Source organism: Streptomyces sp. MMG1121 (assembly GCF_001280015.1).
Taxonomy (GTDB): Bacteria; Actinomycetota; Actinomycetes; order Streptomycetales; family Streptomycetaceae; genus Streptomyces.
The window spans coordinates 112,200-167,690 of record NZ_LGDV01000025.1 but is presented as its reverse complement, the minus strand read 5'-3'; the positions used below and the strand labels follow the sequence as shown (position 1 = coordinate 167,690).

Annotated in this window: 53 protein-coding genes, 1 tRNA gene and 4 pseudogenes (2 of these 58 running past the window's edge); 37 read left to right on the top strand and 21 right to left on the bottom strand. The window is 70.8% G+C overall.

Annotation, left to right across the window (positions count from 1 at the left end; translation table 11 throughout):
- From opcA to tkt, 4 genes and pseudogenes are all read right to left on the bottom strand, one after another.
- On the bottom strand, window positions 1-994 hold the 5' portion of the coding sequence (opcA, locus tag ADK64_RS04825) for a glucose-6-phosphate dehydrogenase assembly protein OpcA (protein ID WP_053655137.1). 74 nt of this gene lie to the left of the window's left edge; only the first 994 of its 1,068 coding nucleotides appear in the window; it begins with the start codon at window positions 992-994; its stop codon lies off the left edge, out of view.
- Window positions 991-2,529, bottom strand: coding sequence for a glucose-6-phosphate dehydrogenase (gene zwf / locus ADK64_RS04820; protein ID WP_053655135.1), 1,539 nt, complete (start codon window positions 2,527-2,529; stop codon window positions 991-993). Before zwf ends, opcA begins: the two co-directional genes overlap by 4 nt.
- A gap of 1 nt (window position 2,530) precedes the next feature.
- Window positions 2,531-3,649 carry a transaldolase gene (tal, locus tag ADK64_RS04815; RefSeq protein ID WP_053655133.1) on the bottom strand — a complete coding sequence of 373 codons (1,119 nt, stop codon included), beginning with the start codon at window positions 3,647-3,649 and terminating at the stop codon, window positions 2,531-2,533.
- A 33-nt stretch (window positions 3,650-3,682) separates the two neighbouring features.
- A pseudogene (gene tkt, locus ADK64_RS04810) lies at window positions 3,683-5,717 on the bottom strand (transketolase).
- A gap of 379 nt (window positions 5,718-6,096) precedes the next feature.
- Here tkt and ADK64_RS04805 point away from each other — a divergent pair.
- The 4 genes from ADK64_RS04805 to ADK64_RS04790 all read left to right on the top strand — a co-directional run bounded on the left by ADK64_RS04805 (window position 6,097) and on the right by ADK64_RS04790 (window position 9,393).
- The gene (locus ADK64_RS04805; protein ID WP_053655131.1) at window positions 6,097-7,053 is read left to right on the top strand and encodes a heme o synthase; all 957 of its coding nucleotides are present in this window, start codon (window positions 6,097-6,099) and stop codon (window positions 7,051-7,053) included.
- A gap of 69 nt (window positions 7,054-7,122) precedes the next feature.
- Complete coding sequence (locus ADK64_RS04800) at window positions 7,123-7,443, top strand: hypothetical protein (protein WP_053655129.1); 321 nt, start codon at window positions 7,123-7,125, stop codon at window positions 7,441-7,443.
- 87 nt (window positions 7,444-7,530) lie between these two features.
- Window positions 7,531-8,637, top strand: a complete 1,107-nt coding sequence (locus tag ADK64_RS04795) for an amidohydrolase family protein (RefSeq protein ID WP_053655128.1) — start codon at window positions 7,531-7,533, stop codon at window positions 8,635-8,637.
- Between the two features lie 18 nt (window positions 8,638-8,655).
- Entirely contained in the window at window positions 8,656-9,393 is a 738-nt protein-coding gene (locus ADK64_RS04790) for a nucleotidyltransferase domain-containing protein (protein WP_053655126.1), read from the top strand.
- 19 nt (window positions 9,394-9,412) lie between these two features.
- Here ADK64_RS04790 and ADK64_RS04785 read toward each other — a convergent pair whose 3' ends face one another.
- The 4 genes from ADK64_RS04785 to ADK64_RS04770 all read right to left on the bottom strand — a co-directional run bounded on the left by ADK64_RS04785 (window position 9,413) and on the right by ADK64_RS04770 (window position 13,114).
- The gene (locus ADK64_RS04785; protein WP_053655124.1) at window positions 9,413-10,423 is read right to left on the bottom strand and encodes a COX15/CtaA family protein; all 1,011 of its coding nucleotides are present in this window, start codon (window positions 10,421-10,423) and stop codon (window positions 9,413-9,415) included.
- A 58-nt stretch (window positions 10,424-10,481) separates the two neighbouring features.
- Complete coding sequence (locus ADK64_RS04780) at window positions 10,482-11,198, bottom strand: ABC transporter permease (protein WP_078992490.1); 717 nt, start codon at window positions 11,196-11,198, stop codon at window positions 10,482-10,484.
- Between the two features lie 145 nt (window positions 11,199-11,343).
- Entirely contained in the window at window positions 11,344-12,267 is a 924-nt protein-coding gene (locus ADK64_RS04775; protein WP_053655120.1) for an ABC transporter ATP-binding protein, read from the bottom strand.
- Window positions 12,268-12,298: 31 nt separating this feature from the next.
- Entirely contained in the window at window positions 12,299-13,114 is an 816-nt protein-coding gene (locus ADK64_RS04770; protein WP_053655117.1) for an aminoglycoside N(3)-acetyltransferase, read from the bottom strand.
- A 183-nt stretch (window positions 13,115-13,297) separates the two neighbouring features.
- Between ADK64_RS04770 and ADK64_RS04765 the strand changes: the two genes are divergently transcribed.
- The 11 genes from ADK64_RS04765 (at window position 13,298) to dapD (ending at window position 21,940) form a co-directional block, all read left to right on the top strand.
- Window positions 13,298-14,029 (top strand): helix-turn-helix transcriptional regulator, encoded by a 732-nt coding sequence (locus tag ADK64_RS04765; RefSeq protein ID WP_053655115.1) that lies wholly within the window; start codon window positions 13,298-13,300, stop codon window positions 14,027-14,029.
- On the top strand, window positions 14,026-15,447 hold the full coding sequence (gene sufB, locus ADK64_RS04760; protein ID WP_053655113.1) for a Fe-S cluster assembly protein SufB: 1,422 nt from the start codon (window positions 14,026-14,028) through the stop codon (window positions 15,445-15,447). The genes ADK64_RS04765 and sufB overlap by 4 nt, the downstream gene beginning before the upstream one ends.
- A 64-nt stretch (window positions 15,448-15,511) precedes the next feature.
- The gene (sufD, locus tag ADK64_RS04755) at window positions 15,512-16,732 is read left to right on the top strand and encodes a Fe-S cluster assembly protein SufD (protein ID WP_053655110.1); all 1,221 of its coding nucleotides are present in this window, start codon (window positions 15,512-15,514) and stop codon (window positions 16,730-16,732) included.
- Entirely contained in the window at window positions 16,729-17,058 is a 330-nt protein-coding gene (locus tag ADK64_RS04750; RefSeq protein ID WP_053655108.1) for a non-heme iron oxygenase ferredoxin subunit, read from the top strand. The genes sufD and ADK64_RS04750 overlap by 4 nt, the downstream gene beginning before the upstream one ends.
- Before the next feature lie 7 nt (window positions 17,059-17,065).
- On the top strand, window positions 17,066-17,830 hold the full coding sequence (sufC, locus tag ADK64_RS04745) for a Fe-S cluster assembly ATPase SufC (protein ID WP_053655105.1): 765 nt from the start codon (window positions 17,066-17,068) through the stop codon (window positions 17,828-17,830).
- Window positions 17,827-19,083 carry a cysteine desulfurase gene (locus ADK64_RS04740; RefSeq protein WP_053655103.1) on the top strand — a complete coding sequence of 419 codons (1,257 nt, stop codon included), beginning with the start codon at window positions 17,827-17,829 and terminating at the stop codon, window positions 19,081-19,083. The genes sufC and ADK64_RS04740 overlap by 4 nt, the downstream gene beginning before the upstream one ends.
- Before the next feature lie 16 nt (window positions 19,084-19,099).
- A complete protein-coding gene (gene sufU, locus ADK64_RS04735) occupies window positions 19,100-19,567 on the top strand; it encodes a Fe-S cluster assembly sulfur transfer protein SufU (protein WP_053655101.1) in 468 nt (155 codons plus the stop codon).
- On the top strand, window positions 19,564-19,896 hold the full coding sequence (locus tag ADK64_RS04730; RefSeq protein ID WP_053655099.1) for a metal-sulfur cluster assembly factor: 333 nt from the start codon (window positions 19,564-19,566) through the stop codon (window positions 19,894-19,896). The genes sufU and ADK64_RS04730 overlap by 4 nt, the downstream gene beginning before the upstream one ends.
- 127 nt (window positions 19,897-20,023) lie before the next feature.
- Window positions 20,024-20,347: a DMT family transporter gene (locus ADK64_RS04725; RefSeq protein ID WP_053655097.1), complete on the top strand. Its 324-nt coding sequence runs from the start codon at window positions 20,024-20,026 to the stop codon at window positions 20,345-20,347.
- Window positions 20,347-20,880 carry a TetR/AcrR family transcriptional regulator gene (locus ADK64_RS04720; protein ID WP_053655095.1) on the top strand — a complete coding sequence of 178 codons (534 nt, stop codon included), beginning with the start codon at window positions 20,347-20,349 and terminating at the stop codon, window positions 20,878-20,880. The genes ADK64_RS04725 and ADK64_RS04720 overlap by 1 nt, the downstream gene beginning before the upstream one ends.
- Before the next feature lie 73 nt (window positions 20,881-20,953).
- On the top strand, window positions 20,954-21,940 hold the full coding sequence (dapD, locus tag ADK64_RS04715; protein ID WP_053655094.1) for a 2,3,4,5-tetrahydropyridine-2,6-dicarboxylate N-succinyltransferase: 987 nt from the start codon (window positions 20,954-20,956) through the stop codon (window positions 21,938-21,940).
- A 51-nt stretch (window positions 21,941-21,991) separates the two neighbouring features.
- Here the strand turns inward: dapD and ADK64_RS04710 are convergent, their stop codons facing one another.
- The gene (locus ADK64_RS04710) at window positions 21,992-22,498 is read right to left on the bottom strand and encodes a hypothetical protein (RefSeq protein WP_199829480.1); all 507 of its coding nucleotides are present in this window, start codon (window positions 22,496-22,498) and stop codon (window positions 21,992-21,994) included.
- 129 nt (window positions 22,499-22,627) lie between these two features.
- Window positions 22,628-23,515, bottom strand: coding sequence for a 4-hydroxy-tetrahydrodipicolinate synthase (gene dapA / locus ADK64_RS04705; RefSeq protein WP_078992484.1), 888 nt, complete (start codon window positions 23,513-23,515; stop codon window positions 22,628-22,630).
- 170 nt (window positions 23,516-23,685) lie between these two features.
- Here dapA and ADK64_RS46525 point away from each other — a divergent pair, with 170 nt between their 5' ends.
- The 4 genes from ADK64_RS46525 to ADK64_RS04690 all read left to right on the top strand — a co-directional run bounded on the left by ADK64_RS46525 (window position 23,686) and on the right by ADK64_RS04690 (window position 25,957).
- On the top strand, window positions 23,686-23,826 hold the full coding sequence (locus ADK64_RS46525; RefSeq protein ID WP_199829479.1) for a hypothetical protein: 141 nt from the start codon (window positions 23,686-23,688) through the stop codon (window positions 23,824-23,826).
- A complete protein-coding gene (locus ADK64_RS04700) occupies window positions 23,823-24,506 on the top strand; it encodes a hypothetical protein (protein ID WP_053655091.1) in 684 nt (227 codons plus the stop codon). The genes ADK64_RS46525 and ADK64_RS04700 overlap by 4 nt, the downstream gene beginning before the upstream one ends.
- A gap of 90 nt (window positions 24,507-24,596) precedes the next feature.
- On the top strand, window positions 24,597-25,205 hold the full coding sequence (locus ADK64_RS04695) for an ArsR/SmtB family transcription factor (RefSeq protein ID WP_053655089.1): 609 nt from the start codon (window positions 24,597-24,599) through the stop codon (window positions 25,203-25,205).
- A gap of 14 nt (window positions 25,206-25,219) precedes the next feature.
- On the top strand, window positions 25,220-25,957 hold the full coding sequence (locus ADK64_RS04690; RefSeq protein ID WP_053655087.1) for an SRPBCC family protein: 738 nt from the start codon (window positions 25,220-25,222) through the stop codon (window positions 25,955-25,957).
- A 7-nt stretch (window positions 25,958-25,964) separates the two neighbouring features.
- On the opposite strand, the gene ADK64_RS04685 is transcribed toward ADK64_RS04690, so the two are convergent.
- Window positions 25,965-27,791 carry an endonuclease/exonuclease/phosphatase family protein gene (locus ADK64_RS04685; RefSeq protein ID WP_053655085.1) on the bottom strand — a complete coding sequence of 609 codons (1,827 nt, stop codon included), beginning with the start codon at window positions 27,789-27,791 and terminating at the stop codon, window positions 25,965-25,967.
- 277 nt (window positions 27,792-28,068) lie between these two features.
- Between ADK64_RS04685 and ADK64_RS04680 the strand changes: the two genes are divergently transcribed.
- From ADK64_RS04680 to ADK64_RS04665, 5 genes are all read left to right on the top strand, one after another.
- Window positions 28,069-29,496, top strand: a complete 1,428-nt coding sequence (locus ADK64_RS04680) for a hypothetical protein (RefSeq protein ID WP_053655082.1) — start codon at window positions 28,069-28,071, stop codon at window positions 29,494-29,496.
- Between the two features lie 183 nt (window positions 29,497-29,679).
- On the top strand, window positions 29,680-31,134 hold the full coding sequence (locus tag ADK64_RS04675; protein WP_053655081.1) for an alkaline phosphatase PhoX: 1,455 nt from the start codon (window positions 29,680-29,682) through the stop codon (window positions 31,132-31,134).
- 2 nt (window positions 31,135-31,136) lie between these two features.
- Window positions 31,137-31,265: transfer RNA gene (locus ADK64_RS45775), tRNA-OTHER, on the top strand.
- A 366-nt stretch (window positions 31,266-31,631) separates the two neighbouring features.
- Window positions 31,632-33,215 carry a TROVE domain-containing protein gene (locus tag ADK64_RS04670; protein WP_053655079.1) on the top strand — a complete coding sequence of 528 codons (1,584 nt, stop codon included), beginning with the start codon at window positions 31,632-31,634 and terminating at the stop codon, window positions 33,213-33,215.
- Between the two features lie 142 nt (window positions 33,216-33,357).
- Window positions 33,358-33,924 (top strand): TetR/AcrR family transcriptional regulator, encoded by a 567-nt coding sequence (locus tag ADK64_RS04665; RefSeq protein WP_053655076.1) that lies wholly within the window; start codon window positions 33,358-33,360, stop codon window positions 33,922-33,924.
- Between the two features lie 28 nt (window positions 33,925-33,952).
- On the opposite strand, the gene ADK64_RS04660 is transcribed toward ADK64_RS04665, so the two are convergent.
- The 7 genes from ADK64_RS04660 to ADK64_RS04630 all read right to left on the bottom strand — a co-directional run bounded on the left by ADK64_RS04660 (window position 33,953) and on the right by ADK64_RS04630 (window position 41,270).
- Window positions 33,953-35,140, bottom strand: coding sequence for a TerD family protein (locus ADK64_RS04660; RefSeq protein ID WP_078992483.1), 1,188 nt, complete (start codon window positions 35,138-35,140; stop codon window positions 33,953-33,955).
- Between the two features lie 60 nt (window positions 35,141-35,200).
- Window positions 35,201-36,190: a zinc-dependent alcohol dehydrogenase family protein gene (locus ADK64_RS04655; protein ID WP_053655072.1), complete on the bottom strand. Its 990-nt coding sequence runs from the start codon at window positions 36,188-36,190 to the stop codon at window positions 35,201-35,203.
- Entirely contained in the window at window positions 36,187-37,014 is an 828-nt protein-coding gene (locus ADK64_RS04650) for a carbohydrate ABC transporter permease (RefSeq protein ID WP_053655070.1), read from the bottom strand. Before ADK64_RS04650 ends, ADK64_RS04655 begins: the two co-directional genes overlap by 4 nt.
- A complete protein-coding gene (locus ADK64_RS04645) occupies window positions 37,011-37,949 on the bottom strand; it encodes a carbohydrate ABC transporter permease (RefSeq protein ID WP_053655068.1) in 939 nt (312 codons plus the stop codon). The genes ADK64_RS04650 and ADK64_RS04645 overlap by 4 nt, the downstream gene beginning before the upstream one ends.
- Window positions 37,946-39,316, bottom strand: coding sequence for an ABC transporter substrate-binding protein (locus tag ADK64_RS04640; RefSeq protein WP_053655066.1), 1,371 nt, complete (start codon window positions 39,314-39,316; stop codon window positions 37,946-37,948). The genes ADK64_RS04645 and ADK64_RS04640 overlap by 4 nt, the downstream gene beginning before the upstream one ends.
- An 86-nt stretch (window positions 39,317-39,402) precedes the next feature.
- Entirely contained in the window at window positions 39,403-40,173 is a 771-nt protein-coding gene (locus tag ADK64_RS04635; protein WP_053655065.1) for a DeoR/GlpR family DNA-binding transcription regulator, read from the bottom strand.
- A 287-nt stretch (window positions 40,174-40,460) separates the two neighbouring features.
- Window positions 40,461-41,270 carry an NAD-dependent epimerase/dehydratase family protein gene (locus tag ADK64_RS04630; protein ID WP_053655063.1) on the bottom strand — a complete coding sequence of 270 codons (810 nt, stop codon included), beginning with the start codon at window positions 41,268-41,270 and terminating at the stop codon, window positions 40,461-40,463.
- A gap of 213 nt (window positions 41,271-41,483) precedes the next feature.
- Between ADK64_RS04630 and ADK64_RS04625 the strand changes: the two genes are divergently transcribed.
- Together ADK64_RS04625 and ADK64_RS04620 are read left to right on the top strand one after the other, a co-directional pair.
- Window positions 41,484-42,425: a 5-dehydro-4-deoxyglucarate dehydratase gene (locus ADK64_RS04625; RefSeq protein WP_053655061.1), complete on the top strand. Its 942-nt coding sequence runs from the start codon at window positions 41,484-41,486 to the stop codon at window positions 42,423-42,425.
- Window positions 42,422-43,585 (top strand): hypothetical protein, encoded by a 1,164-nt coding sequence (locus tag ADK64_RS04620; protein ID WP_053655059.1) that lies wholly within the window; start codon window positions 42,422-42,424, stop codon window positions 43,583-43,585. The genes ADK64_RS04625 and ADK64_RS04620 overlap by 4 nt, the downstream gene beginning before the upstream one ends.
- A gap of 39 nt (window positions 43,586-43,624) precedes the next feature.
- Here the strand turns inward: ADK64_RS04620 and ADK64_RS46970 are convergent.
- Window positions 43,625-44,107: pseudogene (locus tag ADK64_RS46970) on the bottom strand (MFS transporter); the annotation flags it as partial.
- 112 nt (window positions 44,108-44,219) lie between these two features.
- Here ADK64_RS46970 and ADK64_RS04615 point away from each other — a divergent pair.
- The 11 genes and pseudogenes from ADK64_RS04615 to ADK64_RS04565 all read left to right on the top strand — a co-directional run bounded on the left by ADK64_RS04615 (window position 44,220) and on the right by ADK64_RS04565 (window position 54,629).
- On the top strand, window positions 44,220-44,810 hold the full coding sequence (locus ADK64_RS04615; protein WP_053655057.1) for a TIGR03086 family metal-binding protein: 591 nt from the start codon (window positions 44,220-44,222) through the stop codon (window positions 44,808-44,810).
- Between the two features lie 52 nt (window positions 44,811-44,862).
- Window positions 44,863-45,615, top strand: a complete 753-nt coding sequence (locus ADK64_RS04610) for an MBL fold metallo-hydrolase (protein ID WP_053655055.1) — start codon at window positions 44,863-44,865, stop codon at window positions 45,613-45,615.
- A 131-nt stretch (window positions 45,616-45,746) separates the two neighbouring features.
- Complete coding sequence (locus ADK64_RS04605; RefSeq protein WP_053655053.1) at window positions 45,747-46,421, top strand: GntR family transcriptional regulator; 675 nt, start codon at window positions 45,747-45,749, stop codon at window positions 46,419-46,421.
- A complete protein-coding gene (locus tag ADK64_RS04600) occupies window positions 46,418-47,329 on the top strand; it encodes a dihydrodipicolinate synthase family protein (protein ID WP_053655051.1) in 912 nt (303 codons plus the stop codon). The genes ADK64_RS04605 and ADK64_RS04600 overlap by 4 nt, the downstream gene beginning before the upstream one ends.
- Window positions 47,326-49,059 carry an L-arabinonate dehydratase gene (gene araD / locus ADK64_RS04595; protein ID WP_053655172.1) on the top strand — a complete coding sequence of 578 codons (1,734 nt, stop codon included), beginning with the start codon at window positions 47,326-47,328 and terminating at the stop codon, window positions 49,057-49,059. Before ADK64_RS04600 ends, araD begins: the two co-directional genes overlap by 4 nt.
- 98 nt (window positions 49,060-49,157) lie before the next feature.
- A pseudogene (locus ADK64_RS04590) lies at window positions 49,158-50,093 on the top strand (carbohydrate ABC transporter permease).
- On the top strand, window positions 50,090-50,974 hold the full coding sequence (locus tag ADK64_RS04585; protein WP_053655049.1) for a carbohydrate ABC transporter permease: 885 nt from the start codon (window positions 50,090-50,092) through the stop codon (window positions 50,972-50,974). The pseudogene ADK64_RS04590 and the gene ADK64_RS04585 overlap by 4 nt, the downstream one beginning before the upstream one ends.
- Window positions 50,971-51,207, top strand: a pseudogene (locus ADK64_RS04580) (gfo/Idh/MocA family oxidoreductase); the annotation flags it as partial. The gene ADK64_RS04585 and the pseudogene ADK64_RS04580, both read left to right, overlap by 4 nt.
- Window positions 51,189-52,499: an ABC transporter substrate-binding protein gene (locus tag ADK64_RS04575; RefSeq protein ID WP_053655045.1), complete on the top strand. Its 1,311-nt coding sequence runs from the start codon at window positions 51,189-51,191 to the stop codon at window positions 52,497-52,499. The pseudogene ADK64_RS04580 and the gene ADK64_RS04575, both read left to right, overlap by 19 nt.
- Window positions 52,499-53,278, top strand: coding sequence for a rhamnogalacturonan acetylesterase (locus tag ADK64_RS04570; protein WP_053655043.1), 780 nt, complete (start codon window positions 52,499-52,501; stop codon window positions 53,276-53,278). The genes ADK64_RS04575 and ADK64_RS04570 overlap by 1 nt, the downstream gene beginning before the upstream one ends.
- A gap of 28 nt (window positions 53,279-53,306) precedes the next feature.
- Window positions 53,307-54,629, top strand: a complete 1,323-nt coding sequence (locus ADK64_RS04565) for a pectate lyase family protein (protein WP_053655041.1) — start codon at window positions 53,307-53,309, stop codon at window positions 54,627-54,629.
- Between the two features lie 133 nt (window positions 54,630-54,762).
- Here ADK64_RS04565 and ADK64_RS04560 read toward each other — a convergent pair whose 3' ends face one another.
- Window positions 54,763-55,257: a hypothetical protein gene (locus ADK64_RS04560; RefSeq protein WP_053655039.1), complete on the bottom strand. Its 495-nt coding sequence runs from the start codon at window positions 55,255-55,257 to the stop codon at window positions 54,763-54,765.
- Window positions 55,258-55,470: 213 nt separating this feature from the next.
- Window positions 55,471-55,491, bottom strand: the 3' portion of a protein-coding gene (locus ADK64_RS04555; RefSeq protein WP_063789857.1) for a hypothetical protein. Its footprint extends 525 nt past the window's final position; only the last 21 of its 546 coding nucleotides appear in the window; its start codon lies off the right edge, out of view; the stop codon is at window positions 55,471-55,473.

The window sequence follows — 55,491 nt, the reverse complement described above, 5'->3', positions numbered from 1 at the left end:
CCGCTTCCGCCACCGTGTCCGGTGCGGCGGCGGCCGACTCCTGCTCCGGGGCCTTCGAGGACTCCGGGGCCGTGGTCAGCCGCTCCACGCCGTAGCGCAGCGCCGACGCGTAGGTGTCGTCCGGGTCGAGCCGGCGCAGCTCCTCCGCGATCAGCTCGGCGGTCTCCCGCCGCTTCAGCGCCACCGCGCGGGCCGGCTGGCCCTCGATGGACAGCGTGGCCAGCGAGCCGTCCGCGCGGTCCAGGACGATCGGGCCGCAGGTCGTCTCCATACGGACGGCCGTCAGCCCCGGGCCGGACGACGAGGAGCGCCTGACGGGGACGTCCAGCCGGTCCGCGAGCCACATCGCCAGCAGCTCACAGCTCGGATTGAACTCCTCGCCCTCCACCTCGACGCCCCGCACCTCGCAGGTGACCTGGTCCAGGGCCGCCGCGAGCATCGAGCGCCACGGCGTGATCCGGGTCCAGGACAGGTCCGTGTCGCCGGGCGTGTAGGCCGCGGCACGAGCTGACAGCTCCCGCACCGGCTGCTCGGCGGCATAGGTGTCGGTGACCCGGCGCTGGGCGAGCGCGCCCAGCGGGTCCTTCGCCGGGTCCAGCGGCGCGTTCACCGGCCACCACACCACGACCGGGGCGTCCGGCAGCAGCAGGGGCAGCACGACCGAGTCGGCGTGGTCGGACACCTCGCCGTACAGCCGCAGGACGACCGTCTCGCCGGTGCCCGCGTCCGCGCCCACCCGCACCTCGGCGTCCAGCCGGGACGTCGTACGGTCGCGCGGGGTGCGGGAGACGCGCTTGATGACCACCAGCGTGCGCGAGGGGTGCTCGCGCGAGGCGTCGTTGGCGGCCCGCAGGGCGTCGTAGGCGTTCTCCTCGTCGGTGACGATGACGAGGGTCAGCACCATGCCCACGGCCGGTGTGCCGATGGCGCGGCGGCCCTGGACGAGCGCCTTGTTGATCTCGCCGGCGGTGGTGTCGGTCAGGTCGATCTTCATGGCCGGCGCCAGCTCCGTCCGTCTCGTGCGAGCATCTCGTCCGCCTCGGCGGGACCCCAGGTGCCCGACGGGTACTGGGCGGGCTTGCCGTGCCTGTCCCAGTGTTCCTCTATCGGGTCGAGGATCTTCCAGGACAGCTCGACCTCCTCCGTGCGCGGGAAGAGGTTGGCGTCGCCGAGCAGTACGTCCAGGATGAGCCGCTCGTACGCCTCCGGGCTGGACTCCGTGAACGACTCGCCGTAGGCGAAGTCCATGGAGACGTCCCGGATCTCCATCGAGGTGCCGGGCACCTTGGAGCCGAAGCGGACCGTGATGCCCTCGTCGGGCTGGACGCGGATGACGATCGCGTTCTGGCCCAGCTCCTCCGTCGCCGTGTGGTCGAAGGGGGAGTGCGGGGCCCGCTGGAAGACGACCGCGATCTCCGTCACGCGGCGGCCGAGGCGCTTGCCGGTGCGCAGATAGAAGGGGACGCCCGCCCAGCGGCGGTTGTCGACCTCCAGTTTGATCGCGGCGAAGGTGTCGGTCTTCGACTTGGCGTCGATGCCGTCCTCTTTGAGGTAGCCGATGACCTTCTCGCCGCCCTGCCAACCGCCCGCGTACTGTCCGCGCACGGTCGACCTGCCCAGGTCCTTCGGCAGCCGGACCGCGCCGAGCACCTTCTCCTTCTCCGCGGCCAGCGCGTCCGCGTCGAAGGAGGCGGGCTCCTCCATGGCGGTCAGCGCCATGAGCTGGAGCAGGTGGTTCTGGATGACGTCACGGGCGGCGCCGATGCCGTCGTAGTAACCGGCGCGGCCGCCGATGCCGATGTCCTCGGCCATGGTGATCTGGACGTGGTCCACGAAGGACCGGTTCCAGATCGGCTCGAACATGGTGTTGGCGAAGCGCAGCGCCAGGATGTTCTGGACCGTCTCCTTGCCGAGGTAGTGGTCGATCCGGAACACCTGGTCCGGCTCGAAGACCTCGTGGACGACCTTGTTGAGTTCCTCGGCCGACTTCAGGTCGTGCCCGAACGGCTTCTCGATGACCGCGCGGCGCCAGGAACCGCCCGACTGGTCGGCCAGACCGTGCTTCTTCAGCTGCTGGATGACGACGGGGAAGGAGCGCGGCGGCACGGACAGGTAGAAGGCGAAGTTGCCGCCCGTGCCCTGTGCCTTGTCCAGCTCCTCGATGGTGGCGCGCAGCCGCTCGAACGCGTCGTCGTCGTCGAAGGTGCCCTGGACGAAGCGCATCCCCTGGATGAGCTGCTGCCAGACCTCCTCGCGGAACGGCGTGCGGGCGTGCGCCTTGACGGCGTCGTGGACCTCCTGGGCGAAGTCCTCGTTCTCCCATTCGCGGCGGGCGAAGCCCACCAGCGAGAAGCCCGGCGGCAGCAGACCCCGGTTGGCGAGGTCGTACACCGCGGGCATCAGCTTCTTGCGCGACAGGTCGCCCGTGACGCCGAAGATGACCAGGCCCGACGGCCCCGCGATACGCGGGAGCCGTCGGTCGGCCGGGTCACGAAGCGGGTTCGCTCCGGAACCGGAAAGGGGTGACAAATCAGCCCTCCGAGGGGGTGAGGCGCTTCAGCTCTGCCTCGGTCGACTTCAGCAGGTCGATCCAGGACGCCTCGAACTTCTCGACGCCCTCGTCCTCCAGCACCTGGACCACGTCGTCGTACGAGATCCCGAGCTTCTCGACCGCGTCGAGGTCGGCACGGGCCTGCTCGTAGGTGCCGCGGATGGTGTCACCGGTGATCTCGCCGTGGTCCTCGGCGGCCTCCAGGGTGGCCTCCGGCATGGTGTTGACCGTGTTCGGCGCGACCAGGTCGGTGACGTACATCGTGTCCTGGTACGCCGGGTCCTTCACGCCGGTCGACGCCCACAGCGGACGCTGCTTGCGGGCGCCCGCGTTCTCCAGCGCCTGCCAGCGGTCGGAGGAGAAGACCTCCTCGTACGCCTGGTAGGCGAGGCGCGCGTTGGCGATGGCGGCCTTGCCGCGCAGCGCCTTGGCCTCGTCGGTGCCGAGGGCGTCCAGGCGCTTGTCGATCTCGGTGTCCACGCGGGACACGAAGAACGACGCCACCGAGCGGATCAGCGACAGGTCGAGACCCTTCTCGCGCGCCTTCTCCAGGCCCGAGAGGTAGGCGTCCATGACCGCGCGGTAGCGCTCCAGGGAGAAGATCAGCGTGACGTTGACGCTGATGCCCCGGCCGATGACCTCGGTGATCGCCGGCAGACCCGCCTTGGTGGCCGGGATCTTGATCAGGGTGTTGGGGCGGTCCACCAGCCAGGCCAGCTGCTTGGCCTCGGCGACGGTCGCCCCGGTGTTGTGGGCGAGGCGCGGGTCGACCTCGATGGAGACCCGGCCGTCCTGGCCGTCCGTGGCGTCGAAGACCGGGCGCAGGATGTCGGCGGCGTCACGGACGTCCGCCGTCGTGATCATGCGGATGGCCTCGTCGACGGTGACCTTGCGGGCCGCGAGGTCCGACAGCTGCTGCTCGTAGCCGTCGCCCCCCGAGATCGCCTTCTGGAAGATCGTCGGGTTGGTCGTGACGCCCACGACGTGCTGCTGGTCGATCAGCTCGGCGAGGTTGCCGGACGTGATCCGCTTGCGCGACAGGTCGTCCAGCCAGATCGCGACGCCTTCTTCGGAGAGGCGCTTGAGTGCGTCTGTCATGGAATTACATCTCCTACGTGTCGTATGTGAGCGTCAGCGCTGGGCGGCGGCGATGGATTCCCGCGCCTTGGCGGCCACGTTCTCGGCAGTGAAGCCGAACTCGCGGAAGAGCACCTTGCCATCGGCGGAAGCACCGAAGTGCTCCAGGGAAACGATGCGGCCGGCGTCCCCGACGTAGCGGTACCAGGTGAGCCCGATGCCCGCCTCCACGGCGACCCGGGCCCTGACCGACGGCGGCAGGACGGAGTCCTTGTACGCCTGGTCCTGCTCCTCGAACCACTCCACGGACGGCATGGACACCACGCGGGTCGGGACGCCCTCGGCCTGGAGCTGCTCACGCGCCTCCACGGCCAGGTGCACCTCGGAACCGGTGGCGATCAGGATCACCTGGGGCTCGCCGCCCTCGGCCTCGAAGAGGACGTAGCCACCCTTCGCGGCGTCCTCGTTCGGCTCGTACGTCGGCACTCCCTGGCGGGTGAGGGCGAAGCCAGGCGATCGCGGTCTCGTTGGCGTCGGCCGGGCGGACGACGTTCAGGCCCGGGATCGCCCGCAGCGAGGCCAGGTGCTCGACCGGCTGGTGGGTCGGACCGTCCTCGCCGAGCCCGATGGAGTCGTGCGTCCACACGAACGTCACCGGCAGGTGCATCAGGGCCGACAGGCGCACCGCGTTGCGCATGTAGTCGGAGAACACCAGGAAGGTGCCGCCGTAGATCCGGGTGTTGCCGTGCAGGGCGATGCCGTTCATCTCGGCGCCCATGGAGTGCTCGCGGATGCCGAAGTGGACGGTGCGGCCGTACGGGTTGGCCTCCGGCAGCGGGTTGCCCGCGGGCAGGAACGAGCTGTCCTTGTCGATGGTCGTGTTGTTCGACCCGGCGAGGTCGGCGGAGCCGCCCCACAGCTCGGGGATGACCGCGCCGAGCGCCTGCAGCACCTTGCCGGAGGCGGCACGCGTGGCGACACCCTTGCCCGGCTCGAAGACCGGGAGCTTGTCCTCCCAGCCGGCGGGCAGCTCGCCCGCGCTGATCCGGTCGAACTCGGCGGCACGCTCGGCGTTGTCGTCGCGCCACACCTGGAGCGTCTTCTCCCACTCGGCCTTCGCCTGCGCACCGCGCTCCAGCGCCTTGCGGGTGTGGGCGATGACCTCGTCGGAGACCTCGAAGCTCTTGGCCGGGTCGAAGCCCAGGACGCGCTTGGTGGCCGCGACCTCGTCCTCGCCCAGCGCCGAGCCGTGCGCGGCCTCGGTGTTCTGCGCGTTCGGGGCCGGCCAGGCGATGATCGAGCGCATCGCGATGAACGACGGCTTGTCGGTGACCCGCTTGGCCTCCTGGACGGCGGCGAAGATCGCCTGCGGGTCCAGGTCGCCGTTGTCCTTGGCCTCCACACGCTGCACGTGCCAGCCGTAGGCCTCGTAGCGCTTGAGGGTGTCCTCGGAGACGGCCGTCTCGGTGTCGCCCTCGATCGAGATGTGGTTGTCGTCCCACAGCAGGATCAGATTGCCGAGCTGCTGGTGGCCCGCCAGCGAGGACGCCTCGGCGGAGATGCCCTCCTGCAGGCAGCCGTCACCGGCGATGCAGTACACGAAGTGGTCGAAGGGGGACTCGCCCTGCGGCGCGTCCGGGTCGAACAGACCGCGCTCGTAGCGGGAGGCCATCGCCATGCCCACCGCGTTGGCCACACCCTGGCCCAGCGGGCCGGTCGTGGTCTCCACACCCTTGGTGTGCCCGTACTCCGGGTGCCCCGGGGTCTTCGAACCCCAGGTGCGGAAGGACTCCAGGTCCTCCAGCTCCAGACCGAAACCGGCCAGGTAGAGCTGTGTGTAGAGGGTCAGGGACGAGTGGCCCGCGGACAGCACGAACCGGTCGCGTCCGACCCAGTCCGGGTCGGACGGGTCGTGCCGCATCACCTTCTGGAAGAGGGTGTACGCGGCCGGGGCCAGGCTCATCGCCGTACCGGGATGGCCGTTGCCGACCTTCTGTACGGCGTCTGCGGCCAGGACGCGGGCGGTGTCGACGGCCCGCTGGTCCAGCTCGGTCCACTCGAGGTCTGTGGTGGTCGGCTTGGTGCTCACCCTGGGTCAGGGCTCCTCTCCACATGTCGGTCGCCGGTCTTCGGGGCATGTCCCAGACCCGGCCGCCGACGGGCTTCTGCCCACCGGCCGCTGTCGAGCCTACCCCCGTAAGGACGTGCGTTTTTTCGACTCATTCCAGACTGCCGGGAGTCCGTGCGATCCGCCTCCCGACTGGCCGACACGGCATTAGGCACATGAATACGGAGCCGCTCATCTGACTGCTCATTCGAGAGGTAGGACCCCTCTTATGGGACGTCCGCCAACACGACCCCACCCCCGCGAAGGACGGGGTATGGGCAACGTCTAAAGTGGCGTGGTACGCGCGAGCCTTTACCGCGACTTCACATGCGGGAGGCTCGCTGGGATGTCTCTGTCAGGGGTGTGCGTGACGGCCGTCGAATCACGTCCAGCGGGCGTGCTGGGTGGTGCGAGCCAGGGCCCGGTTCACCGGCCGTTCGGGGCCCGTGTCAAGGCGTTCGTGGCTCTGACCAAGCCGCGGATCATCGAGCTGCTGCTCATCACCACCGTTCCGGTGATGTTCCTGGCGCAGCAGGGTGTGCCCGACCTGAAACTGGTCCTGCTCACCTGCGTCGGCGGCTATCTGTCCGCGGGCGGCGCCAACGCGCTGAACATGTACATCGACCGGGACATCGACGCGCTGATGGACCGCACCTCGCAGCGGCCGCTGGTGACCGGCATGGTCAGCCCGCGCGAGTGCCTGGCCTTCGGCATCACGCTCGCGGTCGTCTCGACGCTGCTGTTCGGGCTCACCGTCAACTGGCTGAGCGCCTGGCTCTCCCTCGGAGCGCTCCTCTTCTACGTCGTCGTCTACACGATGCTCCTCAAGCGGCGTACGTCGCAGAACATCGTGTGGGGCGGGATCGCCGGCTGTCTGCCGGTGCTGATCGGCTGGTCCTCCGTCACGAACTCGATGTCGTGGGCGCCGATCATCCTCTTCCTCGTGATGTTCTTCTGGACGCCGCCGCATTACTGGCCGCTGTCCATGAAGGTCAAGGAGGACTACGCGCGCGTGGGCGTGCCGATGCTCCCGGTCATCGCCTCCAACAAGGTCGTCGCCCGGCAGATCGTCATCTACAGCTGGGTGATGGTCGCGGTCTCCCTGCTCCTGACCCCGCTCGGCTACACCGGCTGGTTCTACACCGTGGTCGCCCTCGCGGCCGGCGGCTTCTGGCTCTGGGAGGCGCACGGGCTGCAGAACCGGGCGAAGGCCGAGGTGACGGGCGTGAAGCTGAAGGAGATGCGGCTCTTCCACTGGTCGATCACCTATGTGTCGATCCTCTTCGTCGCCGTCGCGGTGGACCCCTTCCTGCGCTGACGCACGCCGGGCGTAGGTCACAGGGGTCTGCTCTCGCCAGTCGATCTACTCGTGAGTAGCATCCTGGTCATGGCAGACACGCAGCAGGTTGACCCGAAGGCCGAGCGCAAGGCGGCCCGGCTCGCCCACCAGATCAGCACCTTCGCCAAGGCGCACGGCGGTGCCGAGGGCCAGGTGGCCTACATCGGCGAGCGCGGCGCCCGTATCGTCCTCGTCGGCGAGGACGGCGGCTGGGGCGACCTGGTGGCCCCCACCTACGCCATCGCCGAGCAGGCGGTGGCGAAGTCCGGCATCACCGTCCACGAGTCCTTCGACGGAGAGTTCGCGGCGAAGGTGACGACGGGGTCGTACGAGTGGAAGCGGATGGCCGGGATCCAGCTGGGCGGCTGACTCGGGTCGCGCCGGTGGTTCGGGGCGCGACCTCCGCCCCGGTTCACCCGTTAGGACGTGTAAGACCACGTCCCGCGGGGAGTCGGAATGATCGAAACGCCGTCCCTCGTGGACCAGTACTGCCACGGAGTGCTCCGCACGGAGCTGGGCCTCGGCACCTTCGAGGCCCAACTCGCCCGTACCGAGGGCCCGCCGGCGCCCGGCACCACCCTCTTCGACACCCAGACGGGCTTCGCCGTACGGCGCTGGTGCCCGCCCCTGCTCGGTCTGGAACCGCACTGCCCGCCCGCCCGCTATCTGGCCCGGCGCCGGGAACTGGGCGTCCTGGAAGCGGGCCGCAGGCTCCTGCGCGGCAGCGGTATCACCACCTATCTCGTCGACACGGGCCTGCCCGGCGACCTCACCGGCCCCGCCGAGCTGGCCTCCACCGGTTTCGCCGAGGCCCACGAGATCGTCCGGCTGGAGCTGCTCGCGGAACAGGTCGCCGACACCTCCGGCACCGTCGAGTCCTTCCTCGCCAACCTCGCCGAATCCGTGCACGGCGCCGCCGCGAACGCCGTCGCCTTCACCTCCGTCGCCGGGCTCAGACACGGCCTCGCCCTCGCGCCCGAGCCGCCGGGCCCGGGGGAGGTGCGGGGCGCGGCGGGCCGCTGGCTGGCCGGACGCCGGGTCGGCGGGGCGCTCTCGGACCCCGTGCTGCTACGGCATCTGCTGTGGATCGCCGTCGCCTCCGGGCTGCCCCTCCAACTGCACGCGGGGCTCGGTGAGCCCGGCTCCCGCATCGACCGTACGGACCCGGTGCTGCTCACCGACTTCGTGCGGGCCACGGCCGGCCTCGGCACCGATCTGATCCTGCTGCACGGCTATCCGTACCACCGTCACGCCGCCCATCTGGCCGGTGTCTTCGCGCACGTCTACACCGACTCCGGTGCCGCGCTCGTCCGCACCGGCGCCCGTGCCGCCACGGTCCTCGCCGAGATCCTGGAGCTGGCCCCCTTCGGCAAGATCCTCTTCTCCACCGGCGCCCACGGCCTGCCCGAGCTGCACGTCGTCGGGGCCCGGCTGTTCCGCGAGGCGCTGGGCCGGGTGCTGGGCGGCTGGGCCACCGAGGGCGCGTGGTCCCTGGAGGACGCCCAGCGGGTGGCCCGGATGGTCGCGGCGGACAACGCGCTCCGGGTGTACGGGCTGGGGTGAGCCGACCAGACTGGGCGGATGCCGACGGACTCGCTGCTCACCCGCTTCCTGACCGACCTGACGCCCTTGCGCCCTCGTGCCGTGTGGGCCCATGGCTCGCTGGCGGGCGGTGACTACCAGGAGGGCCGCAGCGACCTCGACCTCATCGCCGTACTGCCGGACGAGGTGGATCTCAGGACCGTACGGCGGGTGATGGCACTGCACCGCAGGCTTCGCACCGAACCGCTCGCCGCGAAGCTCCACTGCAGCTATCTGACCCCCGCCACCCTGGACGACCCGGACCGGTCCCACCTCACCTGGGCGCACCGTCATGTGCTGCGCCGTCCGGTCACCCCCGTCACCCGGCGCGAGCTGCTCGACTTCGGCCGGGTGCTGCACGGCGAGGCACCGGCCGGGCTGCTGCCGCCGGTGCCGGAGCAGCAGCTCCATGCCTTCGTCGTCCGCGACCAGCGCGACTTCTGGCGGCCCCATGTCGACAAGGCCCGGCTGTGGCGGCAGGACGTCTGGGTCGACCTGGGCCTGCTGACCCACGCCCGCGCCACGGTGACGCTGCGCGACGGGCGGTTGATCTCGAAACGGGAGGCACTCGCCGAACTGCCGGGGCTCGGCGCTCCCGTCGAGGTCGTCGAGGACATCACCCGAAGGCGCTACGAGAACCCCGCCCCGGCGGACGGCACCTGGCTCGCCCGCCGCGCCGAGCTGACCCGCGCCTACCTCGCCCCCGCGATCGACACCCTGGTCACCACGTACGGATGACGACGGATGCCGAGCTGACTCACGCGCGCGTGCCCACCGTCACCTCGGCCGCGGGGCCCGGCAGGTCCAGGGTGGCCTCCGGGCGCTCCCGCAGTGCCAGCAGGACGCGCAGGACGCCGATCCACACCAGGCACGAGCCGAACATGTGCAGGCCGACGAGGGCCTCGGGCAGGTGCGTGAAGTACTGGACGTAGCCGATGACGCCCTGGGCGAGCAGGATCACGAAGAGGTCGCGGGTGCGGTCCAGCGGCCCCTTGGGGGCGTCGACCGCCTTGAGGACGAACCACAGGGCGAAGGTGAGCGTCACCACGATCCAGGCGAACACGGAGTGCAGCTTGGCGACGGTCTCCCAGTCGATCGGGATGCGCTTGACGTCGCTGGTGTCGCCCGCGTGCGGGCCCGCGCCGGTGACGATCGTGCCGGCCGCGATCAGCAGCGCGGAGGCGACGACGAGGAACCACATCAGCTGCTGCACGGCCTTGCCGACCAGCGGCCGGGGCGCGCCGTCGCCCTCGCGGGTGCGCTGCCACATCACCGCGGCGACCGTGATCAGGGCCGTCGCCAGCAGGAAGTGGGCCGCGACGGTGTACGGGTTGAGGCCGACGAGCACCACGATGCCGCCGAGGACCGCGTTGCCCATCACGAGCCAGAACTGCGCCCAGCCGAGCCGGGTCAGACTGCGCCGGTACGGCTTCTGCGAGCGGGCGGCGATGATCGCCCAGCCGACGGCCGCGCACAGCACGTACGTCAGCATGCGATTGCCGAACTCGATCGCGCTGTGGTAGGTCAGCGCGGTCGTCGGCGTCAGCGAGCCGTCCGTGCACTCGGGCCAGGTCGGGCAGCCGAGGCCGGAGCCGGTCAGGCGCACGGCACCGCCGGTGACCACGATGACCACGGACATGACGAGCGCGGCGAGGGCCGCCCGCTGCACGGTCCGGGGGTCCGGGGTCCAGCGGTCGGCGATGAAGGCGAGCGGGTTGCGCAGGGCGGGCACGGCGTCGGCGCGGGTCAGCTTTGGCACGCGCACCATCGTAGGGCGCCGCTTGTGCACTCTTTCACGAGGGTCCGCCCCCACGCGTGCGTGCGGCTCACTCCCAGCGGAAGAACTTCCCCGCCGCCGCGAGTCCGGCGACCGCCCACACGGTCAGGATCCCCAGGTCGCCCCACGGCATGCCGGCCCCGTGCTGGAGCACGTCCCGCAGGCCGTCCGACAGCGCGGAGATCGGCAGCAGCCCCAGCACGTCCTGCCCGGCCGAGCCGAACCTGTCCAGCGGGACGATGACCCCGCCGCCGACGAGCAGCAGCAGGAAGACCAGGTTGGCGGCGGCCAGCGTCGCCTCCGCCTTCAGGGTGCCCGCCATCAGCAGCCCGAGCCCGGAGAAGGCCGCCGTGCCGAGGATCAGCAGGAGCAGCACGGACACCGGGTCGCCGTGCGGGTGCCAGCCCAGCGCGAGTGCGATCACCGTCAGCAGGATCATCTGGAGGACCTCCGTGACCAGCACGGACGCCGTCTTGGCGGTCATCAGTCCCCAGCGGGGCAGCGGCGAGGAGGCGAGCCGCTTCAGCACGCCGTAGCGACGCTCGAAGCCCGTCGCGATGGCCTGCCCGGTGAACGCCGTCGACATCACGGCGAGGGCCAGGATGCCGGGGGTGAGGAAGTCGACCGCCTTGCCCTTGCCCGTGTCGACGACGTCCACGGAGCTGAACAGCACCAGCAGCAGGGTCGGGATGACGACCGTCAGCAGCAGCTGCTCGCCGTTGCGCAGCAGCATCTTCGTCTCCAGCACCGCCTGCGCCGCGATCATGCGGGACAGTGGCGCCGCGCCCGGCTTGGGGGCGTACGTACCGGTCGCGGTCGTCACGGGCACAGCTCCTTGCCTGTCAGCTCCAGGCCGTGCCTTCCCGGGGGACGACCCCCGGACTCCCGGCCGGTCTCCGCGTGAGCCGGAATCATGAACGCAACTCCTTGCCTGTCAGCTCCAGAAAAACGTCTTCGAGGGTGTGCCGTTCCACCGAGATCCGGTCCGGCATCACCCCGTGCTGGGCGCACCACGAGGTGACCGTGGCCAGCAGCTGCGGGTCGACCTTGCCGATGACCCGGTAGCTGCCCGGGGTCAGCTCGGCGGCCGTGCAGTCGGCCGGGAGCGCCTTGAGCAGGGAGCCGACGTCGAGGCCGGGGCGGCCGCTGAAGCGCAGGGTGTTCTCGGCGCCGCCCTTGCACAGCTCCTCCGGGGAGCCCTGGGCGATGACCCGGCCGCCGTCGATGATCGCCACGTCGTCGGCGAGCTGCTCGGCCTCTTCCATGTAGTGCGTGGTGAGGATCACCGAGACGCCGTCGGCGCGCAGGTCCTTCACCAGCTCCCAGGTGGCCCGGCGGGCCTGCGGGTCCAGGCCGGCGGTGGGCTCGTCCAGGAAGACCAGCTCCGGGCGCCCGACGACCGCCATGGCGAGCGCGAGCCGCTGCTGCTGGCCGCCGGACAGCCGCCGGTAGGAGGTACGGCCGCAGGATCCGAGGCCGAGCCGCTCGATCAGCGCGTCCACGTCGAGTGGATACGCGTGCAGCTTGGCGACATGCCGCAGCATCTCGTCCGCCCGGGCACCGGAGTACACGCCTCCGGACTGGAGCATCACACCGATGCGGGGGCGCAGCTCGGCGGACTGCCGCACCGGGTCGAGGCCCAGGACGCGCACCGTGCCGGAATCCGGCTTCCGGTACCCCTCGCAGGTCTCGACCGTGGTCGTCTTCCCCGCCCCGTTGGGACCGAGTACGGCGGTCACGCCCGCCTTGGCCACCAGGTCGAGGCCGTCCACCGCGGTCTTCGTTCCGTACCGCTTCACCAGGGCCTGGACCTGGACCACGGGCTCGCTTCGCATGGCTCCAGAGTCTAGGGAGATGCCGGACCGCTCAGACGGGCGGGTGCGAGATCTCCTCCGCACGAGGTCGGTGTACCGGCAGCCACCGCTGTGCGTAGGCCACCGCGTCCGCCACCGGGAACAGCCGTACGCCGGCGGCGCCGACCCTGCCGCGCACGACGGGCCGGTCCCGCTCGAAGTCGTGTCCCAGCTCGTCGAAGCGGTCGGACGTGATCGAGACCTCGGTCACCGTCTCCCAGCCACCGCCGGGCGCCGGGCGGCCGTCGCGCACGAGCGGCGCGGGTATCCGGTACTCGGCGAGGTGGAAGGCCGTACAGGCGTCGTAGCCCGCGCCCAGCAGCAGGACCCGGGCGTCCCGTCTCTCCAGGCGGGCCAGCGGGCTGCGTTCGCCGAGCCGGCAGTCGTGCGCATGGCCGTCGGTGATCTCGCGCGCGTGCGGGCCGACGGCCGCGAAGGAGGTCTGCGGGTGCGCGCTGCGCAGCGCGCCGGGCCAGGTCCGCACGGTCTCCGGGATCACGCCGACGCCGCGGGAGGGGCTGACCAGCGGGTCGTAGGCGGGCATCGTGGCCCGGATCCGGTCCCACCACCGCTCGGGCACCGGCGGGTTCGACCACACGGCCGGGTCGGACAGGTCGCCGGTCTGGGTCGGGACGACAAGTGTGCCGTCCGGCCCGAGCGCGTCGAGCAGGCCCTGGACGACGGCGACCGCGCCTCCGTTGACCCAGCCGAGCGAGCTGAGCGAGGAGTGCACGAGGAGGATCTCGCCGGACTTGACACCGAGCAGGCGCAGCTGTGTGGCGACTGTGTCCCGAGTGACAAGTGGGCCGGTCGGAGGGGGTGTCGGCATGGTTCGGGAGTCTTCCCGACGGGCCCGCGCGGCGCCACCGAATTGGCTGCTCAACCCACCCGGGATGATCGATCAAAGATCGTTTTCGCAGGTCACATTAGGTATACCTAAGTGATGCAGGGCACCGTCCGATGATCCGGACGCCGCTTGTCAGGCTGCGCTGAATTACGCAACAATGGCGTTGTGAAAAACGTCGGCGAGGCTCGGGAGACCCCCTTGGGGGCCCCTCAGGAGGAACTCGCGACCGGTGAGCGTTCCACACGCAACCGCGTCGCGCGATCCATCCTGGACCACGGCCCGTCGACCGTCGCCGAGCTGGCCGGCCGGCTGGGACTGACCCAGGCCGCCGTCCGGCGCCACCTCGACGCCCTTGTCGTCGACGACGTCGTTGAGGCGCGGGAGCAGCGGGTGTACGGCACGCGCACGCGTGGCCGTCCCGCCAAGGTCTTCGCGCTCACCGACTGCGGCCGGGACGCCTTCGACCAGTCCTACGACAAGCTCGCCGCCGACGCGCTCCGCTGGATCGCCGAGCGCGAGGGCGGCCCCGAGGCGGTCGCCGCCTTCGCCCGCGCCCGGATCGCGTCCCAGGCCGCCGCCTACCGCAGGGCGATCGAGGCCGTCACCCCGGACAAGCGCACCGAAGCCCTGGCCAAGGCCCTGAGCCTGGACGGGTACGCTGCAACGGCGCGCAGCGCACCGGTCGGCGAGCAGCTGTGCCAGCACCACTGCCCGGTCGCCCATGTGGCGGAGCAGTTCCCGCAGCTATGCGAGGCGGAGACGGAGATCTTCGCGGAACTGCTCGGGACCCACGTCCAGCGACTGGCGACCATCGCGCACGGCGACGGCGTCTGCACGACATTCATCCCCAAGACCACTGACGCACCTGCAAGCACGGCCGGGAGGAACCCCGCATGACTCTCCCCACGGAGACTGCCCACCCTGAGCTCGAGGGCCTGGGCAAGTACGAATACGGCTGGGCCGACTCCGACGTGGCCGGTGCGTCCGCGCGCCGTGGCCTGAACGAGGACGTGGTCCGGGACATCTCGGGCAAGAAGTCCGAGCCGGAGTGGATGACCAAGCTCCGCCTCAAGGGCCTGAAGCTCTTCGAGAAGAAGCCCATGCCGAACTGGGGCTCGGACCTGTCGGGCATCGACTTCGACAACATCAAGTACTTCGTGCGCTCCACGGAGAAGCAGGCGGAGTCCTGGGAGGACCTGCCCGAGGACATCAAGAACACCTACGACAAGCTGGGCATCCCGGAGGCCGAGAAGCAGCGCCTCGTCGCCGGTGTCGCCGCCCAGTACGAGTCGGAGGTCGTCTACCACCAGATCCGCGAGGACCTGGAGGAGCAGGGCGTCATCTTCCTCGACACCGACACCGCGCTGAAGGAGCACCCGGAGCTCTTCAAGGAGTACTTCGGGACCGTCATCCCCGCCGGTGACAACAAGTTCGCCTCCCTGAACACCGCCGTGTGGTCGGGCGGGTCGTTCATCTACGTGCCGAAGGGCGTGCACGTGGAGATCCCGCTCCAGGCCTACTTCCGCATCAACACGGAGAACATGGGCCAGTTCGAGCGGACCTTGATCATCGTCGACGAGGGTGCCTACGTGCACTACGTCGAGGGCTGCACGGCGCCGATCTACAAGTCGGACTCGCTGCACAGCGCGGTCGTCGAGATCATCGTCAAGAAGAACGCCCGCTGCCGCTACACGACCATCCAGAACTGGTCGAACAACGTCTACAACCTGGTCACCAAGCGCGCCGTGGCGTACGAGGGCGCGACCATGGAGTGGATCGACGGCAACATCGGCTCCAAGGTGACGATGAAGTACCCGGCCGTCTACCTGATGGGCGAGCACGCCAAGGGCGAGACCCTCTCCATCGCGTTCGCGGGCGAGGGCCAGCACCAGGACGCCGGCTCCAAGATGGTCCACATGGCGCCGAACACCTCGTCCAACATCGTCTCCAAGTCGGTGGCGCGCGGTGGCGGCCGTACCTCGTACCGCGGCCTGGTGGAGATCGGCGAGGGCGCCCACGGCTCGAAGTCGAACGTGCTGTGCGACGCGCTGCTCGTCGACACCATCTCCCGCTCCGACACGTACCCGTACGTCGACGTCCGCGAGGACGACGTGTCCATGGGCCACGAGGCGACCGTCTCCAAGGTCTCCGAGGACCAGCTCTTCTACCTGATGAGCCGCGGCCTCACCGAGTTCGAGGCGATGGCGATGATCGTGCGCGGCTTTGTCGAGCCGATCGCCAAGGAACTCCCGATGGAGTACGCGCTGGAGCTCAACCGGCTGATCGAGCTGCAGATGGAGGGCGCGGTCGGCTGAGGCCGGTCCGTCTCCCGACAGCAGCCAGCAATTTCTGACGTAGGAAGAGAGCAGACCGACAGCCATGGCTGAGGCTCAGAACTCCCCCACCCTCAACTCCGTTCGGGCGGGGGGACCCCCACCGATGGGCTCCACCACCGCAGGCCAGATCGCGGTCGCCGCCGAGTCGACCGTCGCCACGCGCATGAGCGCGCCCCCGTCCTTCGACGTCGCGGACTTCCCGGTCCCGCACGGCCGTGAGGAGGAGTGGCGGTTCACCCCGCTGGAGCGCCTGCGCGGGCTGCACGACGGCACCGCGGTGGCGAACGGCGGCGGCGTGAAGGTCGACGTCCAGGCCCCCGAGGGCGTCACCGTCGAGACCGTCGGCCGTGACGACGCACGGCTCGGCAGGGCGGGCACTCCGGTGGACCGCGTCGCCGCCCAGGCGTACTCCGCCTTCGAGCAGGCCGGCGTGGTCACCGTCCCCAAGGAGACGGTGCTCACCGAGCCGATCCGCATCGCCGTGCACGGCGAGGGCGGGGTCGCCTACGGCCACCAGGTGATCGAGCTGGGTGCCTTCGCGGAGGCCGTCGTCGTCATCGACCACACCGGCGACGCGGTGCTCGCCGCCAATGTCGACTACGTCCTGGGCGACGGCGCCAAGCTGACCGTCGTCTCCGTCCAGGACTGGGACGACAAGGCCGTGCACGTGGGCCAGCACAACGCGCTGATCGGCCGCGACGCCACCTTCAAGTCGTTCGTGGTCACCTTCGGCGGCGACGTCGTACGCCTGCACCCGCGCGTCGCCTACGCCGGCACCGGCGGCGAGGCCGAGCTGTTCGGTCTGTACTTCACCGACGCGGGCCAGCACCAGGAGCACCGTCTCCTCGTCGACCACAACACCCCGCACTGCAAGTCCAACGTCATGTACAAGGGCGCGCTGCAGGGCGAGGAAGCACACGCGGTGTGGATCGGTGACGTGCTCATCGAGGCCAAGGCCGAGGGCACGGACACCTACGAGATGAACCGCAACCTCGTCCTCACGGACGGCGCGCGCGTCGACTCGGTGCCGAACCTGGAGATCGAGACCGGCGAGATCGTCGGTGCCGGCCACGCCTCCGCCACCGGCCGCTTCGACGACGAGCAGCTCTTCTACCTGATGGCCCGCGGCATCCCGGAGCACGAGGCCCGCCGTCTGGTGGTCCGCGGCTTCTTCGCCGAGCTGGTCCAGCAGATCGGTGTCGCCGACATCGAGGAGCGCCTGCTCGCCAAGATCGAGGAGGAGCTGGAGGCGTCGGTCGCATGACTGCCCCCTCTACGTTCCTGCGCGCCTGCGGGCTCAGCGAGCTGGAGACCGACACCCCGAAGCGGGTCGAACTCGACGGCACGCCGGTCTCGGTCGTGAAGACCGAGGGCGAGGTCTTCGCGATCTACGACATCTGCTCCCACGCGAACGTCTCCCTCTCCGAGGGCGAGGTGGAGGACTGTCAGATCGAGTGCTGGCTGCACGGCTCCAGCTTCGACCTCCGTACCGGCAAGCCGTCCGGCCTCCCCGCGACGCGCCCCGTCCCCGTATACCCCGTAAAGATCGAAGGGGACGACGTGCTCGTCTCCCTCACCCAGGAGTCCTGAGGCACCCATGGCAACGCTTGAAATCCGAGACCTGCACGTCACCGTCGAGGCCGACAACGCCACGAAGGAGATCCTCAAGGGCGTCGACCTCACCGTGAAGCAGGGCGAGACGCACGCCATCATGGGCCCCAACGGCTCCGGCAAGTCGACCCTCGCCTACTCGCTCGCGGGTCACCCGAAGTACACGATCACCGGCGGCACCGTCACCCTCGACGGCGAGGACGTCCTGGAGATGTCCGTCGACGAGCGCGCCCGCGCGGGCCTGTTCCTGGCGATGCAGTACCCGGTCGAGGTCCCCGGCGTCTCGGTCTCCAACTTCCTGCGCACCTCCGCGACCGCCATCCGCGGCGAGGCCCCCAAGCTGCGCACCTGGGTGAAGGAGGTCAAGGAGACCATGGAGCGGCTCCACATGGACCCGTCCTTCGCCGAGCGCAACGTCAACGAGGGCTTCTCCGGCGGTGAGAAGAAGCGCCACGAGATCCTCCAGCTGGAGCTGCTCAAGCCGAAGGTCGCGATCCTCGACGAGACCGACTCCGGCCTGGACGTCGACGCGCTCCGCATCGTCTCCGAGGGCGTCAACCGCGTCCGCGAGACCGGCGAGGTCGGCACCCTGCTGATCACGCACTACACGCGCATCCTGCGCTACATCAAGCCCGACCACGTCCACGTGTTCGCCGGCGGCCGCATCGTCGAGTCCGGTGGCGCCGAGCTGGCGGACAAGCTGGAGAACGAGGGCTACGAGGCATACGTGAAGGGTGGCGCATCCGCGTGACACAGCTGCCGGGCCTCCTCGACACCGAGGCGATCCGCAAGGACTTCCCCATCCTGGACCGCCAGGTCCACGACGGTCAGAAGCTCGTGTACCTGGACAACGCGGCGACCTCGCAGAAGCCGCGCCAGGTGCTGGACGCCCTGAGCGAGTACTACGAGCGCTACAACGCCAACGTCCACCGCGGTGTGCATGTGCTCGCCGAGGAGGCCACGGCGCTGTACGAGGGCGCGCGCGACAAGGTCGCCGAGTTCATCAACGCCCCCAGCCGCGACGAGGTGATCTTCACCAAGAACGCCTCCGAGTCGCTGAACCTCGTGGCGAACATGCTGGGCTGGGCCGACGAGCCCTACCGCGTGGACCACGAGACCGAGATCGTCATCACGGAGATGGAGCACCACTCCAACATCGTGCCGTGGCAGCTGCTCGCGCAGCGCACGGGCGCGAAGCTGAAGTGGTTCGGGCTCACCGACGACGGCCGTCTGGACCTGTCCAACATCGACGAGGTCATCACGGAGAAGACGAAGATCGTCTCCTTCGTGCTGGTGTCGAACATCCTGGGCACCCTCAACCCGGTCGAGGCGATAGTGCGCCGCGCCCAGGAGGTCGGCGCCCTGGTCTGCATCGACGCCTCCCAGGCCGCCCCGCACATGCCGCTGGACGTGCAGGCCCTCCAGGCCGACTTCGTGGCCTTCACCGGCCACAAGATGTGCGCCCCGACCGGCATCGGCGTCCTGTGGGGCCGCCAGGAGCTGCTGGAGGACCTGCCTCCGTTCCTGGGCGGCGGCGAGATGATCGAGACGGTCTCGATGCACTCGTCGACGTACGCCCCGGCGCCGCACAAGTTCGAGGCGGGCACGCCCCCGATCGCCCAGGCGGTCGGCCTCGGCGCCGCGATCGACTACCTGAACTCCATCGGCATGGACAAGATCCTCGCCCACGAGCACGCGCTCACCGAGTACGCGGTGCGCCGGCTGGCGGAGGTCCCGGACCTGAGGATCATCGGCCCGACCACGGCCGAGGACCGGGGCGCGGCGATCTCCTTCACCCTCGGCGACATCCACCCGCACGACGTGGGCCAGGTACTCGACGAGCAGGGCATCGCGGTCCGCGTCGGCCACCACTGCGCGCGTCCCGTCTGTCTGCGCTACGGAATTCCTGCGACCACGCGAGCGTCGTTCTATCTGTACTCCACGCCGGCCGAGATCGACGCTCTGGTCGACGGTCTGGAGCACGTACGGAACTTCTTCGGCTGAGGGGCGTGCTGAAACGGTGAAGCTGGATTCGATGTACCAGGAAGTCATCCTGGACCACTACAAGAACCCGCACGGGCGTGGTCTCAGGGATGGCGACGCCGAGGTGCACCACGTGAACCCGACCTGTGGCGACGAGATCACCCTTCGCGTGAAGTACGAGGGCACGAGGATCGAGGACGTCAGCTACGAGGGCCAGGGCTGCTCGATCAGCCAGGCCTCGGCGTCCGTGCTGAACGAACTCCTCGTCGGCAAGGAGCTGGCCGAGGCGCAGAAGATCCAGGAGACCTTCCTGGAGCTGATGCAGTCCAAGGGCAAGATCGAGCCCGACGACGCCATGGAGGAGGTCCTGGAGGACGCGGTCGCGTTCGCCGGTGTCTCCAAGTACCCCGCGCGGGTCAAGTGCGCCCTCCTGAGCTGGATGGCGTGGAAGGACGCGACGGCCCAGGCGCTGGATGGCGCCGAAGCCGAAAGGAAGACCGCATGAGCGACACCGTCGAGATGAAGCCGGCCTCGGAGGAAGAACTCCGCGAGGCCCTGATGGACGTGGTCGACCCCGAGCTGGGCATCGACGTCGTCAACCTCGGCCTGATCTACGGCATCCATGTCGACGAGTCCAACATCGCGACCGTCGACATGACCCTGACCTCGGCGGCCTGCCCGCTGACCGACGTCATCGAGGACCAGGCCAAGTCCGCCACGGACGGCCTCGTCAACGAGCTGCGCATCAACTGGGTCTGGATGCCGCCGTGGGGCCCCGACAAGATCACCGACGACGGCCGCGAGCAGCTCAGGGCGCTCGGGTTCAACGTCTGATCACCACCGCGTGCGTGAGGCGGCGGCACCCCGTGCGGGTGCCGCCGCTTTCGCGTGCTCTCGGCCGGGGCCGTCCACCAGCGGCCATGTGTACGTCCGTACACCACCGTTGTGTACGCTCGTACACATGGGATACCTCTTGCTCGCCGGCGCCATAGCCGCCGAGGTCGCCGCGACGACGGCGATGAAGTACACCGCGGGGTTCAGCCGGCTCTGGCCCTCGCTCGCGACGGCCCTGGGCTACGTCGTCTCCTTCGCGCTGCTCGCCCAGACCCTGAAGACCGTGCAGATCGGCACGGCGTACGCGATCTGGTCCGGGGTGGGCACCGCGGCCATCGCCGTCCTCGGGCTGCTGCTGTTCGGGGAGGGGCTGAGCGTCACCAAGGTCGCCGGGATCCTGCTGATCATCGGGGGAGTCGTCGTGCTGAACCTGGGCGGGGCGAGCCACTGATGGCCCGCCGCTACGACCCCGACCGGCGCCGGCGCATCATCGACGCCGCGATCCGCGTGGTCGGCCGGGACGGCATCGCCGGCCTGAGTCACCGCTCCGTCGCCGCCGAGGCGGACGTCCCGCTCGGCTCCACGACGTACCACTTCGCCACCCTCGAAGAGCTGATGGTGGCCGCGCTGCGGCAGGCCAACGAGGGCTTCGCCACGGTGCTCGCCGAACGGCTGCCGGAAGGCGGGCAGGGTGATCTCGCCGCCGAACTGGCCGCCGTGCTCGGCGCGTGGATGGGCGGTGACCGTACGGGCGTGGAGCTGGAGTACGAGCTGTATCTCGCCGCGCTGCGCCGGCCCGCGCTGCGCCCCGTCGCCGCCGAGTGGACCGAGGACGCGGCCGCGCTGCTGGCCCGGCGTACGGACCCGGTCACGGCCCGGGCGCTGCTCGCGCTCATGGACGGCATCTGCCTTCAGGTGCTGCTCACGGGCGGTTCGTACGACGAGGAGCACGCCCGCGCCGTGCTGGCTCGGCTGATCCCCTGAATCCCCGCCCGGCACGTGAGACGTCCCGGCGCTGGTTCGCCTCCACGACCCCGCTCACGTTAGGTTCTGGTACATGACCGACACTGCTTCCCGCACCACCGGCGCCGTCGCCGCCGGCCTTGCCACGATCGCCGCCGACGGCACCGTTCTCGACACCTGGTTCCCGGCCCCCGAGCTGGTCGAGCAGCCGGGCCCGGCCGGCACCGAGCGGCTGAGCGCCGAGCAGGCGGCCGATCTGCTGGGCGAGGGCGCGGCCAAGGCGGTCGGCCCGGACGCCCGCCGGGGCGTCGAGGTGGTCGCGGTCCGTACGGTCATCGCGTCGCTGGACGAGAAGCCGCTCGACGCCCACGACGTCTACCTGCGTCTGCACCTGCTCTCGCACCGCCTGGTCAAGCCGCACGGCCAGAGCCTGGACGGCATCTTCGGCCACCTCGCCAACGTCGCCTGGACCTCGCTGGGCCCGGTCGCCGTGGACGACATCGAGAAGGTGCGGCTGAACGCCCGCGCCGAGGGCCTGCACCTCCAGGTCACCTCGATCGACAAGTTCCCGCGCATGACGGACTACGTGGCCCCCAAGGGCGTCCGTATCGCCGACGCCGACCGGGTCCGCCTCGGCGCGCACCTGGCCGAGGGCACCACGGTCATGCACGAGGGCTTCGTCAACTTCAACGCCGGCACGCTGGGCACCTCGATGGTCGAGGGCCGTATCTCCGCCGGTGTCGTGATCGGCGACGGCTCGGACATCGGCGGCGGCGCCTCCACCATGGGCACCCTGTCCGGCGGCGGCAACGTGATCATCTCCATCGGCGAACGCTGCCTGATCGGCGCCGAGGCGGGCGTGGGCATCGCGCTGGGCGACGAGTGCGTGGTCGAGGCCGGGCTGTACGTCACCGCGGGCACCCGGGTCACCATGCCCGACGGCCAGATCGTCAAGGCCCGCGAGCTGAACGGCGCCTCCAACATCCTCTTCCGCCGCAACTCGGTCACCGGCAAGGTCGAGGCCCGCCCGAACAACGCGGTCTGGGGCGGCCTGAACGACATCCTGCACAGCCACAACTGAGGCACGGCACAAGCGACCAGCGCCCCGCACCACGTGGTGCGGGGCGCTTCGTCATGCGGGCGCGGCCGCCGCGAACTCGGCCAGCGCCGCGAAGTCGGCGGCGCGCAGACCGATCCTCGGGTTCACGTGATGGAGCAGGGCGGGGCCGGGATGACGGGCCTTGACGTACAGCGTGTCCGCCGGGCTCTGTTCGTCGTCCACCCAGGCGAACGCGCGGCCCCCGGCGTACGCCACGATCGCCTCCGTCTTCCAGTGGACGCCGTCGGGACGCTCGGCGAACAGGCCTCCGCCGAAGTCGACGTACGGCAGGTCGGCGGGCAGGCCGACGACCGGCGCGATCCAGACGTTGGCCTCCTCCATCCAGCTCGTCGCCCACACCAGCTCGTAGCCGAGCCCGAGCAGTGCCGGGCCGTGCTCCGGGTTCAGCCAGACGCGCAGGGGCCGCCGGTAGCCGATCGGCACCCGGATCGTCGTATAGCCCTCGGGCCGGCGTTCCGCCTGGGCCGCGTACGGGTTGAGGGGGCCGTCGACGTCCAGGAACAGCAGGGGGCGGCTCACGGGGACACCGTACGGCAGGACAGGCGGCCGGTGCCGCGGCTCGTGCCGGTCACGAGCGGCGGCACCGAGGTGGTCCCGCCCGGCGGGTACCGGAAGCCGTACGACGACTACGCCTCCGCGTGCGCTGATTCACGCCGCCGCCAACTCCTCGTACAGCGCCAGCAGTCCGTCGGCCGTCTCCCGGCCTGCGGGCAGCAGCGGGGCGCGCACCGGACCCGCGGGCAGGCCGAGCCGGGCCAGCAGGGCCTTGGCGGTGACCGTGCCCGGCAGGCCCGCGCCCATCATCGCCTCGATCAACGGCGTGGCCCGCAGCTGGAGTTCGCGCGCGCGGACGGTGTCGCCCGCGTCGAAGGCGTCGAGGACCGCGGCCATATGGGCCGGGACGGCGTTGGCGACCGTGCTCACACAGCCCGCCGCGCCGACCGCGTACAGCGCCAGCACGTGCTCGTCGCAGCCCGCGTAGTACGCCAACTCCGTGTGTGCCAGCACCTTCTGGGTGCCGAGGAAGTCGTAGGAGCAGTCCTTGACCGCCACGATGTGCGGGTGCCCGGCGAGGCGGAGCATCGTCTCCGGTTCGATCCGGGTGCCGGTGCGGCCCGGGATGTCGTAGAGCATCACGGGCAGCTCGCTCGCGTCGGCGACCTGACGGAAGTGCGCCTCCACCGCCTCCTGCGGGGGCCGGCTGTAGTACGGCGTCACCACCAGCACCCCGTCGGCGCCCGCCTTCCCGGCCGCGAGCGCCAGCTCGACGGTGTGCCGGGTGTCGGCGCTGCCCACGCCCGCGACCAGGGAGGCCCGGTCACCGACCGCCTCCCGGACGGCCGTGATCAGCTCCGTCTTCTCCGCGTCCGTGGTGGTGGGCGACTCGCCGGTGGTGCCGTTCAGCACCAGGCCGTCGCAGCCCTCGGCCACCAGCCGTGCGGCCAGGGCCTGGGCCCCGTCCAGGTCGAGGGCGCCCGCCCCGGTGAACGGTGTGATCATCGCGCAGAGGCTGCGGCCGAAGGGTGTGCTGGTCATGGGAGTAGTCTCGGCAGCGCAACGGTGAAGCTCTACTTAATTCTTCTACGAGATATGGCTAAGTGATGCTGATGAGACGGGCCGGTGACCGAAGGTCCTGTGTCCAACTCGGCCCCTCATGGGTCACTATGGCCGAAGGGTCACACCGACGTCAGGTCATGGGAGGCACCATGAAGCTCGGCAAGGCACTGGCCACCGGGGTCGCCGAGGAGCGGCCGCTCGTCCAGGAGGAGGAGATCCCGCTCCCCGAGGACGCCGTCACCGTCGAACCGGCCGAGCCGGCCCGCGAAGAGGTCCCGGCCGCCCGATGAGACTGCGGCTCCCGGCGGAACGCCCGGCGGAGCCGCCGACCGGATACAAGATCGCCCACCCGGTGCTGTCCCAGGACGGCACCCGGGCCGGGTTCACCGGGGTGTCGCTCGGCGGCGCGCTGCCCTACGGCGTACTCGACGACGCCTCCTGTGTCTACGGCCGACGGCACCGCCCGCCCGCGCGGCTGTGCGACTGCGGCTTCCACTGCGTCCATGACCGCGCGGCCGCCGAGGCCATGCGCTGCACGGCCGAGCACCGCACGGCCCTCCTGCTCGAGGTCACCGTGCTCGGCGCCTACATCCGCTTCGAGCGCGGATTCCGCTATGCCCGGCAGCGGGTGCGCGCCGCCACCGCCGGCCCCTGCGCCTGCGGGGCCAGTGCCGTCGCGCTGGCCGACGCCGGCTGGGGCCGCCCCGGCTGGCGCGCCCTCGTCCCCGTCTGCGCCGACTGCGTGCGCGGCGGTACGTCCGTCTCGCTCGCCGGCTTCGCCCGGCTGGCCGGGCAGGGGCTGCGAGTGGTGGCACAGGGGGGCGGCAAGGGACTTCCGGCCGCCGAGGCGGTGTCCGGCGCGGAGCCGGGCGTGCCCGAACTCGTCGCGGAGGCCGCGCTGTTGCAGGCGCGCCTCGACTGGTTCCAGAGCCAGCTCGCCCGCCTCGGCGAACGCGGGGAACAGGGCTGACCGGGCTGACGCTCAGGCGACCGCGGCTGCGCCCGCGCCGAAAAGTCGATCCACCTGGACAAAAAAAGTCTTCGGTGCGAGGGTGGACGCATGCTGGACGTGACCGTGATCGAGGACCCCGAGGCGGCGGCCGTGTCGCTGGACCCCATACGGGCCCGGCTGCTCGCCGAGCTGGCCGCCGAACCCGCGTCGGCGGCGATGCTGGCCGGCAAGGTCGGACTGCCCCGGCAGAAGGTGAACTACCACCTCAAGGCACTGGAGCGGCACGGCCTGGTCGAGCTGGCCTTCGAGCGCCGCAAGGGCAATGTCACCGAGCGGCTGATGCGCGCGACCGCCGCGTCGTACGTCATCTCGCCGGCCGCCCTGCCCGCCGTGCAGCCGGACCCGGACCGCTTCCGTGACCAGCTCTCGGCGCGCTGGCTGCTCGCGCTCGGCGCCCGTCTGGTGCGGGACGTGGGCGCGCTGATCACCGGCGCCACGAAGGCCAGGAAGCGGCTGGCGACCTACGCCCTGGACGGCGAGGTCCGCTTCGCCTCCGCCGCCGACCGCGCGGCGTTCGTCCAGGAGCTGACGGCGGGTGTGAGCGCCCTCATCCGCAAGTACGACGCCCCCGATGCCGAGGACGGCCGCGACCACCGGATCGTCGTCGCCCTCCATCCCACGGTCAAGGACCGGCCCACCCCCGCACTGGATCAGTGAGCAGGAGCACCACCATGTCCAAGGAATTCGAGATCGTCCGCGAGTTCGAGGTCGACGTTCCGCCCGAGAAGGTCTGGGAGGCCGTCACCACCGGAACCGGTGGCTATCTGTGGCCGATGGACCCGCCCGAGCCCCGGGAGGGCGGCCAGGGCCCCTTCGGGTCGACGGTCACCGCCTGGGACCCGCCCCACCGCTACACCAACCGCAGCGAGAACGTGGGCATGCCCACCCAGTCCCTCAATCAGCTCGACTACACCATCGAGCCCCGCGACGAGGGCCGCCGCGCCTGGGTGCGCTACGTCCACAGCGGCATCTTCACCGACGACTGGAACAACCAGTACGACGGAGCGAGCAAGCACACCAACTTCTATCTGCACACCCTGTGCGAGTACCTCACGCACTTCGCTCCCCGCCCGGTCGTCTTCGCCCAGCTGAACGGCCCCGCGGCCTCGGCGGCCAAGGAGGCGCTCGCCGCCGCCGCGCACGCCCTGGGCCTCGCCGACGACGCGCCCGCCGGTACGAAGGCCGCCGTCCGCGGACCCGGCGGGCGGACCCTGGACGCCGTACTCGACTACCGCAACCCGTACTTCATCGGGCTGCGCACCGACAGCGCCCTCATCCGGTTCTTCGGCCGCGGCCACTGGGGTGCCCCGCTCGGCATCAGCGTCCACGACTTCGCGCCGGACGCCGACGCGCAGGCGAACGAGAGTGCCTGGCAGGACTGGCTGAACGGGGTGTTCAGCCAGTCCTGAGCGGGACCTACGGGCGGAACCGCAGCACCTGCGGGTCGTGGTCGCTGATCTGGTCGTTGAACTCCGAGTTGATGTGCACGCTGTCGTACTGGAACTCGCCGGCGCGCCGGATCGCCGGGCTGATCAGGATCTGGTCCAGGACCTGCTCGTTGCCCTGGTAGTCGTAGGTGTAACGCTCGCTCCTGGGCAGCGACTTGATCGCCGACCACAGCTCGCCGTGGCCCTCGAGGATCTTGGCGGTGCCGGAGAACTCGAAGTCGTTCATGTCGCCGAGCGCGATGACGTTCGCGTTCTTCTGGACCTTCAGGATGTCCCGGACGAACGCGTTCACCTCGGTCGCCTGCGCGTGGCGCTGGGTCTCCGAGCTGCGCGTGACCGGCTGGTACTGCGAGGTCAGCGGCTGGTCGCCGCCCTTGGAGATCAGATGGTTGGCGATCACGAAGACGGTCTTGCCATGGAAGACGAACTGGCCGGCCAGCGGCTTGCGGCTGTCCTTCCAGGCCGCGTTCGCCGGGTCGATCCGGCCCGGCGAGGCCGTCAGCTCGGCCTTGCCGTGCACCTTCGTGACACCGACCGCTGTGGTGGAGTCGCCGCCCGCGCGGTCCACGAAGGACACCCGCTCGGGGTTGAACAGGAACACCTGGCGGATGTTGCCGCCCGGCTCGCCGCCGTCCTGGTCGTTGACCGGGTCGATGGAGCGCCACTCGTACTTCGGGCCGCCCGCCGCGACGATCGCGTCGATCAGCTTGTTCACGGTCACGCTCGCGTCGACCGTGCCGTCGTCCTTGGCGCCGTTGTTGTCCTGGATCTCCTCCAGCGACACGATGTCCGGCGACTGCAGGTTGTTCACGATCGCGGCGGCGTGCTTGTCGAACGTGCTGTCCGACGGGTCGAGGTTCTCGACGTTGTACGTCGCCACCGCCAGCTCGCGGCTCGACTGCTTGCGCGTGGTCTCGCGCTGCAGCCCGCCGCTCTTCAGCGTGCCGAGCTCGCTCGCGACCAGGGTGTAGCCGCCGAACTGGTTGAAGTCCAGCGGGCCCGTGGTGGTGCCCTGAAGCGTGTCGCCGACGTTCGCCTTCGGGAAGTCGGCGGTGGAGCCCAGCGACTGTATCTGGAGCCGGCCGGTGTTCTGGGAGTCGTAGGAGCCGTAGAGGGTGCCGCCCCGGTGGGTGCGGTGCTCGTGCGGCTTGACCGTGACCCACAGCTCGGCGTAGGGGTCGGTGCCGGTGACCACGCGGGCGTCGGCGACCTGGACGTTCATGCCCTCCAGGGACTCGTAGTAGTCCAGGGCGTACTTCGACGGCTGCAGCGGCAGGCCGTTGACGGAGCCGTTCGCGGCGGTGTCGCCGGCCGGGGTGTACGCGCCAGGGACGGACTTCGCGTCGATCACGACCGGCGCCGGGACCGCGTTGCCCGTGGAGACGGTGGTGATCACCGGCTTGGTGATCTCCGTCACGGACTGGTTGCCGGACGAGGTGCCGCCCGGGACGTACTCGGAGACCGTGCCGGTCACCGTCACCGAGTCGCCGACCGCGACCTTCGGCGTGGAGCTGGTGAAGACGAACACACCCTCGCTGGTGCGCGGGTCGTTGTCCGGGGTCGGGTCCTGTATCCAGAAGCCTCTGGAGGAGCCGTACGTGCGCGTGGCCGTGACGATGCCGGGCACGTCCGTCACCTTCTGGCCCGCGAACGGCGAGATCCGGGTCGTGCCCTGGATGTCGTGGATGCGCACCGAGTCGGCGTGCGCGGGGGAGGTGAGGGCGACGGCCGACGCGGCGGAACAGACGGCGGCGACGGTGAGCGCGGCAAGGCGCGCGGAAGACCTGCTCGGCAAGGGATCCCTCCGGGGACGTGACGAAGTGCCGGGACGAGGTGGGACGAGAGGGCGGTACGGGAGCGTGCGGGGCTCGTAGCCCTCTGTGACACGCGTAGAGCCGAGTGAACAGTTGTCCCCCCAACTTCTACGCGCGTCAATCTCCAGCCTGCGCACGGGAGTTGTCAAGGTTTCGGCCATGTACGACGGTCGTCCGGGAGATGAACCGGGTGGCATGGGTGGAAATCCGTCTAGGCTGAGCGGTCGAGCCCGTTCACGGTCCGAGGAGAACCAGCCGATGTCAGACAGCTCCCCCCTGCCGCCCGTACGGCTGCACCCCGAAGCGGAGCTGGCGCGCGCCGCGCTGTCCACGCCGTTGCTTGCCCGTGCCGCCCGCCTCGCCCGCTGGGCCGGATCCGAGACCCGTGTGGACGCCGGCGGCGGCCTGGCCGAGGAGCAGCTTCCGGCCGCCGCCGAACTGCTCGGACTGAGCGGTGACGACGCCGCCGCGTACGCCAGTGAGGCCTGGCGGGTCGCGGTGGACGCGGGACTGGTCGAGATCACCGACGAGGAGGAGGGCACTGTCCGGGCGGGTCAGGAGCTGGCCCTGCTCACCGGCGGCTCCCCGCACGACGTGCTCGGTGTGTGGCTCGCCGCCCTGGAGACCGTCCTCACGGACGCCGCCGTTCCCGACCTGGACGGCCTGGTCGACGCGCTGGACACGGGCGACGAGGTCGATTTCTCGTCACTCGACTGGGACCCCGAGGCCGAGGCCGAGTTCCTCGACGGCGTCCTCGGCAACCTCTATCTGCTGACCGTGAGTGAGGACGGCCCCGGCGACGGCCCCGTCCCGCTGCCCGCCCTCGCCGCCTCGATGATCGTCCCCGACGACATGGGCGAGCCCACCAACGACGTCCTGGAGCAGGTCTCCGACGCGATGATGAGGCTGGACGACCAGTTCCGGACACTGGAGCCGATCGGGCTCGTGGAGTACCAGCCGGTCGACGAGGCGCTCATGGCCGACGCCGACGAGGAGCCCTCCGCGCCGGTCGACGACACCGACGTCTCCCGCTACGGCATGGTCCGGCTCACCCCGCTCGGCGCGTACGGGCTGCGGGCGCGGCTGCTGGACGCCGGGTTCGCGGCGCCGGCCGTCGGCGAACTCGCCGACAAGGGCGCGGACGCCCTGCTCGACGGCACCGCCGGATTCGGCCAGTCCGCGGCCCAGGCCGAGACCGAGCAGTGGCTCGCCCGCCGTGAACCCCTCACCGGGGCGCGGGAGTTGCTGTCCGCCGCCCGGGGTGCGGACGCGGGTGCGCCGCTGCGCCGGCTGCGCTGCCAGCAGGCCCTGTCGCTGATCGGCGTGGAGGCCGAGCCGGCCCTGCGGGAGGTGCTGGACGATCCCGAGCTGGGCGGTCTGGCCCGGGTGTGGCTGAGCGAACAGGGCGCCGCCGGGGTGCCGGCGCCGCCCGAGGAGATGGTGTTCTGGCTGACCATCGACACCGTGGCCGCCCAACTGGCAGCCGAGGGCAACTCCGAGGAACTGCAGGCGCTCGTGGAGGGGCTGGCCGCACAGCACAGCGGGTTCTTCGCCACGGCCTGGCGCGTGGAGCATCCGGCCACCGCCGACGTGCTGGAGGCGATGGGGCGGCTGCACCCGGACAAGAAGGTGGCGAAGGAAGCGCGGAAGGCGGCGTTCAAGGCGCGCTCCCAGCAAGGGGGTTGACCCCGGCGGTGAGCTGCTGAAGCGAGCCCCTTGGGCTTGCCATGGGTCGGTGCATACGGATTCTTGAACAAGGGGCGGGGAAGTCGCCCGACGTTCAACCGCCGTTCAGAAGTGGACGGGAGCGTGTGCGCCGAACCGAGGTCCGCCATCCTCCACGGCACGCTCACCGTCTCAGGAGACACCATGTCGCTCACCCGCAGGGACTTCGCCAGAAAATCCGCGATCACCGGTGCCGGGGTGGCACTGGCGGGCAGCGTCGGCGCCCTCGCCACCGCCCCGGGCGCCCTCGCCGCCACGGACGACGTCGAGAGCGCGGACGCCGAGTCGGCACACGGGCACCGCCACGGGGTCGGTTACGGCCCGCTGGTCGCCGACCCGGACGGCATCCTCGCGCTGCCCGCGGGTTTCACGTACCGGGTCATCACCTTCAGCGGGAGGACCAGGCTGGAGTCGGGCGAGTTCACCCCGTCCAACCACGACGGCACCGCCACCTTCGACGGCCCGCGGGGCACCACGCTCCTCGTCAACAACCACGAACTGGCCGGCGCCCGCGCCGACTGGCCGCACCCGGTGCCGCTCACCGAGGGACTCGTCTACGACCCGGCCGCGGCCGGCGGCTGCACCGTCGTCGAGGTCCGGCGTGGTGGCGAGGTCGCCGAGTGGGTGGGCATCGCCGGCACCGCCACCAACTGCGCGGGCGGCAGCACCCCGTGGGGCACCTGGCTGACCTGCGAGGAGACCGAGGACAAGGCCGGCAGATACGGTTTCACCAAGGACCACGGCTACGTCTTCGAGGTCGACCCGGCGGACCGCCGGGCCAACCGCGCCCCCAAGCCGGTCAAGGCCCTCGGCCGCTACGCACACGAGGCCGTCGTCGTCGACCCCAGGCGCGGCCACCTCTACCTCACCGAGGACGCCTCCGGTCCCAACGGCCTGCTCTACCGCTGGACCCCGCCGCACGGCTTCAGCCACGGCCGCGGCAGGCTGCGCACCCTCGCCGACGACGCGGGCGTGCTCCAGGCCTTCAAGTGCTTCGACTCCGGCGGCAAGTTCGTGGACGACCTCTCCCGCGCCACCAGGACCGGCACGGTCTACGGTGTCGACTGGGTGGACGTCCCCGACCGTGACGCCCGGACCGTCTCGGTGCGCAAGCAGTTCACCGACGCCCAGGTCACCCGCGCCCGCAAGCTGGAGGGCATGTGGTGGGGTGACGGCGGCACCTACATCGTCTCCTCCTTCGCCCGCGCGGAGAGCCCCCTCCAGCACGACGGCCAGGTCTGGTTCTACGACCCGAAACGCCGCACCCTCACCCTGAAGGTCCTGCTCGGCGTGAACCCGGACCCGGCGAAGGACGGCGCCTTCGACGGCCCCGACAACATCACCGTCTCCCCGTACGGCGGCCTCGTCATCGCCGAGGACGGCGAGGGCGTCCAGCATCTGTTCGGCGCCACCGAGAGCGGCCGTACGTACCCGATCGCCCGCAACGAACTCAACATCGGCACCGCACAGGACCCGGAGTACAGCGAGTTCACCGGCGTCACCTTCTCGCCCGACGGCAGGACCCTGTACGCCAACATCCAGACCCCGGGCATCATGCTCGCCATCACCGGGCCCTGGAAGCGGCAGAAGCGCGACTGACGGCCGGTGGGCGTTAATTCGCTCGCGTGTCCCGCGGCCCCCCTCCTAGAGTGATCCACGTCCAGGTGCGAAGGCAGGACCTACTTCCACTCTTCATGGGGAGGCCGCGGGTTCGAGTCCCGCCACCGGCTCTCCAGGCCGGTGTAGCTCAGGGGTCAGAGCACCATCGTCGGTTCCGCCGGCCTCGATCTCTGGACGCCGAACAACTTCACGCACCTCCCGGTGCGCGGGCAGCGGCTCCTTCGTTGTGATCGAAATCAGCGCCGCCGCCGACTTGATCTCGGGAGGCGTGGCACATGGTGGGTGCCCGGTGCGCAGGCAGCGGTTACTCCTTTCGGATCAGAAGGTCGCGGGTTCGACTCCCGTCATCGACCCCGGGTCGGTGTGGCTCAGGGGACAGAGCGTCTGACTGGTTCCGCCGCCGACTTCCGACCTCGGGCCCCCTCCCTTTGCCATGCCTCCCTCCGAAACAGACGATGAATTCGGGGGAATTCACCATGGCGCGATTCAACACGCGTTCCGCCAAGGCCCAGTTGACGTCGGCGGTCACGTCGACCGGCCGGGTCCTGCGGACCTACGAGGGCGGCCGGGGCCAGGAGCGCGAGCCGCGCTCCGAGCTGTTCCTGCTCGCGGTGTCCAACTTCGTCTCGCGAAGCACCTTTTACGAGAGCGGCGCCGACCGCGACGACCGGTTCACCCGGCTCGTGCGTGACCTCGCCGTCAGCGACCCGGAGTGGACGGGCGGTCTGCTCGGCTGGCTGCGCGGCGAGGGCAACATGCGGACGGCGTCGATCGTGGGCGCCGCCGAGTACGTGCACGCCCGGCTGACCGCCGGCGCCACCGACGGCCCGTCGAACCGGCAGGTCGTGGCCTCCGTGCTCCAGCGCCCGGACGAGCCCGGCGAACTGCTCGCGTACTGGACGTCGACGTACGGCCGCGCGATCCCCAAGCCGGTCAAGCGGGGCGTCGCCGACGCCGTACGACGGCTCTACCACGCCAAGTCGCTGCTGAAGTACGACACCGCGTCCAAGGGCTACCGCTTCGGCGACATCCTCAACCTGGTGCACGCGGCGCCGGACGCGGACAAGCCGTGGCAGGGCGAGCTGTTCCGGTACGCGCTCGACCGGCGGCACAACCCGGACACGGCCGTGCCGCCCGCGTCGCTCCCGGTGCTCACCGCACACCGCGAGCTGATGGCACTGCCCGTCGAGCAGCGGCGGGCGGTCGTCACGGCATCCGGCGGCGCCGAGCGGCTGGCGGCGGCCGGGATCACCTGGGAGGCGCTGGCCGGCTGGCTGCAGGGCCCGATGGACAAGGCGGCCTGGGAGGCGGTCATCCCGTCCATGGGGACCATGGCGCTCGTCCGCAACCTGCGCAACTTCGACGAGGCGGGGGTCTCGGACGAGGTCGCCGCCCGGGTCGCGGCGCGGATCAGCGACCCGGTGGAGGTCGGCCGCTCGCGGCAGTTCCCCTTCCGCTATCTCGCCGCGTACCAGCACGCGCCCTCGCTGCGCTGGTCCTACCCGCTGGAGCGGGCGCTCGGCCACTCGCTGGCCAACGTGCCCGCGCTGCCGGGCCGCACGCTGGTGCTGGTCGACCGGTCGGGCTCGATGTTCTGGTCGCAGGCCTCGGAGCACTCGCAGCTCACCCGGGCCGACGCGGCGGCGGTCTTCGGCACCGCGCTCGCGCTGCGGGCGGCCGACGCGGACCTGGTGGAGTTCGGTACGACGAGCAACGCGGTGGACTTCCGCAAGGGCGAGTCGGTGCTGAAGCTCCTGGAGCGCTTCGGCAACCTGGGCGGCACCGACACCACCGACGCGGTGCGCCGGCACTACAAGAAGCACGACCGGGTGCTGATCGTCACCGACGAGCAGTACGCCCCGAACCACCACGGTGACCCGACCGCGCAGATCCCGTCCCACGTGCCCGTCTACACCTGGAACCTGGAGGGCTACCAGGCCGGCCACGGCCCGTCGGGCACGGGGAACAGGCACACCTTCGGAGGGCTTTCGGACGCGGCCTTCCGGATGGTGCCGCTGCTCGAGTCGGCACGGGACGCTTCGTGGCCGTGGCAGGGCTGAGCGGCATCCGGTCCTGAGCGCGGTGTCCGGCAGTGCCACGTTGACGACGGCCGAGCCGACGCCGACCATCAGGTGGGCGGTGCGATCGCGGGCAGGCGCGAGCTGCCCGCGAGTACGACGACGGTTGGCGAGGAGTGACTGGATGACGCAGGTCAGGCCCATGCGCGCGGACGCTCGGCGCAACTACGAGCGGTTGCTGAAGGTGGCGGCCGAGGCCTTCGCCGAGCACGGCGAGAACGCGTCGCTCGACGACATCGCCAAGCGGGCGGGCGTCGGCTCCGGCACGCTCTACCGGCACTTTCCGACGCGGCAGGCGCTGCTGCAGGCCGCGTACGTGGGCCGTGTCGAGGCGTTCGGGGCACGGGCCGACGAGCTGGCGCGGGAACTGCCGCCGGGCGAGGCGCTGATGGCGTGGCTGTACGAGCTGTGCGTGGGCACGATCCAGGTGCGCGGGATGAAGGCACTGCTGGGGTCGGCGGTCACGGACGGCAGTACGGCGGCGCTGACGGCGTGCGGGACCACCGTGCGCGGGGCGGCGGGCCGGCTGATCGAGGCCGCGCGGGCGGAGGGGTTCCTGCGGGCCGACCTGGAGCCGATCGAGCTGCTGCGGCTGGCGCACGGGGTGGCCACGGCGTCCGAGCTGGCGGACGGGCAGGGGACGCAGATCCGCCGCTATCTGGCGTTGCTGATGGAGGGGCTGCGGCCGTAGGCACCCGGGCACGGCCGCAGCCGACGCATCACAGGGCCTTCGCGCCCGGTTCCACCATGTTCCGTACCGTCCGCGCCTTCACGAACTCTCCCATCGCCGTCATGTCCCACTCGCCGGAGAACTGCCGGATGAGCTTGGCCATCATGACGCCCGTCTGCGCCTCGGCGTTCGTGAGGTCGAAGCGGACCAGTTCCTCGCCCGTGGCCGCGTCGATCAGACGGCAGTAGGCCTTGGCGACCTCGGTGAACTTCTGCCCGGAGAAGGAGTTGACGGTGAAGACCAGGCCGGTGACCTCCGGGGGAATACGGCCGAGGTCGACCGTGATCACCTCGTCGTCGCCCCCGCCCTCACCCGTCAGGTTGTCCCCGGAGTGCTTGATCGCGCCGTTCAGGATCGACAGCTTGCCGAAGTAGCAGCTGTCGACGGCGTTGCGCTGCGGGCCGTAGGCGATGACCGAGGCGTCCAGGTCGATGTCCTTGGCGCGGAACGCGGGCTCCCAGCCCAGGCCCATCTGCACGCGGGAGAGCAGCGGGCGCCCGCCCTTGACCAGGGACACGGTCTGGTTCTTCTGCAGGCTCACCCGGCCCTTGTCCAGGTTCACCTTCCCGGCGCCCGGCACCGGAGCCGGTGGCGCGGGCGGTGCGGAGGGCATGGGGGGAGCCGACGGTACGGACACCGGTGGGGCGGACACCGGCGGGGCGGCCGGTGCCTGCGCCGCGGCCGGTTCCTCCACCGTCACCCCGAAGTCCGTCGCGATGCCGGCCAGTCCGTCGGCGTACCCCTGGCCCACCGCGCGGGCCTTCCAGGTGTCGCCGCGGCGGTAGATCTCCACGACGACCAGTGCCGTCTCCGCCCCGAGCTGCGGCGGGGTGAACGTGGCCAGCACGGTGCCGGCCACCGCGTCGCGGATCGTGGCCGTCGGCTCGATGCCCTGGAAGGTCTGGCCGGCCGCGTCCGGGCTGGCGGTGACCACGATCTTCTCGATGGCCGGCGGGACGGCGGCGGTGTCGACCGTGATCGCGTCGGGCGCCGCACCCCCGCCGGAGGCGTGGGCCACGCCCGGGCCCGTCGGCTGGTTGTAGAAGATGAAGTCGTCGTCCGAGCGCACCTTGCCGTCGGCGGTGAGCAGCAGGCCCGACACGTCGAGCCGCACCGGGGCGGAGACGTCCACCGTCACGCGCGCGGCCGAGAGAGGGATGTTCGAGCCAGGGGTCATAGCTGTCATGCCAGGTGAACGAACGAGACCGCTTTACCGTTCCCTTACCCTCCGAACGGCTTACGGCACCACCACGATCTTGCGCCCCACCCCCGCCGCGAACTGCTCCAGGGCCTGCGGGTAGCGCTCCAGCGGGATCCGGTCGCTGATGAAGACCTCCGGGTCCAGCACCCCGTTCGCGAACAGCTCCGCCGCCCGCTCGAAGCTGTGCAGCACCGCCATGGAGCCGGTGATGGTGATCTCCTGGTTGTAGATGCGGTACGGGTCGACGGCCACGCGGGTCGCGTAGTCGGCCACTCCGAACTGCAGGAACGTTCCGGCCTTCGCCACCCGGTCCAGGCCGTCCTGGATCGCGGCCGCGTTGCCGGTCGCGTCCACGACCACGTCCCAGCCCTGCGGCCGCTCCAGTTCGTCCGCGCTGCCGGCCGCGCCCGAGACGCCGAGCCGGCGGGCCGTCTCCAGCCGGGCCGGGTTCACGTCGACCACGTCCACGCTCGCCGCGCCCGTGCGCTTGGCCAGCTCCAGCATCATCAGCCCCATGGTGCCGGAGCCGTAGACGAGGACGTGGGCGCCGAGGCGGCTGCTGAGGACGTCGTAGCCCCGCACCGCGCAGGACAGCGGCTCCACCAGGGCCGCGTCCTCGGTGCGCACGTGCTCCGGCAGCTTCACGCAGTTCGCCACCGGCGCGACGGCGTACTGCGCGGCCCCGCCCGCCGTGGTCACGCCGATCGCGGCCCACCGCTCGCACAGGTTGTTGTGGCCGCTGCGGCAGTAGCGGCACTCGTAGCAGTACAGGGACGGGTCCACGGCCACCCGGTCGCCGACCGCGACCTCCGTGACCTGGCTGCCGACACCCACCACCTCGCCCGCGAACTCGTGCCCGGGGACGATCGGCAGCTTGGGCGCGAACTCGCCCTGGAGGATGTGGAGGTCGGTGCCGCACAGGCCGCAGGCGGCCACTTCCACGACGACCTCGCGCGCGCCGGGCGTCGGGTCCGGCACCTCGGTGACGACGGCGCGGCCCACGGACTCGATGACGGCGGCCTTCATTTGACGGCTCCAAGCGACAGGCCCTGGACCAGTTTGTCCTGGGCGGCGAACCCCGCGGCGAGCACCGGCAGGGAGACGACGAGCGACGCGGCGCACACCTTGGCCAGGAACAGGCCCTGGCTGGTGATGAAGCCGGTCAGGAAGACGGGGGCGGTCTCGGCGACCACGCCCGTCAGGACTCGGGCGAACAGCAGCTCGTTCCAGCTGAAGATGAAGCAGATCAGGGCGGTGGCGGCGATGCCCGGCAGGGCGATCGGGGCGACCACGCGCGCGAGGATCGTGGGCAGGCGGGCGCCGTCCACGCGCGCGGCCTCGATGACGGCGACCGGCACCTCGGCGAGGAAGGACTGCATCATCCACACCGCGATCGGCAGGTTCATGGAGGTGTAGAGGATGACCAGGAGCCAGATGTTGTCGAGCATCCCGGTGTTCTTGGCGAACAGGTAGATCGGCAGCAGGCCCGCCACGACCGGCAGCATCTTCGTGGACAGGAAGAAGAACAGGACGTCCGTCCACTTCTTCACCGGCCGGATCGACAGCGCGTACGCCGCCGGGAGGGCCAGCAGGAGGACGCAGGCGGTGGAGACCACCGAGGCGACCGTGGAGTTGATCAGCGCGGGCCACGGGCTCGCCCCGCCGCCGCTGCCGAAGAACTCGCGGTAGCCGTCGAGCGTCAACGACGCGGTGAAGGACGGCGGGTTGGTCGCCGCGTCCGCCTCCGAGTGGAAGGAGGTCAGGGCCATCCAGGCGATCGGCAGGAAGAACACGATCCCGGCCAGCCAGGCCACGAGGCCCAGTCCGTTCCGGCGCAGTACGGCGGTCATGCGCGGGACACCTCCTCGCGGAACAGGGACGACACCACGCGCAGGGCGAAGGTCGCGATGATGATCGAGCCGATGACGACCAGGACGCCGGCGGCCGAGGCGAGGCCGTTCTCGTGGGCCTGGTAGAAGCTCTGGTAGACGGTGTAGGGGAGATTCGCCGTGCCGAGGCCGCCGGAGGTGATCGTGAAGACCGCGTCGAAGTTCTGGACGATGTAGACCGAGCCCAGCAGAGCGCCGAGTTCGAGGTAGCGGCGCAGGTGGGGGAGGGTCAGATGGCGGAAGACCTGCCAGTCGTTCGCGCCGTCGACCCGCGCGGCCTCGATCTGCTGCTGGTCCCGGCTCTGTAGTCCGGCGAGCAGGATCAGCATCATGAACGGCGTCCACTGCCACACCAGCGAAGCCTCGACGGCGAGGAGCGGGGTGTTGGAGATCCAGTCCGGCTGTGGGCCGCCCACATAGTGCAACAACCCGTTCAGCAGGCCGTATTCAGGGTTGTAGAGCACATGTTTCCAGAGCAGCGCCGCGGCCACCGGCACCACCAGGAAGGGAGCGATGAGCAGGGTGCGGACGATGCCCCGGCCGCGGAACCTGCGGTCCAGCAGCAGCGCGAGCGCCAGCCCCAGGACCAGGCTCGCCAGCACCACCGCCACCGTCAGCAGCACGGTCGTCCACACCGAGTGGCGCAGGTCGGCGTCGGTCAGCACCTGGCGGTAGTTGTCCAGGCCGGTGAAGTGGCGGGCTTTGGGGTAGAGGGCGTTCCAGTCGAAGAGGGAGATCACCAGCGTCGCCACGAACGGCAGCTGGGTGACCGCGATCATGAAGACGAGGGCCGGCAGCAGCGGGGCCCGGGTGGCCCAGGCGCGCAGCCGGGCCGAGGGCTGCCTCATCGTCCGTGCGGGAGCGGCCGCGAGCGGGGCCGAGGTCGTCGCTGTCATCGTCCCTCGTACTCCTTGGAGATCTTCTCGGCGAGCGTCTGCGACTTCTTCAGGGCCGACGCGACGGACTGGCGGCCGGCGATGGCCGCGCTGATCTCCTGGGAGACCTTGGTGCCGAGGTCGGTGAACTCGGGGATGCCGACGAACTGGATCCCTGGCGCGGGACGCGGCTGCACCCCGGGGTCGCTCGGACGGGCGCTCTCGATGGCCTCCTTGGTCATCTCCTGGAACGCGGCGGCCGACTTGCGGTAGTCGGCGTTCGTGTACGTCGACGCCCGTTTGCCCGCGGGGACGTCGGGCCAGCCGCTGGTCTCTCCGACCAGCTGCTCATAGCCCTTGCCGGACGCCCAGGAGACGAACTTCCAGGCCTTGTCGGGGTTGCGGGACGCCTTCTGGATGCCCCAGGCCCAGGTGTAGAGCCAGCCGGAGGCCGGGGTCTCGACGACGGGCGCCGCGGCGTAGCCGAGCCTGCCCCTGACCGGCGAGTCGGCCGCCTCCAGCAGGCCGGCGGCGCTCGTGGCGTCGTACCACATGGCGACCTTGCCCTGGGTCATGTCGTTCAGGCACTCGGCGAAGCCGGACTGGGCGGCGCCGGACTCGCCGTGTGCGCGCACCAGGTCGACATAGAACTTCGTCGCCTTCTCGAACTCGGGGGAGTCCAGACGGGCCTTCCACTTCTTGTCGAACCAGGTGCCGCCGAAGGTGTTCACGACCGTCGTCAGCGGTGCCATCAGCTCGCCCCAGCCGGGCAGTCCGCGCAGGCAGATGCCCTTCATGCCGGGCTTCGCGCCGTCCGCCTTCGCGGCCAGGCCGGCGACCTGCTGCCAGGTGGGGTGGGCGGGCATGGTGAGGCCCTTCGCCGCGAACACGTCCTTGCGGTACATGAGGAACGACGACTCGCCGTAGAAGGGCTGCCCGTAGAGCTTGCCGTCGTCGCCGGTGAGGGACTGGCGCATGGGTTTCAGCACGTCCTGCTCGTCGTACGACGGGTCCTTCGCGACGTAGCCGTTCATCTCGTGCAGCCAGCCGTTGCGGGCGTAGATCGGTATCTCGTAGTTGGAGAGGGTGGCCACGTCGTACTGCCCGGCCTGGTTGGCGAAGTCCTGGCTGATCTTGTCGCGGACGTCGTTCTCGGGCAGGACCGTGAAGTTGACCCTGATGCCGGTCTCCTTGGTGAAGTGTGCGGCGGTCAGCTTCTGCAACTCGGTCATCTGCGGGTTGTTGACCATCAGGACGTTGATGGAGTCGCCGCCGGAACCGGTCCCGCCCGCACCGGCCCAGCAGCCGGAGAGCAGCGGGGCGAGCAGCGTCCCTACGGTGGCCATGACGAGCGTGGCTCGCGGCCTCCGTCGGCTCGGGATACGCATGGATCGCTCCTGGAGGTACTGGAGATATAGGGGCATAAGGGGCGCTCGTCGGTGCAGAGGGCCCGTAGAGGGGTTCGGTTTGGAATTCAGACCCGGATGACCTGCGGGCCCAGCAGGGAGTAACGGTGGGCCTCGGCGGCCGGCAGTAGGGTGCTCGTCACGATCGCCTCCAGCGCGCCGACCTCGGCGAACCGGCAGAAGCTGACCGCGCCGAACTTGGTGTGCACGCCCGCGAACACGGTCCGCCGGGCCGCCCGTATCGCCTGTGCCTTGACCTCGCTGACGGCCGGGTCGGGCGTGGTCAGGCCGTATTCGCGGGAGATGCCGTTGGCGCCGATGAAGGCGAGGTCGATGACGAATCCGGCGAGCATCTTCGTCGTCCAGTGGTCGACGGTGGCCAGCGTGCCGGCCCGGACCCGGCCGCCCAGCAGCAGCACCGAGACCTGCTCGGCCTCGGCGAGGGCGCCCGCGACCGGGAGCGAGGCGGTGACCACGGTCAGCGGCCGGTCGGCCGGCAGGGCCTCGGCGATGAGTTGCGGGGTGAAGCCCTCGTCCACGAAGACCGTCTCGGCGTCCCCGAGCAGCTCGGCCGCGGCGGCGGCGATCCGGCGCTTCTCGGGCACATGGCTGGTGGCGCGGAACTCGAGCGTCGTCTCGAAGCCGGCGCTCTCCACCGGATAGGCGCCACCGTGCGTACGCCGGACCAGGCCGTGGTCCTCCAGGGCCCGCAGATCGCGCCGGATGGTCTCCTTGGCCACGCCCAGCTCGTCGGCGAGCGCGGTGACGTCGACCGCGCCCGTGGCACGCGCGACCCGCACGATCTCGCGCTGGCGCTCTTCGGCCGTCCTCGTGCTCATGTCGTCACCCGCTTCCGCTCGACGGCTGCCCGTTCGGGCTCACGAGGGAAGTTCTACCGTCGGGGTGCGGCGCTGACCAGGCTTGTTTCGGGCCCGATACTGCCCGGGTGCGCCCGTTTGCCCTACGAGGCGTCCGGCGCGGACCTGCGAGGCCGTGCGCGACGGGGTGAGAGCGGGCGGCCCGGATGCCCGAACAGGCGGCGGGCGGGCCCGTTCGGTGCCCGCCCGCGCGCGTGGGCGACTGTTTTGCGCCGCCCGGGGTGCTCGATAAATTCAGTACGCCGAATTCAGTACGGCCAGATCGGCGGGTCGTTCACGAAGTGCCCGCCCAGGTGGCTGTGCGCCGGGTTCTCCGGGTCCAGTTCGCCCTGCTCGGCGATCAGCTTCCCGGCGTACGGCTCGGAGTCGTCCCGCGGCTCGTACCCGAGCGCCCGCGCGGTGGTCAGGTCCCACCACAGCCGGGTGTTGGCGGAGGAGCCGTAGACGACCGTGTGGCCGACCTCCTCGGCGGTCAGGGCCGCGTGGAAGAGCCGGGCGCCGTCGGCCGGGCTCATCCACACCGAGAGCATGCGCACGCCGGTCGGCTCCGGGAAGCACGAGCCGATGCGCACGGAGACGGTCTCCAGGCCGTGCTTGTCCCAGTACAGCTGGGCGAGGTCCTCGCCGAAGGACTTGGACAGGCCGTAGAAGGTGTCCGGGCGGCGCGGGGTGTCGACCGGGATCAGTGCCTCACCCGCGCGCGGGGCCGGCGTGAAGCCGACGGCGTGGTTGGAGGACGCGAAGACGATCCGGGAAACGCCCTCCTGGCGGGCGGCCTCGTACAGGTTGTAGGTGCCCTCGATGTTCGACTTCAGGATCTTCTCGAAGGAGGATTCCAGGGAGATGCCGGCGAGGTGGAGGATCGCGTCCACGCCCCGCACCGCCTCGCGCACCGCCGCCGTGTCGCCGAGGTCGGCGACGACCGCGTCCGGCTCGCCCTCGACGGGGCGCACGTCGAAGAGGCGCAGCGTGTAGCCGTACTCCGGCAGCAGGGACCGCATCAGGGTGCCGAGCCCGCCGGCGGCGCCGGTGAGCAGAACGGTGCGGGGAGCGGGCATCCTCGGTTCTCCTTGTAGCCGGTATTCACATACATGGACACGCTAGAGAGTTTCACTGTGCACCGTCAAGTGTCGCGCGATGTCCGCGAATTCGGCTCCCGTGTTGCGAGTTTGCCTGCTTGACCTGCCACAAGAAGGCCCCGTAGCGTGGTTGCGTTCAGAAATATGGACATGAATCAGAAACATGCACCTGCGTGTCTCAAGGGAGAGCCCGTGACGCCAGCCCCTCTCAGTGAACGGCTCACAGATCCGCGCGGGCCGCTCTTCTTCCCCGTCACGGCCTACGGCCCGGACGGCGCCCTCGACCTCGACGTCTACCGCACCCATGTGCGCCGGGGCGTCGCGGCCGGTGCCTCCGCCGTGTTCGCCTGCTGCGGCACCGGGGAGTTCCACGCGCTGCTGCCCGAGGAGTTCCAGGCCTGCGTCCGGGTGGCCGTGGAGGCCGCCGACGGGCGCGTCCCGGTGGTCGCGGGCGCCGGATACGGCACAGCGCTCGCCGTGCGCTACGCGCGCTTGGCCGCGGAGGCCGGCGCCGACGGCCTGCTCGCCATGCCTCCGTACCTCGTCCGGGCCGGCCGGGAGGGCCTGCTGCGGCACTACCGGGAGGTCGCCGCGGCCACCGCGCTGCCGGTGATCGTCTACCAGCGCGACAACGCCGTCTTCACCCCGCCGACGGTGGTCGGACTCGCCCGCACCGAGGGGATCATCGGCCTCAAGGACGGCCTCGGCGACCTCGACCTCATGCAGCGGATCGTCAGCGCCGTGCGCACCGAGGTCCCGGGCGACTTCCTGTACTTCAACGGCCTGCCCACCGCCGAGCAGACCCAGCTCGCCTACCGGGCCCTCGGCATCACCCTGTACTCCTCGGCCGTCTTCTGCTTCGCCCCCGAGATCGCCCTCGCCCACCACCGCGCCCTGAACGAGGGCGACGCGGCGACCGTACGGCGCCTGCTGGACGGCTTCTACCGTCCGTTCGTGGAACTGCGTACCCAGGGCAGCGGCTACGCCGTCTCCCTCGTCAAGGCGGGCGTACGGCTGCGCGGCCTGGACGTCGGCGAGGTCCGGCCGCCGCTGCACGAGCCGTCGGAGGACCACGTCAAACAGCTCGCCCAGCTGATCGAGCGGGGATACGCGCTGCTGGAGGGGGACGCGTGAAGGCGTCGGCGTTCGTCTACCCCTGGGACGTCAACGGGGACCCCGCGGCGCCCGCGCGCCTGGCCGGGCTCGGCGTCGAGCAGGTGACCCTCGCCGCCGCCTACCACTCCACCCGCGCCCTGACCCCCCGCCACCCCCGCCACCGCATCGTCACCGCCGAGTACGCGGCCACCCTCTACCCGCCCGGCGACCGCTGGACGGGCCGGGGTCTTCGGCCGTACCCCGCCGGGCGCTGGGCCCCCGGCGACGCCTACGGCGAGGCCGCACGGGCCCTCGCGGCGGCCGGTCTCGCAGTGCACACCTGGGTCGTCCTCGCCCACAACTCGCGCCTGGGCGCCGAACATCCGGACACCTCGGTCGTCAACGCCTACGGCGACCACTACCCCTGGGCACCCTGCATCGCCCAGCCCGCCACGCGCGCGTACCTGGTCGACCTGGCCGCCGAGGCCGCCGTACGCCCGGGCGCGCACGGCACCGAGCTGGAGTCCCTCGGCTGGTACGGGCTCGCGCATCTGCACGCCCACGACAAGATCGGCGGGGTCGGCCTCGGGGCGGCCGGGCAGTATCTGATGTCCCTGTGCTTCTGCCCGTCCTGCCGCGCCGGGTACGGCGAACAGGGCCTGGACGCCGACGCGTTGGCCGCCTCCGTGCGCGACGCGCTGGAGCCGCTGTGGCGGGGCGCGGCGGACGACGAGGGCTGGCCGACGGTCGTCAAGCTGCTCGGCGAGGAGGCGGCGGCCCGCACGCGCGCGTGGCGCGACAACACCGCCGGCACCCTCCAGGAGGAGGCCGTCGCCGCCGTACGCGCCGCCGCGCCGGCCGGCTTCCAGGTGCTGCTGCACGCCGACCCGGTCTCCCACCACTGCGGCGCCAACGCCGGCGTCGACCCCGCCCGCGTCCTCTGCGTCGCCGACGGCGTGGTCGTGCCGTGCGCGGGCGGTACGGCCCTGCTGGCACCCTTCGCCGAACACGCCCGTCAGGAGACGGTGATCGCCGCCAACTTCACCGTGGTCTCCGGGATGGGCGGCAGCCCCGGCGCGCTCGCGGCGGACGCGGCACGCGCGCGTGCGCAAGGCGCGACGGAACTGCGGCTGTATCACGCCGGGTTGGCGTCGGACGACGACCTCGCCGCCGTACGGGAGGCGCTGTCCGGGCGCTGAGCCGGCGTGGCCGCCGTCAGCAACACCCCCGGGCCGTGGAGCGGCAAGAGCGATGCCGGTGGGGCCATCTCGGCCAGGACCGCCCCGATGCCCGGACGTCACCGAACCGGCGCCCTGGACGGCGTACGGCACGCCCGTGCAGGCGAGGGAGTGGCCGAGGCGGTCCACGACGGCGTACGTCGTCGTCGCGCTCAGGGAGCCGAGGAGCGTCGTCGCACCGGCCGCCCGGACGAGCGGGCGCAGCCCCGGGTGCCCCCACGGGTGCCGGACGCCCTCCGAGGTCTCCGGCCGCCGCCGGACCGCGCGGGCCGCTCCTCACGCACCCGCGGCAGCGCGCACAGCCCGGCGGCGAGCACGAACGTGACCGCGACCAGACGGGCGACGGCCGGAGCGCCGTACGCCGCGTACAGGCCCGCCCCCGGTCAGCGGAGCGACGAGCTTCACGCCCTCGGTGACGGTCATCCGCAGCCCGTTGAAGTCACCGAGGAGATCCCCCGGGACGGCCGCCGCCACCAGGGCCGACACTCGGCGGCGGCCGCTCGCCGTGGAAGAGGTGGCGCCGCACCGATGAGTTTCCCGGAGCCGGCCGGTCCCCCCTTCGTACGGGCAGCGCGACCCTGAAGGAGTGAGCAGCATGAGCACACCGGACCTCGGACCCCAGACCAGGATCGTGGCACGGCTCGCCGAGTCCGTCCCCGACGAGCTGCTGACCGGCCCGACGCCCTGTCCGGACCTGGCGGTGCGCAACCTGCTGGGCCATCTACTGGGGCTGTCCGCGGCCTTCCGCGACGCGGCCCGCAAGGACCTCGGCCCCACGACCGACAACCGCCCGAACGTCACCCTCCCGGACATCGGGCCCGGCTGGCGCGAGGAACTGCCCAAGGTGCTGGACGAGCTGGCCGACGCCTGGCGCGACCCGGCCGCCTGGACCGGGGACACCCGGGCCGGCGGGGTGGACCTGCCGGGCGCGGTCGCGGGCGCGGTCGTCGCCGACGAGCTCGTCATCCACGGGTGGGACCTGGCTCGCGCCACGGGACAGGAGTACGTCCCGGATCCGGCGGCGCTGGGGTCGGCGCTCACCTTCCTGCATGCCGCGGCCGACGATCCCGACCGGGCGAGCGGACTGTTCGGGCCGGTCGTTCCGGTGCCCGGGTCCGCGCCTGCGCTGGAGCGGGCGGTGGGGCTGAGCGGGCGCGATCCCGGGTGGCGTCCGGTATCGGGTTAGCCCTCAGGGGGCGCGGCGTGTGCACCCGGCGAGGCGTCGTACCCTCCCTCCCATGGCCCTCACCCTCACCACCCTCGGCACTGCCTCGCCGCACCCCGGTCCCGACCGGCCCTGCTCGGGATATCTGCTGGCCGGCGGGGGTGCCGAGGTGTGGGTGGATGCCGGGCCCGGTACGTTCGCGGCGTTGCAGCGGCACACGGATCCGGCGCGGCTCACCGCGATCTGGATCTCCCATCTGCACGCCGACCACAGTGCCGATCTGCTGGCCGCCGCCTACGCCTTCGCCTTCGGCGGTATGTCCCCGCACGCGCCGATCCCCCTGTACGCCCCGCGGGACTGCGCCCAGCGGCTGGCCGGCTTCTTCGGCCGGCCGGACGTCGGGTTCCTGAAGGGCGTCTTCGACTTCCGCGCCCTGCACGACGGCCACGACGTCCGGCACTGGAACCTGCGGCTGACGGCCCGTGCCGTCGCCCACGACACCGAGGCGTACGGGCTGCGCGCCGAGTGCCAGGGGAGCGTGTTCGCGTACTCCGGGGACAGCGGGCCGTGCGCCGCGCTCGGTGAACTCGCCTCCCGGGCCGACCTGTTCCTGTGCGAGGCCGACATCGACGTCCATCGCGAAGGCGAACAGGTTCATCTCACGCCGGAGGATGCCGGGCGGATCGCCCGAGAGGCGCGGGTGCGCGAGCTGCTCGTCACCCACGTCGGTCCCACGCTCACCCGTGCGGCGGCCACCGCCCGTGCCGCCGAGGCGGCGGGCCGGCCCACGTACGCCGCCGTCGAGGGTGACACCCGCAGCCTCTGAGCCGCCCGCGGGGCAACCCCCGGCTTCTTTTGTCAGAAGCATTGACGAAACACGGGCCCCCTCCTACCTTCAACGCGTCGTACTTCGTACGTCATATATGAGACGCGATACGTGAGATCCGAGAGGGCCGCATGACCTCTGTGCCCACCCCGATCCCGTCCCGCACGCAATATGTGCTGGACGCGATCAAACACCGCATCCTGACCGGGCAGTTGACGCCCGGGCAGGCCCTGGTCGAGACGGAGCTGGCCGCGCAGTTCGGGGTGTCCAAGACCCCGGTCCGCGAGGCGCTGAAGACCCTCGCCGGGACCGGTCTCGTCGTGATGAGCCAGTACAAGGGCGTCACGGTGCGCATGGTGGACGCGGACATGGCGCGCGAGGTCTACGACGTACGGTTGCTGCTGGAGCCGGAGGCGCTGCGCAGGGCCGTCCGGAGAGGGGCCTCGCTCGATGCCGCGCGCGACGCGCTGACCCGCGCCGACGACGCCACCGACACCGCCGAACGCTCGCTCGCCAACCGGGAGTTCCACCGCGCCCTCTACCTGCCCTGCGGCAATCCGCTGCTCGGCCGGATGCTCGACGAGGTCCGCGACCAGGCCGCCCTCGTCTCCGCCGTCGCCTGGGCCGCCGACCCCTCCTGGGAGCGGGAGGCCGCCGAGCACCGGGAGATCCTGCGGCTCGCGCTCGGCGGCGACGCGGACGGCGCCGCCGGCGCCCTGCACGCCCACATCGCGTCCTTCGTCCAGCGCGCGTTCCCCCCGCACGCCGAGGACGCCGAGCCCCACGCAGAGGAAGGCCTTCAATGAGCAGCGTGACGTTCGAGAGCCGGCGGGCGGCCCTGGCCGACGTGGTGGCCATCCCGGTGACTCCCTTCGCCACGGACGGCTCCGTCGACAGCGGCACCCACCGGGCCCTGCTGCGCCGCCTGCTCGACGCCGGGATCAGGACCCTCACCCCGAACGGCAACACCGGCGAGTTCTACGCCCTCACCCCCGAAGAGCGGCGCCTGGTCACCGAGTTGACCGTCGAGGAGGCCGGTGACCGGGCCGCGATCCTCGTCGGCGTCGGGCACGACCTGCCCACCGCCGTCGCCTCCGCCCGGCACGCCCGCGAGCTGGGAGCCGGGATGGTCATGGTGCACCAGCCCGTGCACCCCTACGTCTCGGCGGCCGGCTGGGTCGACTATCACCGTGCCATCGCCGAGTCCGTGCCCGAGCTGGGCGTGGTGCCCTATCTGCGCAACGCCCAGCTGCCCGGCGCCCGGCTCGCCGAACTCGCCGGCCACTGCCCGAACGTCATCGGGGTGAAGTACGCCGTCCCGGACGCCGCGCGCTTCGCCGCCTTCGCGCGCGACGCCGGCCTGGACCGCTTCGTCTGGGTCGCCGGTCTCGCCGAGCCGTACGCCCCCTCCTACTTCTCGGCGGGCGCCACAGGCTTCACCTCCGGACTCGTGAACGTCGCCCCGGCCGTCTCGCTGAACATGATTGAAGCGCTTCGATCCGGCGACTATCCGGCCGCCATGAAGGTCTGGGAGCAGATCCGCCGCTTCGAGGAACTCCGCGCCGCCCACGGCTCCGCCAACAACGTCACCGTCGTCAAGGAGGCCCTCGCCGCGCTCGGCCTGTGCCGCAGGGACGTCCGCCCGCCGAGCCGGCCGCTGCCCGAGGACGAGCGCGCCGAGGTCGCCGCCATCGCCGCCGGGTGGCCGGTATGAGCGCGCCCCGCAGGAAGCCGGAGGAGCTGAGAAGCCACCAGTGGTACGGCACCGACGGCCTGCGCTCCTTCAGCCACCGCGCCCGTACCCGCCAGCTCGGCTATCTGCCCGAGGAGCACCTCGGCAAGCCGGTCGTCGCGATCCTCAACACCTGGTCCGACATCAACCCGTGTCATGTGCACCTGCGCGAGCGCGCGCAGGCCGTGAAGCGGGGGGTGTGGCAGGCCGGGGGCTTCCCGCTGGAGTTCCCGGTCGCCACGCTCAGCGAGACCTTCCAGAAGCCGACCCCCATGCTCTACCGCAACCTGCTCGCGATGGAGACCGAGGAGCTGCTGCGCTCCTACCCCGTCGACGGCGCGGTGCTCATGGGCGGCTGCGACAAGTCGACCCCGGCCCTGCTCATGGGCGCCGCCTCCGTCGACCTGCCCGCCGTCTTCGTACCCGCCGGGCCCATGCTCCCGGGCCACTGGCGCGGCGAGGTCCTCGGTTCCGGCACCGACATGTGGAAGTACTGGGACGACAAGCGGGCCGGCCTCATCGGGGACTGCGAGATGACCGAGCTGGAGAGCGGCCTGGCCCGCTCGCCCGGCCACTGCATGACCATGGGCACGGCGTCCACGCTGACGGCCGCCGCCGAGGCCCTCGGCGTGAGCGTGCCGGGCGCGTCCAGCATCCCGGCGGTGGACTCGGGGCACGACCGGATGGCCGCGAGGGCCGGCATGACGGCCGTCGAACTCGTCCATCAAGACCGGCGGTTGAGCCACATCCTCACCCGCGAGGCCTTCGAGGACGCCGTCACCACCGTGCTCGGCCTCGGCGGCTCCACCAACGCCGTGATCCATCTGATCGCCATGGCGGGCCGGGCGGGCGTACGGCTCACCCTGGACGACTTCGACCGCATCGCCCGGACCGTGCCCGTTCTCGCCGACGTCCGCCCCGGCGGCCGGAAGTACCTCATGGAGGACTTCCACTTCGCCGGCGGCCTGCCCGGATTCCTCTCCCGGATCCCCGATCTGCTCCACCTGGACCGGCCGACGGTGTCGTACGACACCTACCGCGAGCAGCTCGCCGGCGCCCAGGTCCATCACGACGACGTCATCCGGACCCGGGACGACCCGGTCGCGAGCGAGGGCGGGGTCGCCGTGCTGCGCGGCAACCTCTGCCCGGACGGCGCCGTCATCAAGCACATCGCCGCCGAGCCCCGTCTGCTCGAGCACACCGGGCCCGCCGTGGTCTTCGACGACTACCGGACCATGCAGCGCACCATCAACGACCCCGCGCTCGGCATCACCGCCGACAGCGTGCTGGTGCTGCGGGGCGCCGGTCCCAAGGGTGGCCCGGGCATGCCCGAGTACGGCATGCTCCCCATCCCGGACCACCTGCTGAAGCAGGGCGTGCGGGACATGGTGCGGATCTCCGACGCCCGGATGAGCGGCACGAGTTACGGCGCCTGTGTGCTGCACGTGGCCCCGGAGTCGTACGTCGGCGGGCCGCTGGCGCTGGTGCGCAGCGGGGACCTCATCACCCTGGACGTCGATGCCCGCAGCCTGCATCTCCACGTGGACGAGGCGGAGTTGGCGCGCCGCAGGGCCGCGTGGACGCCGCCGCCCGCCCGGCACGAGCGCGGCTACGGAGCCCTCTACAACGAGCAGATCACCCAGGCCGACACCGGCTGCGACTTCGCCTTCCTGGCCCGGCCGGGCCAGGTGCCGGACCCGTACGCCGGCTGACATCCCGCAGCTCCATCGTTGAAGCGCTTCACCCATGTGTATGTAGCAAGCGCTTCCTGTACCCGCTGTACGTGTCCCACTGCGAACGGAGAACAGTCATGGCCCAAGCCGCAGCCGTGGCGAAACCGCCCGCGCCACCCCGGCGGCGCCGTGCCTCCGCGACCCCGCGCAGGCTGCCGTACCTGCTGATCGCCCCGGCGGCCCTGCTCATGCTGGGCTTCATCGCCTACCCGGTGCTCAGCGTCTTCTACTACAGCCTGCAGAACTACAACCCGACCAAGCCGTGGCGGAACGGCTTCGCCGGCTTCGGCAACTTCACGCAGGCCTTCGCCCACGACCCCCAGTTCTGGGGCACGCTGACCTTCAGCGCCAAGTGGGTCGTGGTGGAAGTCGGGTTGCAGCTGCTGTTCGGCCTGGCGCTGGCGCTCATCGTCAACCAGACCTTCGCCGGGCGGGCGCTGGGCCGCCCCCTGGTCTTCTCCCCGTGGGCCGTCTCCGGCGTGCTGACCTCCGCGATCTAGGTGTTGCTCTACAACTCCCAGACCGGCATCACCCGTTACCTCGCCGACGCGGGGCTGGGGGCGTACGGCACGAGCTGGCTCTCGGACACCTCCACCGTCTTCCCGGCGGCGGTCGTCGCCGACCTGTGGCGGGGCGTGCCCTTCTTCGCGATCCTCATCCTCGCCGACCTCCAGTCCGTGTCGAAGGACCTGTACGAGGCCGCCGAGGTCGACGGGGCCGGGCGGCTGAAGCAGTTCTGGCACATCACCCTGCCCCATCTGAAGGACGCCATCGTGCTGTCCACGCTGCTGCGCGCGGTGTGGGAGTTCAACAACGTCGACCTGCTCTACACGCTGACGGGAGGCGGTCCGGCCGGCGAGACGACGACCCTTCCCCTCTACATCGCCAACACCAGTGTCGACGCCCACAACTTCGGCTACGCCTCCGCGCTGACCACGGTGGCGTTCGTGATCCTGCTCTTCTGCTCGATCGTCTATCTGCGGCTGAGCAAGTTCGGAGGTGGGACGAAGTGATCACCGAGATCGCTCCCGCGCCCGAGCACGTGGCCACCGAGCCCGCCCAGGCCCGCAAGAAGCGCCGCGCCTGGGACGAGGTCCCGCGCTGGCAGATCTACCTCCCCTTGTCCGTCTATCTTCTCTTCACCCTGATCCCGTTCTACCGGATCCTGCTCTTCGCCCTGCGTCCGGCCGGCTCGACCTCGCTCGTGCCGTGGCCGATGCCCTTCGAGCACTTCCAGAAGGTGTGGACCGAGCGCAGCTTCGGCACCTACTTCGCCAACAGCGTCTACGTCGGTCTCGCCACCTTGGTGCTGACCACGGTGGTCGCCCTGGCCGGCGGCTACGCCCTCGCCCGCTTCGACTTCCGCGTCAAGCGCGGCTTCATGCTGGCGCTGCTGTGCTCCCAGTTCGTACCGGGGGCGCTGCTGCTGGTCCCGCTGTTCCAGATCTTCGCCAAGCTGTCGATGATCAACTCGCTGGGCAGTGTCGTCATCGCCGAGACCGTCTTCCAGCTCCCGCAGTCGATGATCCTCATCAGCGGGTTCATCCGGAACGTGCCGTACTCCCTGGAGGAGGCCGCCTGGGTGGACGGCTGCAACCGGCTCACCGCCTTCCGGATCGTCGTCCTGCCGCTGCTGCGGCCCGGGTTGATCGCCGTCGGGTCCTTCGCCTTCGTGCACGCCTGGAACCACTTCCTGTTCGCCCTGATGTTCCTGTCCGACCAGAGCAAGCAGACCATCCCGGTCGGCCTCAACACCCTGATGAGCGCGGACAGCGTCGACCTGGGCGCCCTGGCGGCGGGTGGCGTCATCGCGGCCGTACCCGTCGTGATCGTCTTCGCCTTCATCCAGAAGTGGCTGATCACCGGCTTCGGCGCAGGGGCGGTGAAGGGATGAGCCTGCCCCTCGTCCTGGCGGGAGCACGCGGCCACGGCCGCTGGCACCTCGACAACATCCGCCGGCTCCAGCAGCGGGGCCTCGTCCGGCTCGCCGGGATCTGCGAACTGACCCCGCTGGCCCCGCACGAGATCCCGGACGGCCTCGGCGCCCCCGAGCAGTCCGCCGACTTCGGCGCGCTGCTGGATGCCACCGGCGCACGGATCGCGGTCGTCTGCACCCCCATCCCCACCCCCTGGGTTCCGTCCTCGCGCTGACCGCCACCGCGTGCGGCGACGACGGCAGCGGCAGCGCGGGGGACAAGGGGAGCGAGGGGTCCGGGAAGGGCACGATCACCTTCTGGGACAACAACGGCGGTGTCCGCACCGACATCTGGAAGCAGGTCATCGCCGACTTCGAGAAGAAGTACCCGGACATCAGGGTCAGGTACGTCGGCATCCCGGCGGCCAGTGCCCAGTCCAAGTACGACACCGCGATCCAGGGCGGCGGTCTGCCCGACGTCGGCGGCGTGGGTACCGCGATGCTCGCCGAGGTCGCGGTCCAGGGAGCGCTGGAGCCCCTGGACTCCCGGCTGGCGAAGAGCACCCTGAACGGCAGGCTGAGCCAGAACCTCATCGACGTCAGCAAGGCGGCGGGCGGCGGCGACACGCTGTACCAGGTGCCGACCTCGGCCAACAACGGCACGCTGTGGTATCGGACGGACCTGTTCAAGAAGGCGGGGCTGGCCGCCCCGACGACCTGGTCGAAGTTCTACGCGGCCGCCGACAATCTGACGGACAAGGGCAAGAACGCGTTCGGCTTCACCTTCCGCGGCGGCGAGGGGTCCATCGCCCCGGCCCTGGACGCGGTCTACGGCCAGAGCGGCATCACCTCGTTCTGGAACGGCGACAAGACCACCGTCAACGACCCGAAGAACGTGGCCGCGCTGGAGAAGTACATCGCGCTCTACAAGAAGGACACCCCGTCCGCCGACGTCAACAACGACTTCACGAAGATGGTCGCCCAGTGGGACAGCGGCACCATCGGCATGCTGAGCCACAATCTGGGCTCCTACCAGGATCATCTGAAGGCGCTGGGCAAGGACAGGTTCCGGGGCATTCCGAACCCCACCCTGGACGACGGCACGCGGGTACAGGTGTCCAACCCGGTGGACGGGCTGAGCCTGTTCAAGTCGGGCAAGAACAAGGCGGCCGCCTGGAAGTTCATCGAGTTCGCCGTCTCGGCCGCGGAGAACTCCAAGTTCAACCGGTCGGCGGGGCAGGTGCCGGCCAACACCGACGCGGCGAAGGACGCGTGGGTCCAGCAGGCCGAGCCGACGAAGCTGGCGGCCGAGGCGCTGAACGGGGCCGACACGAAGATCGTCCAGCTGCCGTACTACCTGCCCGACTGGAACACCATCTCCAAGTCCGGCAACGAGCCGGAGTTCCAGAAGCTGCTGCTCGGCAAGGTGAGTGCGAAGCAGTTCCTGGACACCCTCGCCGACCAGCTCGACAAGGCGCAGGCGGACTGGAAGAAGAACCACTGATGTCCCTCACACGGAGACGGGTGACCTCCGCCGCCCTCGCGGCCGTTCCCCTCGCGGGCCGTTCCCCGCGGGGGCACCGCACCCTCCACCTCGCCGGCGACTCCACGGCCGCCCGGAAATACGCCGACGAAGCCCCGGAGACGGGGTGGGGCACGGCCCTCCCCTTCTTCCTCCGCGAGCAGGTGACGGTCGCCAACCACGCGGTGAACGGCCGGAGTTCGAAGAGCTTCGTCGACGGAGGGCGGCTCGACGCGCTACTCGTCGGGATCCGCCCGGGGGATCTCCTTCTCGTCCAGTTCGCGCACAACGACGAGAAGGACACCGACCCCACCCGCCACACCGAGCCGTGGACGACGTACCAGGACTGTCTGCGGCTGTACCTCAAGGGTGCCCGGGCTCATGGCGCCCGGCCCGTCCTCGCCACCCCCGTCGAGCGCCGCAGGTTCGACGCCGACGGCAACGCCGTGCCCACCCACGGCGACTACCCGGCGGCCATGCGGGCGCTCGCCCGGCAGGAGGGCGTCGCACTGCTCGGCATCGAGGCGCTGTCGCTCGCGCTGTGGCAGCGCCTCGGGGCGGAGGCGACGAAGACCTACTTCAACCGGACCGCCACCGAGCAGGACAACACGCACTTCAACCCGCCCGGCGCCATCGCCGTCGCCCGGCTCGTGGCGCGGGAGCTGCTGCGCACCCGCGTGCTGGCGCGGCCCGACGTCGTACGACTGCACGAGGACATCCCGGCGTCCTGGATCACCTGGCCGCCGGCCCCGGAATCCTGACCCTTCCCGCATCGAGGAGACCCGCACAGTGCGTACACAGAAATGTCATGGACGGGTCATTGGGGCGCTGGTGGGCTGCACCGCCCTGGTCCTCGCCGTCACCGGCACCGCCTCCGCCTCCGCCCGGCCGGGCCCGCGGGCCGGCCTCGACCGGCAGGTGCTGCCCGCGCGGGACGGCTGGGCGGCCTACGGAACGGGGACGACCGGCGGCGCCGCCGCCGGCTCCGCGCACGTGTACACCGTCACCACCTGGGACCAGTTCAAGGCGGCCCTGACGGACGGCGGCACGGCACCGAGGATCATCAGAGTCAAGGGCACCATCGACGCCGACGGGCCCAGTTGCGCCTCCTTCGCCGTACCGGGCTACGACTTCGCCGCCTACCTCAAGACCTACGACCCGGCGGTATGGGGCCGCGGAAAGAACCTCGACGGCGAGAGCGCCGACAGCCCCGAGGGCCTGCGCCGCGCCTCCGAGGCCAACCAGGACGCCTTCGTCAAGGCCCTCGTCCCCGCCGACACCACGATCGTCGGCATCGGCAAGGACGCCGGCTTCAAGGGCGCCAGCCTCCAGATCAAGGGCGTCGACAACGTCATCGTCCGCAACCTGAGCTTCGAGAGCCCTCTCGACTGCTTCCCGCAGTGGGACCCGACCGACACCGCGGACGGCAACTGGAACTCCGAGTACGACAGCGTGGACATCTACGGCGGCACACATGTGTGGATGGACCACAACACCTTCACCGACGGCGCCCACCCCGACAGCACCCTGCCGCACTACTACGGCCGCATCTACGAGCAGCACGACGGGGAGATGGACATCGTCAAGGCGTCCGACTACGTCACCGCCTCCTGGAACGTCTTCGAGAACCACGACAAGACGATCCTCGTCGGCAACAGCGACAGCGCCTCGACGGTCGCCGTGGACCGGGGTCACCTGAAGGTCACCTTCCACCACAACCTGTTCTCGAACCTGGTCGAGCGGGCCCCGCGCGTGCGGTTCGGGCAGGCGGACTCCTACAACAACCACTTCGTCGCGAAGGACGGCTACGGCTACAGCTACGGCATCGGCACGGAGTCCCAACTCGTCGCCGAGCACGACGCGTTCACCCTGCCGGACGGGGTCCAGGCCGGCACGATCCTGAAGAAGTGGAACGAGTCGTCGCTCACCGCCGACGACAACTACGTCAACGGCTCCCCGACCGACCTGATCGCCGTCCACAACGCCCAGGTGCCGGGGGAGATCCTCCGGTCCGGCGCCGGCTGGACACCGGCCCTGCGCACCGCGGTCGACCCGGCCCGGGCGGTCCCCGGCATCGTCGACCACGGCGCGGGCGCCGGCCACCTGCGCTGAACCGCCGCCGGCCGGGGCGCGCGCACCCGCACCGCCCCGGCCGCCCCTCGTCCGCGTCCTCAAGAGCCGCACCGCGAAGGAGCACTGCCGACGGGCAGCACGACGATCGGCGCGACGATGAACTGACCCCGCGTCAGCCGATCCCGCCCCACTCCGCCCGAAGGTCCTGGCAGCGGACGGTGATCGAGGCATCGGTGAGCACGATCTCGTGCACACACCCACCGCGCCCGTCACCGTCCGTGCCCCCGTCTGCGCGGCTGTCGACGTCCGGCAGGATCTCGTCGAACAGCACGGTGTCGACCCGCATCCAGTCGATCGCGTGGTGATACTCGACGGAGAACTGCCGTACGCCCGCATAGCTGATGCGCAGCCCCGCGTCGTGCTTGAACCGGTTCGGCGCGAACTCCAGCGCCAGCCGCCCGCTCTTGTCGGTCGCCGGATGGATCCCGGCCAGCTCCAGGTCCTTCACGCAGCGGGTGGCGCCGGGGATGTCGTAGTGCCCCGGGTCGGAGACGAAGGCCCAGGCGCCCGGTGGCAGAAGGCCACGCAGGCGCGGCAGTTCGGCCAGGTAGGCGGAGGCATCGAGGAAGAAACCGTGGTCCTGCCAGTGGACGTCGACGAATCTCATGACCGGGATCCTCGCCGCCTTGCCGCACGCACACCAAACGCACGACCGGACCGTCCTCCGTCTCGTACCCCACCACCTCGAAGGCACGCCCGGGAAAGGCGTCGTCCGGACCGCGGCGCCGGCAACGGGCGATGTCCTGCGCCAGGGCGAGCGCGCCGGCCTCGGACTCGGGTTCGTCCGGGACGGTCACGTAGAGCGCGAGCCGCAGCCGGTTCAGCAGGGCCTCGATCGACG

What these genes read in the sequence shown, in the direction of transcription:
- ADK64_RS04605 (WP_053655053.1), top strand. Translation starts at nt 45,747, where the DNA reads ATGACCTCTGTGCCCACCCCGATCCCGTCCCGCACGCAATATGTGCTG.
- ADK64_RS04695 (WP_053655089.1), top strand. Translation starts at nt 24,597, where the DNA reads ATGCTGGACGTGACCGTGATCGAGGACCCCGAGGCGGCGGCCGTGTCG.
- ADK64_RS04560 (WP_053655039.1), bottom strand. Translation starts at nt 55,257, where the DNA reads ATGAGATTCGTCGACGTCCACTGGCAGGACCACGGTTTCTTCCTCGAT.
- ADK64_RS04600 (WP_053655051.1), top strand. Translation starts at nt 46,418, where the DNA reads ATGAGCAGCGTGACGTTCGAGAGCCGGCGGGCGGCCCTGGCCGACGTG.
- ADK64_RS04720 (WP_053655095.1), top strand. Translation starts at nt 20,347, where the DNA reads ATGGCCCGCCGCTACGACCCCGACCGGCGCCGGCGCATCATCGACGCC.
- ADK64_RS04785 (WP_053655124.1), bottom strand. Translation starts at nt 10,423, where the DNA reads ATGGTGCGCGTGCCAAAGCTGACCCGCGCCGACGCCGTGCCCGCCCTG.
- ADK64_RS04630 (WP_053655063.1), bottom strand. Translation starts at nt 41,270, where the DNA reads ATGCCCGCTCCCCGCACCGTTCTGCTCACCGGCGCCGCCGGCGGGCTC.
- ADK64_RS04635 (WP_053655065.1), bottom strand. Translation starts at nt 40,173, where the DNA reads ATGAGCACGAGGACGGCCGAAGAGCGCCAGCGCGAGATCGTGCGGGTC.
- dapA (WP_078992484.1), bottom strand. Translation starts at nt 23,515, where the DNA reads ATGACCAGCACACCCTTCGGCCGCAGCCTCTGCGCGATGATCACACCG.
- ADK64_RS04775 (WP_053655120.1), bottom strand. Translation starts at nt 12,267, where the DNA reads ATGCGAAGCGAGCCCGTGGTCCAGGTCCAGGCCCTGGTGAAGCGGTAC.
- ADK64_RS04610 (WP_053655055.1), top strand. Translation starts at nt 44,863, where the DNA reads ATGGCCCTCACCCTCACCACCCTCGGCACTGCCTCGCCGCACCCCGGT.
- sufC (WP_053655105.1), top strand. Translation starts at nt 17,066, where the DNA reads ATGGCAACGCTTGAAATCCGAGACCTGCACGTCACCGTCGAGGCCGAC.
- ADK64_RS04770 (WP_053655117.1), bottom strand. Translation starts at nt 13,114, where the DNA reads ATGCCGACACCCCCTCCGACCGGCCCACTTGTCACTCGGGACACAGTC.
- ADK64_RS04690 (WP_053655087.1), top strand. Translation starts at nt 25,220, where the DNA reads ATGTCCAAGGAATTCGAGATCGTCCGCGAGTTCGAGGTCGACGTTCCG.
- ADK64_RS04640 (WP_053655066.1), bottom strand. Translation starts at nt 39,316, where the DNA reads ATGCGTATCCCGAGCCGACGGAGGCCGCGAGCCACGCTCGTCATGGCC.
- ADK64_RS04795 (WP_053655128.1), top strand. Translation starts at nt 7,531, where the DNA reads ATGATCGAAACGCCGTCCCTCGTGGACCAGTACTGCCACGGAGTGCTC.
- ADK64_RS04615 (WP_053655057.1), top strand. Translation starts at nt 44,220, where the DNA reads ATGAGCACACCGGACCTCGGACCCCAGACCAGGATCGTGGCACGGCTC.
- ADK64_RS04725 (WP_053655097.1), top strand. Translation starts at nt 20,024, where the DNA reads ATGGGATACCTCTTGCTCGCCGGCGCCATAGCCGCCGAGGTCGCCGCG.
- ADK64_RS04660 (WP_078992483.1), bottom strand. Translation starts at nt 35,140, where the DNA reads ATGACCCCTGGCTCGAACATCCCTCTCTCGGCCGCGCGCGTGACGGTG.
- sufD (WP_053655110.1), top strand. Translation starts at nt 15,512, where the DNA reads ATGGCTGAGGCTCAGAACTCCCCCACCCTCAACTCCGTTCGGGCGGGG.
- ADK64_RS04670 (WP_053655079.1), top strand. Translation starts at nt 31,632, where the DNA reads ATGGCGCGATTCAACACGCGTTCCGCCAAGGCCCAGTTGACGTCGGCG.
- ADK64_RS04645 (WP_053655068.1), bottom strand. Translation starts at nt 37,949, where the DNA reads ATGACAGCGACGACCTCGGCCCCGCTCGCGGCCGCTCCCGCACGGACG.
- ADK64_RS04680 (WP_053655082.1), top strand. Translation starts at nt 28,069, where the DNA reads ATGTCAGACAGCTCCCCCCTGCCGCCCGTACGGCTGCACCCCGAAGCG.
- ADK64_RS46525 (WP_199829479.1), top strand. Translation starts at nt 23,686, where the DNA reads ATGAAGCTCGGCAAGGCACTGGCCACCGGGGTCGCCGAGGAGCGGCCG.
- ADK64_RS04570 (WP_053655043.1), top strand. Translation starts at nt 52,499, where the DNA reads ATGTCCCTCACACGGAGACGGGTGACCTCCGCCGCCCTCGCGGCCGTT.
- ADK64_RS04790 (WP_053655126.1), top strand. Translation starts at nt 8,656, where the DNA reads ATGCCGACGGACTCGCTGCTCACCCGCTTCCTGACCGACCTGACGCCC.
- ADK64_RS04780 (WP_078992490.1), bottom strand. Translation starts at nt 11,198, where the DNA reads ATGATCGCGGCGCAGGCGGTGCTGGAGACGAAGATGCTGCTGCGCAAC.
- ADK64_RS04665 (WP_053655076.1), top strand. Translation starts at nt 33,358, where the DNA reads ATGACGCAGGTCAGGCCCATGCGCGCGGACGCTCGGCGCAACTACGAG.
- ADK64_RS04650 (WP_053655070.1), bottom strand. Translation starts at nt 37,014, where the DNA reads ATGACCGCCGTACTGCGCCGGAACGGACTGGGCCTCGTGGCCTGGCTG.
- ADK64_RS04700 (WP_053655091.1), top strand. Translation starts at nt 23,823, where the DNA reads ATGAGACTGCGGCTCCCGGCGGAACGCCCGGCGGAGCCGCCGACCGGA.
- ADK64_RS04750 (WP_053655108.1), top strand. Translation starts at nt 16,729, where the DNA reads ATGACTGCCCCCTCTACGTTCCTGCGCGCCTGCGGGCTCAGCGAGCTG.
- dapD (WP_053655094.1), top strand. Translation starts at nt 20,954, where the DNA reads ATGACCGACACTGCTTCCCGCACCACCGGCGCCGTCGCCGCCGGCCTT.
- sufB (WP_053655113.1), top strand. Translation starts at nt 14,026, where the DNA reads ATGACTCTCCCCACGGAGACTGCCCACCCTGAGCTCGAGGGCCTGGGC.
- ADK64_RS04675 (WP_053655081.1), top strand. Translation starts at nt 29,680, where the DNA reads ATGTCGCTCACCCGCAGGGACTTCGCCAGAAAATCCGCGATCACCGGT.
- tal (WP_053655133.1), bottom strand. Translation starts at nt 3,649, where the DNA reads ATGACAGACGCACTCAAGCGCCTCTCCGAAGAAGGCGTCGCGATCTGG.
- ADK64_RS04800 (WP_053655129.1), top strand. Translation starts at nt 7,123, where the DNA reads ATGGCAGACACGCAGCAGGTTGACCCGAAGGCCGAGCGCAAGGCGGCC.
- araD (WP_053655172.1), top strand. Translation starts at nt 47,326, where the DNA reads ATGAGCGCGCCCCGCAGGAAGCCGGAGGAGCTGAGAAGCCACCAGTGG.
- ADK64_RS04730 (WP_053655099.1), top strand. Translation starts at nt 19,564, where the DNA reads ATGAGCGACACCGTCGAGATGAAGCCGGCCTCGGAGGAAGAACTCCGC.
- ADK64_RS04655 (WP_053655072.1), bottom strand. Translation starts at nt 36,190, where the DNA reads ATGAAGGCCGCCGTCATCGAGTCCGTGGGCCGCGCCGTCGTCACCGAG.